Raw genomic sequence first — 45,907 nt, 5'->3', positions numbered from 1 at the left:
TGGATTGGCTGTTGCAGCAAGGAGTCGGAGCCATCGTAATGGAAGACCTCTCTTTCTCGCAGCAGTATGATACAAACAAACGCCAAAACCGGATGACGTGCCAATTCGCGTTTCGAAAGTTGTCAAACGCCATCTTGACAGGGGCGTTACGAAATGCGTTCACAATCAAAAAGGTGAATCCTGCGTACACATCTGTCATCGGCCGTTTGAAGTACAGCCGGAAGTATGGAATCTCGGTTCATGAAGCGGCTAGCTTTGTGATTGGAAGACGTGGACTCGGGTTTCGGGAAACATTGCCTAAGGATGTGCTGACTCTTCTCCGGACTTCGGTAAAACAGCACCTCATTTGTGCTCTCGCATCGATGGAAGAAAGCGAGAAAGCAAGTGAGTCTGGCAAAGCAAAGCGAAAGCGTTTGGGCATGTATCTGAAGAAAATCGAACAGTTTCAAACGGAACCGGAATGGTCGCTTTGGAACATCCTGAAGCAGACCGTTCGACTTCTACAAGGGCAATACGTGTTACAAACATTGTAAACCTTTTTTCTGGGCTGCTGATCGATGATAGAAGAAATGGCAGTTCGGAACCGCCAGACCTAACAGGTCGCCACAGACTGTCTTATGCAGCAGGCATATGACGAAGGCAATCCCTTCTCTGATGGAGTGACGTGAGAGTCGTCATGGAAGCGGAGGTTTCACCTGGTTTCTCTGCGATTTGGTATGGTTTGATACGATTTTATTAACCAGGTTCATTACAGGACAAAAGACTAAACTACAGGACTCGACGGCGGATTGGCAGCTCTGCTTACTCATTTCGGCGGAGAGATTTTACAAGAGGACAAGAGTATTCCAGAACAAGATATAAAGCCAACTCAAGAGACGTCTTTAGCGCAGCCAGTTGTTAATCAAAAAAGAATAAATCTTGAGAAAAAGCTAGAAAAGCAGGCGCCTGCTATATTAAACCTTTCTAAAAAGGCCAAAATTATGTAATGTTTATAACGGATGGTGCTACGTTTGATCAGGATGTTTCTAAACAACAAATACGAGACTCTTCTTAGGAACAAATTTTCTGGAGCTTTATGGAAATTGGGAAATTTAACAAAGATCTCAGCAAAAAACGTGGTTTTATGAACCGTCTTTCATCTGCGTTCACTTCAGATTTTAGTTTTTTAGAGGAACTCAACAACATGGGCGGACGTCTTCTTGACAATGCTAGTTTCTTTAGTGTGAAGGATCCTGCTTCTATTCGTGAAGATGAGCCATATGCATGAAGTTGTCATCCCTAATCGTTGCCTCTGAACCCACCGCAAAAACCACTCATCCAATCCAGTTCATCTTCCCATGGTACCATCGTCAATACATCAATAGTGTACATGTTAAATATAGATTAATAGTATGTAAGATTTAGCAAGCCGTTCACCTCAAAAGTATAGAGTGCGATCTTACCATATAAACGTTCTCACCCGCGTTTTGAACAAGAAGTTGTACATATTGCAGCGATGGCTGAAGCTATGGGAATTCCAAATATTCGTATTGAAAAAATGGAAGATATCAACCTAGAGGTGCTAAGTCTTTTAAATAACCTCGACGGTCCTGCTGTATTAGAAGTATCATTAGTGGACAACAACGTTCCGCCTATGGGAGACCGAGTTAAATTTCTTTCATCGTTTGGAAAATAAGAGAAAAAGAAAAACACCTGTCGTCCTTTTGGATAGCAGGTGTTTTTCTTTTTTAGCTTGATGGGGATGGGACGCCCCCCTTTTAAATACAAATTGTATAGGGTCCTTTGTTTTTTACCGATTATCACCAATATTATTTAACAGATCCTTAAATTTAAAAAATCAACATCATAAGACGTATTTTGATCAAACTCTTTTATAAATCAACGTACGATTTCAAAAAACAGAAAAATATATCATTTAGATCGCAGGGTGAAGGTCCTAATTCAATTAAATTTGATTTAAATAAAAAAACACCTAGATTCATTCGCTAAAATCTAGGTGTTTTTTGTCCAGAAGCTAAAACCTATCACTATCTTATGGGAATATGAATGTTCCTGGAATATTTTTTGATATTCCATTGGTTATATCTAGTATTTTAACGTTAGTGTAGGTAACATCTGTAAGAATCAATGTCTGTCCAGAGGGGCAAGTAAAGCTTCCGGGACCGGGTGGAAACAGCGTAAGAGTTTGACTGATAGTTCCATTTTTACCAGAAGAGAATGTTCCCATAGCACTTACTGGTCCAGATACAGTCTCTTTGTTCGCGGCTTTAGGGTGCTTACCACCATTGTTAAAGCACTGGAATGTAGCGGTAGCATCAGCACTAGCTACATAGGTTATACTCACATTATTACCTAATCCTGACTCTTTGAATGTTACGTTAAGGTTGGGAGTGTTACCATCAAAACTAGCACTTGCCTTGATAAAATGAGGTTCTGCCATTAATATCACCTCCTTTTTTATAATAAAATAGCAATGCTTATCCATTACTATTCTATTATAAAAATATACGGATTATCTTCTAATAGAAACGGCATATATCCTATTAACAAACATATTTTATATAAAATCGGCCTTAAGTATCTCTGAGACCTTTCTGTCATGCGAAGACAGTTCTTTATATTTTTATTCATCAATAATTATTGATATAATAAATTTGTTCATATGATTAAAGACTTTAACCCCTTATCAAATAAGAGCTGCGTTTAAATGATAACGTGACTATAAGAATAAGGTGGGGGATAGGTGCTCTACCGTAGGCTGAAGCCGGTTGTTTCTCAAATAGCGGCCGAAAGCTTGCCCATTTGTCAGAGCATTATTTATATAGAAGGAGGGCAAACGTATGTCCAAAGGAAATTCCGTGAATAAAAGCCCGAAACGACTTAGTGATATCCCGCTGTCGGTTCTGGATCTTGCCCCAATCGTGGTCGGCGGTACGTCCGCTGATTCTTTCCGAAACACTCTCGATCTTGCCCAGCATGCCGAGAAGTGGGGATTCAATCGTTACTGGCTGGCTGAACACCACAATATGGCCGGTATCGCCAGCTCAGCTACATCGGTAGTAATTGGTTATGTGGCAGCCGGTACTTCGAAAATCCGTGTCGGTTCCGGCGGTATCATGCTGCCCAATCATGCTCCCCTGGTGATTGCTGAACAGTTCGGTACGCTGGAGTCCCTGTATCCCGGCCGCATTGATCTCGGCCTGGGCCGCGCGCCGGGTACCGACCAGCTTACCGCCCGCGCCCTGCGCCGCGAACTCAGAAGTAACGGTGAGGATTTCCCTGAGCAATTAAGTGAACTGCGATCCTATCTGAACCCGTCGCCGAGCAGCATGCATGTGCGGGCGATTCCCGGCGAGGGGCTGAACATCCCAATCTGGCTGTTGGGTTCGAGCGGTTTTAGTGCGCAGCTGGCCGGCCAACTCGGTTTGCCATTCGCATTTGCCAGCCATTTCTCTCCAGACAATACGTTGCCGGCTCTGCAGCTGTATCGCAGCAGCTTCATCCCTTCAAAAGTGCTTGAGGAGCCGTACGCAATGGTTGGTGTCAATGTCATTGCAGCCGATACTGACGAAAAAGCCCGCTGGCTGGCGACCTCGATGCAGCAGCAATTCCTGAACCTAGTACGCGGTCGTCCCGGTCCGCTGAACCCGCCGGTGGAAAATATGGATGATCTTTGGAACGATTACGAAAAGTCTGCCATCGAACAAAAGCTGGGCTCCTCGATTATTGGCAGCCCCGAGATCGTTAAGGAGAAACTGCAGGCCTTTCTGGATGTCACCCAGGCTGACGAGATTATGGTCAATGCCCAGATTTTTGACCATGAGGCACGTCTGCGCTCCTACGAAATTCTGACCCAGATTGTAAAGGAAGAACAAGCAGCTTCTAATAATTAAGTCGAGAAGTACTATATCAAAACATTTTGATTGACTTTATAAACTGTATAAATTAAGATTACAGTACTCTTCTTAAGGAGGAAGTTGATTAAGTGAATAGTGAATTTACCATAGCCGTGCACAGCTTAGTCTTTTTAGCCTATTTACCTGATCATATGGCTAGCAGTGAGTTGATCGCAAAAAATGTTTCTACAAACCCGGCAAGAATTCGCAAGATTATGAGCCGCTTGCGTAAAAATGGATTTGTAAAGACAAAAGAGGGAAACGGCGGAGGTTACATCCTGAATTGTAATCCTCAAGAGACAACTTTAGCTCAGATTTATCGCACGGTCTCATGCGGCATTAAACCAAACTGGTGTACAGGAGATCCGGAAGAAGCTTGTCTGATTTCATCCAATACTCAGGCGGTTATGGATCAGATTTTCAATGAGGCGGAAGATTATCTTGAAACATATCTAGAGAAGATTACGATTTATTCTGTTTTAGAAAAAATTAAGCAGTGTCGATGATATTGATTTAATTTTTTCTTTTTATCCATACTGTAATATTTTTAATTACAGATGAAAAGGTTTTGTTCTTTCAAGGAAACATGCGAAGAGTTCCTTTTTGTAAATAAACTGTAACAATTTTTGTAACATTTTAAAGGATGGTGAATATTAATGGCAATGACCGATAAATATCGATTGGAAATAGGAGATTGGGTCAAGGGCAAGTCGAAGGATGGAGAATTGATCTACGGTTATATTCAAACTGTAGATTCTTTACAAGGGATAGTAAGAGTAAACGTTGTGGAATGTGATAATGAACAAATTATTGGAAAAACGATTGGGATGCCAAACAAACGGGTTGAAAAATTATCCATTTCGACGACAAGCACCAAAGAACAAATTGTTCATTTAATTGACCTGGCGTTATTAACGAGAGATGAGCAGTGGTTTATGGATTTATCCGCGAAATTAAACGCTGTAAGACAACGTTCCAAGAAGGAAGCAATAGGAAGTATAGTATATCCAACCGCCAGAAATAGAATAGAGAAATCCGATACAAGAGGATAATATCTGGGAAACATAATACCGATACAACCTAATACATGCTAGCGGATGAAGAAGTTAAACTTAAAGCAGCAGTTTTAAAAATTTTTATGAAAAAACGACATATATACAGTGAATAAAAAAACCGTCTTTTTATATAGGAGGAATAGACAATGGCAATTTTACATGTAACTGACCAAACTTTTACAGATGAAATCAAGGAAGGGCTAGTGTTCGTTGATTTTTGGGCACCTTGGTGCGGACCTTGTAAAATGATTGCACCGGTACTGGAAGAAATCGATACGGAAATGGGCGATACAGTAAAAATCATCAAGCTTGATGTAGATGAAAATCCGGAAACAACAAGAAAATTTGGCGTCATGAGCATTCCGACACTCATTCTTTTCAAAGACGGAGAAGTAGTGGATCAAGTGATTGGCTATCAGCCAAAAGAGGCATTGGCAGAACTTATTTCCAAGCATGCGTAAGAGGTATTGCTTATTAAGAATCACTGAAGCAGGTTCACAGAAATAACTTGCTTTTAGTAAGTTATTTCTTTCCTATTTTATATAATTAAGACATGAAAAAGAACGGAGGAACAGGGATATGTTAAAATCTAAATATACACCATTATTCGAGTCGCTTACTCTATCTAACGGGATTCAGTTAGAAAATCGCATTGTGATGGCGCCTATGACAAATTTCTCATCAAATCCGGACGGTACTGTCTCAGATGATGAAGTAAAATACTATGTACGCCGCTCAAAAGGGGTTGGCATGGTTATAACAGCATGTACATATGTAACAGCTAACGGTAAAGGGTTTCATGGTGAATTTGCAGGAGATAGCGATGACATGATTCCGAGTTTACGAAGATTAGCAGCAGCGATTAAAGCGCAAGGCGCAAAAGCTGTATTGCAAATCTTCCATGGCGGTCGCATGTGTCCGCCAGAGTTAGTACCTAATGGTGATATTGTCAGTGCGAGTGCTGTTCCGGCAGAGCGAGAAGGCGGGGCATCAGTTCCCCGAGCTTTAAGTGATGCTGAAATCGAATCGATTGTGCGCGGCTTTGGTGAAACTACGCGCCGGGCCATCGAAGCTGGATTTGATGGTGTGGAGCTTCATGGCGCAAATGGATATCTTATTCAACAATTCTTTTCACCTCATTCAAACCGTCGTGACGATCGATGGGGCGGCAGTTTAGAGAAACGCTTAACCTTTCCGTTGTCGGTTGTAGATGAAGTAAAGAAAGTGGTCGCTAAGCATGCTAAGGAACCGTTCCTTGTAGGTTATAGATTTTCGCCAGAGGAACCTGAAACACCTGGAATCACCATGGCAGACACATTAGTATTAGTGGATGCTTTGGCAGATAAAAAGCTAGATTATCTCCATGTTTCAGTGATGGATTTCTGGTCCAGCCCTAGGGGTGTAGAAGATACACGTTCACGTATCGAAATCATTCAGGAACGAGTGGGCGATCAAGTTCCTGTCATCGGAGTAGGTTCCATTTATACAGCGGATGACGCTTTGAAAGCTTTACAAAGCGGAATCCCATTGATTGCCTTAGGACGTGAACTTATTATCGATCCTGATTGGGTAGAGAAAGTGGAGCAAGGGAGAGAATCTGAAATCGAAACAAGGTTAAATAAAAACGATCAAGAGCGTCTTGTCATTCCAGATCCACTGTGGCAAGCAATCATAAATAGGCCCGGATGGTTTCCCGGTGTTGAATAACTTCTACTATACGCTGAACGAATATAAAAAATCTTTGCTTTAGAATTCAAACTGTCTAAAACATCTTAAATAGGCTGAGTTTAGGCAAAAAGAATGGTAGTATCCCTCTTATGCAGACACATGTATGAAAGATATGCAGTCCACATAAGAGGGATATTTTATACATAAAACAACGTATACATACGTGTATTCATGGCGGAATAGTTCCTTAACAGGCCTTGCCGTCCGGAAGGTTTGGAGGAACTGGTTGGGGCCAAATTGGTTCACTTGTTTTCAGATATGAAGGTAGAAGATAGTTTCTGTGTTTGTCTTTGATAAAAACATAACATGAGAGAAGGAATGATGATCATGAAACCGATAGAGGTGAAACGGGAAATCCTCCGTTTTGAGAATGGTCACACCGGGCATATAGAGGATAGTATTGTAACGGAATTTCCAGTTACGGTAAAAATTAATAGCCAGGAATTTGTTACAATGGTTTGTACACCGGAGTATATGGAAGATATGGTGATAGGTTTTTTAGCATCCGAAGGCATTATCCGGAAATACGAGGATATTGAAGAAATATGGATACAGGAAAAAGAAGGATTTGTCCATGTAAAAACGACAAAAATCAATCCTTATTATCGCGATTTTCAAAGTAAACGGTATATTACTTCATGCTGCGGGATGAGCAGACAGGGATTTGTCTTCGTAAACGATGCGTTGACTGCGAAGAAGATGGATGATATTCGCGTAAAAATCTCCATTGAAGATTGTTTTCGTTTAATGAATGACATGCAACAATCTGCGGCTGTTTTTTATCATACAGGCGGTGTCCATAATGCGGCCTTATGTGATGTCAACGGAATTGTTTTAAGCCGGATGGACATAGGAAGGCATAATGCTTTGGACAAAATTTACGGATATTGTTTGAGAAATGACATTCCCATCGGTGATAAAATTATCGTTTTTAGTGGTCGTATATCCTCCGAAATTTTATTGAAAGTTGCAAAAATCGGCTGCGAAGTGATATTGTCAAAGTCTGCTCCGACCGAGCTGGCATTGCAGCTGGCGGAGCAATTGGGAATCACCGCAATAGGATTTATCCGTAATCAATCGCTAAATGTGTATACTCATCCGAAACGGATTGTAAATATTTAAATAGAAAAAAATGAAGATTTCGCAACTGAAGAAGATAGTGTAAAAAATGGGGATACAGTTACGTTCATTCCTCCTGTGAGCGGAGGGAAATAACGGGTGATTTTTTTTATAATTGTGTACCTTTAATTCAAACAGGTAAGACGAAAGGAGAAAGAGTATGAAAAACTTATTTACCCCGTTTTCCTATAAAGGATTAGAATTGAAAAACAGAATTGTTATGCCTCCTATGTGCCAATATTCTGTAACAGCTAAAGATGGAAAACCAAATGATTGGCATCTTTTTCATTATACAAGCCGGGCTATTGGCGGAGCGGGATTCATAATTATGGAAATGACAGATATAGATCCAGACGGCAGAATTACAGACTTTGACCTTGGGATATGGTCTGATGAACACATACCGGCGTTTCAAAGAATTGTGGATTCCGTTCATTCCTATGGAGCTAAAATTGGAATTCAAATAGGACATGCAGGTAGGAAGGCAGAAGATGCAAATCCTCCTGTTGCACCGTCTGCTATCCGATTCAATGAAAAGTATCGTATACCGCGGGAGCTTACAACTGATGAGGTCAAACAGATGGTAGAAAAGTTTCAAAAAGGTGTTCGCCGGGCGGTTCAGGCTGGTGTTGACACTGTGGAAATTCACGGTGCGCATGGATATCTTATCCATCAATTTCACTCTCCTTTAACGAACCACCGAGAAGATGTATATGGACAGGATCTTTCTAGATTTGGTGTGGAAGTAATTCAGGCTGCTAAAGCAGAATTACCAGCCGGAATGCCTATGATTATGAGAATTTCTGCAGTAGAGTATGTGGATGACGGATATGGACTGGATTATATTACGCAAGTATGTAAGGAATATCAGAAAGCCGGGGTAGATATCTTCCATATTACTTCCGGCGGTGAGGGGCCGATTGGATCTGGGGGCAGACCTGGTATTCACCCAGGGTATCAAGTTCCGTTTGCGAGACACATCAAACAGGAACTCGCGTGCCCAGTAATCGCAGTAGGAAACTTGGATCATCCTCTTTTGGCAGAATCGGTACTTGGAAATAAGGATGCTGACCTTGTTGCTGTGGGACGGGGAATGCTTCGCGATCCGTATTGGGCATTGCATGCAGCAGAAACATTGAAGGTAAAGCCGGAAGTACCGAGCCAGTATTTACGTGCATTTTAAAAGTGTTTTACAACAAATAAGAGGCTGCTTTTTTTACGTTCATAGATCATTTAAAGAACATGTTCCTTATTGCCTTCTAGCAACTTCTGTGTGGTCATATAAGGGTAAAAGTTGACCGGATAACTCATGTTATGTAAACGAAAAGTCCCTTCAGAATTGAAGGGACTTTTTATAGGCGATACATGGACTGCCGATAACTCGTGTTATGCGGTTCTGGCACAAAAATTCCGATTAATCTCTAAGTCTTGGACATACTGATACTATCAATCTAAAAGGATGTGTATCCGTATGAAAAAGCCAACAGAATTCAAATGGAAACATTACGAACCCGAAATTATTTTACAGATTGTACAGGGCGGTGGTTATCCGGGAAAATTTTACGGAATGTATCGATTTGCTCTTTAGACATTTCAATTGGCTGCTCCAATACAATCCATTTAACCCCTTCTGAACATGGCGGAGTGGTTAAAGAACCATTATATCGAAATGATTGTTGATTTTTTGGCAGTATACTCATTAAGTCGATCGGCTCTTTTAATTTAACATCTTCTGTTGTTTCTTTTTTAGGCAGAGCTGCCCATGCCTTTTCTAATGAAAGATTTGACGCCCCCTCCTTGATCATTAAGCCCAAAACTGCTAATTGACCACTTGCATCTTTATGTACGAGGTGCAATTCCATATCAAAATTTTGACCATTAAATTGATGTTCGCTTGGTGTATGGAAGTGAAATTGTGCTAACTTATACTCTTTGCCGTCTACGACAATGGAGTTGTCTGTTGTTTTAGGATTCGCTTGAACTGTATGTCCATTGTTAACTAAAGAAAACTCAGTCGGTATGTAGTGAATTTCTAGTTTCTCAAGTTTTTCATCTGCTTTTGCTTGTGAAATCTCGATGTTAATAGGGGACTGTTCCTTCCCGTTCACACATGCAGAGTTTGCAGGATCTAAATCGCCCCAGTGTGCTGGTCCAGTGTCTCCTTCGTAAGACCAATGAGCTTTATGTGTCTCTGTTGATTTGTTCTCCTTCTGAACCTTTTCTTCCTTTGGTGCTACGGTTGCACTAGAAGAACAAGCAACTAATAATAGAGAAAGAGAAATTGATAAAACTGAATACGCTAATTTGTTCTTTGCCATTTTTGAACCCCTTTGTTTAGTTTTTGTATAATTGTGTTTATACTAACTATTTAAAGTTAATGGAATTTTCTCGGTTTTTCAACCCACATTTTGGGATTTTTATTTTTGTTCTTTATGCTCTTTATGTTTCTTGTATCCTAACTGAAAGCGCCGTTCGCAAAAGTACAGCTTTTCAAACGAACCTTCGATAATAATCTGCTATTCTAAATTTCGTTTAATATTATAAAATTTTATTATAGTAATTATATATGAATGAATTATAATTTCGACATGTCCATGTGCAGCGAAAAGGGTTTGACCGCTTCTACGCTTAGTCGGATGATCTCTCCCACCGAAAAGAAACGTTTTTTTGTCGATTTTTTTAGTTGTATTTATATAGTTGTAGAAAAGGCTTGAAAAATATTAGTTAAGCTAGTATATTAGCTATAATCATACTATTTGAAAATTAAATGTATTTTTTATATTGTTAAAAGCAAGTTAAGGTGCCAGAAGGCTTAAAAGGGAATCTGGTGAAAACCCAGAACTGTCCCCGCAACTGTAAGTGCGAACGAAATGAGCAAACCACTGTTTAAGAAGGCTTTTATGTACAAAAGTAATTTATACGGGAAGGGCTCAAGGTAGGAAGATGCACAAGTCAGGAGACCTGTCTTAACTTATGAAGTTTCGATTTCTTCGGGGATTGAGAAGGTGAAACGCAGGTAATAAAAGGTAGAGGGAATTCTTTGTCTTTTTCTGCTTCCGTTTCATCCGCTCAATTCCTGTTGAGCGGATTTTTTATTTTCATAACATATAGTGCAAAAGCTTTCGAGCAGTAGAAAATAGATGTCTTATAGATAGTAATGATTAGAGTACATAACATGTTGAAGAGAATATAATGCTGGTTATAAAAATTAAATATAGTTTGGGAAAGGTGCGCAATTGGATAGCAAGAAGATTGCGTTTAAAAGGGAAGAACGGTAAAAATCCGTCACGGTACCCGCCACTGTATTGGGGAGCTTCATTGCAAATGTCACTGAACGTATTTGGGAAGACGCAATGTAACGATGAACCTAAGTCAGGAGACCTGCCTTATCTTAGACACTTCAGTAAAACCTACGGGCCTATAGGTGGAAGTGCTGATTGAATACAAAACTTTATAGTTTTGTATTTACTCTGCACCCCTATTTAGTAGGGGTGCTTTTTTTGGGCATAAAAAGATAGGGAGAGTGTTATATGACTACTTGGAATTTAAAAGGTACGAAACATCACGTTTTAATTTGTAACGGCAGCAGCTGCATGCGAAAGGGAGGAGAGGAGGCAACACAGGCGATTCGCAATGAAATTGCTAATTTAGATTTAGACACAGTGATACATACGACGAGAACCCGCTGCAATGGAAGATGCAAGGATGCTCCTGTTGTTATTGTTTACCCGGAAGGAACTTGGTACAAGGAAGTAACACCGGAAGTAGGCAGCAAAATCGTACAGCAGCATTTAGCAGGCGGGCGTGCTTTAGAAGATTACGTCATTTATGAATATGATCAAGACGGCTTTATTGCGCCGGAAAAAACAGAATGTACAGTCGGTGTATCTAAACCGCTGAAAAGGAGTATTTAATTTGGAATTGATTACGTTTGTTTTGTTGGCGATTTTAATAGGAATGAGACATGGAATGGCTAGTGACCATGTGGCGGCAATTGCTGATATAGCAGGCAGTGAAGAACGAAAAAGAAATCCGGTTTCTTTTGGAGTTATGTACGCTTTTGAACTTAGAAGAAAACTTTATTTTGTACTAGGTTCGATAACCGGGATGTATAGTTTAGGATTAGATGTTTCAATGCAAGCTGAATTTGGGAAAGGTGGTGCGTGATATGAAAGGAAAGCTGCTTATTATTGGTTTTGGCCCGGGGAGCTTTGAACATATTACAGAGCGGGCACGAGAAGCTATCCAAGAAAGCGACATGATCATAGGGTATAAAACGTATGTCGAATTAATTGAAGGATTATTAACAGGGCAAGAGATTATTAGCACGGGTATGACGGAAGAAGTAAGCCGTGCACAAGAAGCAGTGAAGCAAGCGGAACGCGGCAAGAAGGTTGCGGTGATTTCCAGCGGTGATGCTGGTGTTTACGGTATGGCTGGTCTCGTTTATGAAGTATTGATTGAAAAGGGCTGGAGAAAAGAAACAGGGGTGGAAGTAGAAGTAATTCCGGGAATTTCCGCTATTAACTCCTGTGCTTCCTTATTAGGAGCTCCTGTTATGCATGATGCGTGTACGATTAGTTTAAGTGACCATTTAACGCCGTGGAGCTTAATCGAGAAGCGGATTGAAGCAGCTGCTCAGGCTGATTTTGTAATTGCGTTTTACAATCCGAAAAGCGGGAGAAGAACACGGCAAATTGCAGAAGCGCAAAGAATTCTATTACAATATCGTTCTCCTGACACGCCGGTAGGACTCGTAAAAAGTGCATACCGTGACCGCCAGAGCGTTGTGATGACGAACTTAAAAGAGATGCTCGAGCATGAAATCGGCATGCTGACGACGGTTGTGATCGGGAATTCCTCCACATTTTTCTACGATGATTTAATGATTACGCCGCGCGGATATCAACGGAAATATACGTTGAATCAAACTGAGCAACCGCTCAAGCCGCATCAGCGTTTGCGAAAAGAAGCTGAGCCATGGGCGCTTGAGCAGCTGGAAGAAGCAGTACCGGCAAAGAGTGAAGCGGCGGCTGCGGAAGCGAAAGCGAAAGCCTCCCGAATGGAAACGGCTGCCACAGCAACAAAGGCTTCATCAAGGGAAGTAGCGGAGCAAGCCTTGCAGGCGATTCTTGGTGAAAGTGTAGGAGTCTCTGAGAATTCCTTCATTCAGCAGCCGATGCAATCCATTTTTGAGCTTGCGGTAAGCCCCGGCGTTGCCAATAAAAAGTTCACGCCAAAGCAAATGATGACGCTTGCGGAGGTAGTGGGCGAAGACGGGAACATGGAATACACACGAGATCATCAGATCAAGCTGCAAGTTCCAACCGCAAATCCTGATGAAGTAATCGAAAAATTAAGAGCCGCGCAATTTTTGCTTTCTCCGATCGGGGACGTTTTAACGTTAAAAGCGTGCGATTTTTGCGATGGAGAGAAAAAGGATGCGATTCCTCATGCGGAAGAGCTGCAGGAGCGGCTTGGGGGAATTGAACTTCCAAAGGAATTGAAGATCGGCTTTAACGGCTGCGGCATGGCATGTTACGGTGCTGTGCAAGAAGATATCGGCATTGTGTACCGAAAAGGGGCGTTCGATTTATTTTTAGGGGCGAAAACAGTCGGCAGAAGTGCACATTCCGGTCAAATTGTCGCGGAAGGCATTGCGCCTGATCAAATTGTAAGCGTCGTTGAGGAGATCGTTCAAGAATATAAAGAGAAGGGCTATCCGAATGAACGCTTCTACAAATTCTTTAAGCGTGCAAAGCGCGTGCGAGGGTTTGAGTACCAGGACATCACGCCGAAACTAAAAATAGAGGAAGCTGCCTGCGGGGATTAAGCTTCATATAGTAGATTTGGAGAGTCTGAGCGGGTGCCCTTTCGTATATGAAAGCGGTCCGTAACTAAACATTGAGGGGGAAACAATTTGAAGGCAATTTTGTTTGTTGGGCATGGAAGCAGAGATCCTGAAGGAAATAGTCAAGTTCTTCAATTCATCGACAATATGAAAGATACATGGGACGAGTCATTACTCATAGAGACTTGCTTTTTAGAGTTTGAAAGACCAACAGTGAATCAAGGAATTGACGTATGTGTTGCGAAGGGAGCCGATGAAATTTTCGTCATTCCAATCATGCTTCTGCCAGCCGGCCATTCTAAAATTCATATTCCGGCAGCGATCGATGAGGCAAAGAAAAAATATCCGCATGTATCCATGACATATGGCAGACCGATCGGTGTTCATGAGGAAGCATTTGAAATCTTAAAAACGAGATTAGCAGAAACCGGGGAGGATTTGGACAACCCTGCTTCGGATACGGCTGTCCTGCTGTTGGGACGCGGCGGGAGTGACCCGGATGCAAACAGCGATTTGTATAAGATTGCGAGATTACTTTGGGAGAAAACGAAGTATAAGCTTGTAGAGCCTGCCTTTATGGGTGTGACAGATCCTCTTGTAGAGGAAGGAGTAGAGCGCTGCCTAAAGCTCGGAGCAAAAAAAGTCGTGATTTTGCCTTACTTTTTATTCACGGGCATTTTGATCAAACGTTTAGAGGAGATGATGGTGAAATTTGAACATCAATATCCTCATACAGAATTTAAGCTGGCAGGCTACTTTGGCTTCCATCCTAAATTACAAGTGATTTTGAAGGACCGTGCAGAAGAAGCGCTGCAAGATGAAGTGAAAATGAACTGTGATACGTGTGTGTATCGACTTGGCGCAATGGAGCATATTCATCATCACCACCATCACGACCATGATCATGGACATCATCACGATCATGACCATCACCACCACGATCATCACCACCACGATCATGACCATCACCATCATGACCATGATCACGAGCATCATCATAGTCATGAACATGCAGGACAGAAGGTAGGGGATTTGACATGATTCTAGCATTAGCCGGGACAAGCGATGCACGTGCACTGGCTCTAGAAATCAAGCAAGCTGGCTACAACATCCTTACAACGGTTGTTACCGAGAATGCGGCGAATGAAATGAAGCAGGCAGGGATTGATGTACAAGCAGGAAGGTTAACGGATGAGGAAATGGTGAGCTTGATTCAAGCAAGAGGAATCCAGGCTATTGTCGATGCGAGCCATCCGTTTGCAGAAGAAGCTTCCAAAAATGCGATCAGTGCCGCAAAGTTGGCAAACATTCCTTATATTCGTTACGAGCGCGAGTCGCAAACATTTCAATATGAGAAGATGACAGTCGTCGAAAGCTACGAGGAAGCGGCAGCAGCGGCAGCAACGAAAACAGGGGTTGTTATGCTGACGACAGGCAGTAAAACGCTGCAGGTTTTTACGGAGAAATTATTAGGGCTGCCCGACATACGGCTTATCGCACGTATGCTGCCGCGCGTTGACAATATGGAAAAGTGCGAGCTGCTAGGCTTTCCCCAAAAAAATATTGTCGCTATTCAAGGACCGTTTACAAGGGAATTTGATCAAGCTTTGTATAAGCAGTACGGCGTCACAGTGATGATTACAAAAGAAAGCGGGAAGGTCGGCTCTGTTGATGAAAAGGTTGAGGCGGCAAAAGACCTCGGGATTGAAATCATTATGATTGGCCGTCCGAAAATTGATTACGGAACTGTGTATTCTAATTTTTCCGATGTAATCCAAGCTTTACGTAAAGCAGTGCCAAGCCTATTAGATGAGTTGAAAAAAGAACATACATTTTAAATAAGGAGTGAGGTTCATGGATTTTCGTACTGAATTTAAACCGCTAACTGTTCAACCAGAGCAAATTGAAGGAATAAGCTTTGAAATGATTACTGAGGAAATTGGGGAGCATCCATTTACGGATGAGCAATACCCGATTGTACAGCGCGTGATTCACGCATCGGCTGATTTTGAATTAGGAAAAAGCATGCTATTCCATCCGGATGCGATCCAAGCCGGCATTCGCGCCATTCGCAGCGGAAAAAAGGTAGTGGCGGACGTACAGATGGTTCAGGTGGGAGCGAATAAATCGAGAATTGAAAAACATGGCGGCGAAATCAAAGTTTATATTTCTGATCCGGACGTGATGGTAGAAGCGAAACGCTTAAATACGACTCGAGCGATTATTTCGATGAGAAAAGCGATCAAAGAAGCGGACGGCGGCATTTTTGCGATCGGTAACGCGCCAACAGCATTGCTAGAACTTATCCGTCTTATTAAAGAAGGTGAAGCAAAACCAAGTCTTATCATCGGGTTGCCGGTCGGTTTCGTATCAGCGGCGGAATCCAAAGAGGAATTGGCGAAGCTTGATATCCCATTCATTACCAATGTCGGCAGGAAAGGCGGCAGTACAGTTACAGTTGCAGCGTTAAATGCAATTTCCATTCTTGCAGATCGGGTGTAAAACATGAAAGAAGTTCCAACAGAAAAGAAGCTGCGTGAAGGATATACAACGGGAGCTTGCGCGACGGCGGCGACAAAGGCGGCGCTGACCGCATTGATTACAGGCGAGGAACAAACAGAAGCGACGATTTACCTGCCGGTGAAGCGGTTTGCGACTTTTCATATGGAAAGCTGTGAGATTACGGACCAGACGGGAACGGCAAGTGTGATCAAAGACGCTGGAGACGACCCGGACGCGACGCACGGCGCATTGATTATCTCCGCTGTTTCCTGGTCCGACGAACACGGGATTATCCTGGACGGAGGAGTCGGCGTCGGCCGTGTGACTAAGGAAGGATTGCCGGTTCCTGTCGGGGAGGCGGCAATCAATCCGGTGCCCCGTAAAATGATACGTGAGACAGCCGCAGCGGTTTTACAGGAGCATGGGATCGAAAAAGGAATTAAAATTGTGATTTCCGTGCCGGCTGGCGAAGAGATGGCAAAAAAGACGTTAAATGCGCGATTGGGCATTCTTGGCGGTATTTCCATCTTAGGTACGCGCGGCATTGTCGTTCCCTTTTCAACAGCTGCTTATAAGGCCAGTATCGTACAGGCGATCAGCGTAGCGCGGGCAAGCCATTGCGAGCATGTTGTCATTACAACGGGCGGCCGCAGTGAAAAATACGCCATGAAGCAATACCCGGAATTGCCTGAGGAAGCGTTTGTTGAGATGGGGGATTTTGTCGGCTTTACCCTGAAGCAGTGCAAGCGCCAAGGTGTCAAGAAGGTTTCCATGGTGGGCATGATGGGGAAATTTTCAAAAGTTGCCCAAGGCGTGATGATGGTTCACTCCAAAAGCGCCCCGGTTGATTTTAATTTTTTGGCGAAAGCAGCTAGTGAAGCGGGCGCGCCTGCAGCGCTTGTGGAAGAAATCAAAAACGCCAATACCGCCTCGCAGGTCGGTGACATGATGACAGCGCACGGCTATCTGCAATTTTTTGAGCAGCTTTGTGCTTATTGCTGTTTCTCCGCTTTACAGGAAGTCGGCGGCGGCATAGAGGTTGACACCTCTTTATATACGATGAAGGGCGAATTGTTAGGAAAGGCGGTGCGAAATGATGACAGCTATTAAAATGATTGGAATCGGTGATGACGGCAAACAGAGCTTGCTTCCGATGTATGAAAAGTGGATTTATGAAAGCGAAATATTAATCGGAGGAAAGCGCCAGCTTGCCTTTTTTCCGGATTACAGAGGCGAACAAATCGCAATTGAAGGCGGACTCTCTTCACTCGTGGAACGGTTGCAGGCTGAGACAAAAAACGTCGTTATTTTAGCATCGGGAGATCCGTTGTTTTACGGCATCGGCAGCTATTTATCAAGCAAAATACATATTGAAATCTATCCGTATTTAAGCTCCATTCAGCTTGCGTTCGCCAAAATGGGGGAACGCTGGCAGGACGCTTATCTTACAAGCGTTCATGGCAGAAGCATGAAAGGACTGGCGCAGCGCATCGACGGGAAAGAGAAGGTCGCGCTGCTGACAGATATCGAAAATTCGCCGAATAAAATTGCTCAGTATTTGCTGTCATTCGGGATGACTGAATATCGGGCGTTCGTTGGGGAAAATTTGGGCGGTGAAAATGAAAGATGCCGCTGGTTTAACTTAGAAGATATGATCGATGCTGAATTCTCGGCGCTGAATGTCGTAATTCTGAAGAAAACAGCCGAAAATCCGTCATGGTCCATTGGGATTGATGATGAGGAATTCATTCAGCGCAAACCGGATAAAGGATTAATTACAAAAAAGGAAATTCGAACGTTAAGCATAAGTGCACTGCGTTTAAAGAAAGACAGCGTAGTATGGGATATCGGCACGTGTACAGGTTCTGTCGCGATTGAAGCAGCAAAGATTGCCCGTGAAGGTAAAGTGTTTGCGATTGAAAAGAATGAGGGAGACCTTGAAAACTGTAAACAAAATCTAGCAAAGTTCCGTGTTGATGCGACGGTAGTTCACGGAAAAGCACCGGAAGGATTAGATTCGTTCCCAGATCCGGATGCTGTGTTCATCGGAGGCACGGCAGGAGGAATGGGAGACATTTTAGATATTTGTTGCAGTCGCCTGAAAGATAAGGGACGAATTGTTTTAAATGCAGTAACAATTGAAAATCTAGCAGAGGCAATGGCGGCATTTAAAGAGCGAGGATTTAAAACGGAGATCACGCTTGCCCAAATTTCAAGAAGCAAGCCGATTTTGAATTTAACACGCTTTGACGCGTTAAATCCAATTTACATCATTGCTGCAGAGCGCCAGGAAGGAGAATAAGCATGCTTGGTACATTATACGGTTTAGGGGTTGGCCCCGGAGATCCGGAGCTGATAACAGTAAAGGCATTTCGAAAGTTAAAGGAGTCGCCGGTTATTGCTTATCCGAAGAAACAAAAAGGAAGTAAAAGCTATGCGCAAAGAATTATCGATGTATACTTCCAGCCGAATGAAAAGGAAATGCTCGGTCTCGTGTTTCCGATGACAAAAGACGCGGCAACATTGGAAAGAAGATGGAGCGAAACGGTTGAAAGCGTATGGGAGAAGCTGCAAGAAGGCAAGGATGTTGCGTTCGTGACGGAAGGAGATCCTCTTCTGTACAGTACGTTCATTCATATGATGCGCCTGATGCAGGAGCGTCATCCGGAAGTGCCGATTGAAGTTGTGCCCGGCATTTCATCTATGAACGGAGCTGCTGCAAGGCTTGGCATTCCTTTAGCGGATGGTGACGAGCATGTGGCGATTGTTCCGGCGCGCGATGACTATGAAACAATGAAACAGGTTATTGAAGATCATGATTGCGTTATTTTTATAAAGGTAGCAAAGGTTATCGATTTGATGCTTGAAGTGTTGCGCGAATTGGATTTGCTGCATAAGGCGTCAGTCGTAACGAAGGTTACCTCGGATGAGGAGATTATTTGGAAGGCCGACGAGCTTGAAGGAGCTGAGCTCGAATACTTAACATTAATGGTGGTGAGAAAATGAAGTTATATATAGTTGGAGCAGGCCCTGGAGACCCGGATTTGATTACAGTTAAAGGCTTAAAGCATCTTCAGGAAGCGGATGTTGTTCTTTATGCCGATTCCCTTGTGAATGAAGAATTAATCGCAAAAGCAAAGCCGACAGCGGAAGTGCTGAAAACGGCAGGCATGCATTTAGACGAGATGGTTGACACCATGGTTGACCGAATCAAGCAAGGGAAGAAGGTTGTTCGCGTTCATACGGGAGATCCTGCCGTGTACGGTGCGATCATGGAGCAAATGGTTCTTTTGAAAAAGGAAGGAATTGGAGTGGAGATTGTTCCTGGCGTTAGCTCTGTGTTTGCGGCAGCAGCGGCGGCAGAAGCGGAGCTGACGATTCCTGATTTAACACAAACGGTTATTTTAACGAGAGCCGAAGGAAGAACGCCGGTACCTGAATTTGAAAAGCTGCGTGATTTAGCGAAGCACCATTGTACAATTGCGCTCTTTCTAAGTGCGACGCTAACGAAAAAAGTTGTAAAGGAATTAATAGATGCGGGCTGGAGTCAAGAGACGCCTGTTGCAGTCGTCTATAAAGCATCATGGCCGGATCAAAAAATTGTGCGGACGACGCTTGAGAATTTGGATGAAGATATGCGCAAAAACGGCATCCGCAAGCAGGCGATGATTTTGGCGGGATGGGCGCTTGATGCGAATATCCATGATAAAAACTACCGCTCCAAGCTTTACGATAAAACATTTACCCACGGATTCCGCCGGGGGGTGGAGTCGTGATTATAGCATTACAAGAAGAGCAAAAGCCTGTTATTAAGCAGCAGGGTGATTATGCGGTCGTTGCAATCACAAAGCATGGCGTGGAAGTCGCCAGAAAGCTGGGGCGTTCTTTTCAAAATGCTGATGTGTACTATATGAGTAAATTTGAAAAGGGCGATGAAGAAGCGCAGGACATTCAAATGTTCACAGGAAGTGTCCGCTTGCTGTTGCCGTCTCTTTTCGAGTCATACAAAGGGCTTATTATTATTATTTCACTTGGTGCAGTTGTCCGTATGATTGCACCTCTTTTAAAAGATAAAAAAACAGATCCTGCCGTGGTCGTAATCGATGACAAAGCAGAGCATGTTATCAGCGTATTGTCAGGACATATCGGCGGGGCTAATGAGCTGACAAAAGAAGTAGCGGCGGCGTTGCACGCGCGTCCAATTATTACGACTGCTTCGGATGTTCAGCAAACCATTCCTGTTGATCTGTTCGGGAAACGGTTCGGCTGGGTATGGGAGTCAGCAGAAAAGCTGACTCCTGTTAGCGCTGCGGTTGTGAATGAAGAAAAAATCGCTGTCGTGCAAGAGTCCGGGGAGAAGGAATGGTGGCACTATGAGCGCCCGCTTCCGGAAAATATTAATGCGTATTCATCTGTTGCAGAAGCGCTCGTGCAGGAGCCTGCCGCTGCGCTTGTTGTGACGCACAGGAATTTAACAGAACAGGAAAATCAGATTTTACATAACGGCGTTTTATATCGTCCTAAAGTGATTGTGCTTGGAATGGGCTGTAATCGGGGCACATCCGCTGCGGAAATTGAAGCGGTTATTAACGAAACGCTAGCGGAATTAAACTTTTCACGCAAAAGTGTAAAAGCGCTTTGTACGATTGATTTAAAAAAGGATGAAGTCGGATTAATTGAGGTCGTGAATAAAAACGGCTGGGAGTTTGTCTACTATCCTCCGAGTGAATTGAACGCGGTGCAAATGGAGCAGCCTTCAGAGACCGTTTTTAAATATACAGGCGCGTATGGGGTAAGCGAACCGGCAGCGCTGTTATACAGCGGTGCGGAAAAATTGGCGCTCGTCAAGAAAAAATCAGGAAATGTCACGATTTCAGTAGCTGTGATACCGTATTGATTTGTTGATGAATATGGAAAGGGGGAGGGAAAAAGATGTCAAGTCGCAGACTTGTTATTGCAGGTACAGGAAGCGGTGTTGGAAAAACGACGCTGACAATCGGGCTTATGTCGGCTTTACGGAAAAAGGGCTACAATGTACAAGGATTTAAATGCGGACCGGATTATATCGATCCGACGTATCATACCGCTGTTACAGGCAGAATTTCAAGAAATGTAGACAGTTGGATGCTAAATCACGAAATGGTAAAAGAAATTGTAAATCGGGGCAGTGAAGGCGCAGATATTTCTATCATTGAAGGGGTTATGGGATTTTTTGACGGAAAAAATCCAACCAATAACGATGGTACGACAGCAGAGATAAGCATGATCACAAAAAGTCCTGTTGTTCTCGTTGTGAATTGTGCCAGTATGGCCCGCAGTGCCGCTGCAATCGTGAAAGGATTTCAAGCTTTTCTAGCGGAAACGAATATTGTCGGCGTGATTGCGAACCGCGTCGGCAGTGAAGGGCATTTTAAAATTGTGAAAACAGCGATTGAACAAGAGTGCGGGATTCCGGTTCTCGGTTATTTGAAAAGAGATAACCACATTGCAATCCCAGAACGGCACTTAGGCTTGATTCCATCTGTGGAACGAGGCGAACTCGATTCGTTTTTTGATCAGCTCGGCGATTTAGTGCTCGAAACGATCGATGTTGATAGATTGTATGAGTTAGCGCAAGCGCCAGCACTCGAAATAAAAGAGTCTCAATTTAAGAAAAGAGCAGCACAAACTGTCCGAATTGCTGTTGCGAGGGATGCTGCTTTTAATTTTTATTATCAAGAAAACCTTGAAATGCTAGAGGCGTACGGTGCAGAGCTAGTAGAATTTTCCCCTTTACGCGGAGAGGTGCTTCCGGACCATGTTGACGGCTTATATATCGGCGGCGGGTTTCCAGAGGAATTTGCGGAGGAGCTCGCACAACAAACCGAGGTGAAACGCTCGATTCAAACAGCGATTGAAAATGGTCTGCCGACATTGGCGGAATGCGGCGGCTTTATGTTTTTAACAGAAGCGATTGAAACGACACATGACAAGCAGTATGAAATGGTCGGTATCATCCCAGGGAAGGTTAAAATGCAAACGAAGCTGGCAGCGTTAGGGTATCGTGAAGTAACAGGAGAAGCAGGGAATTTCCTGTTGGACGGCAATGTAAAGGCAAAGGGACATGAGTTTCACTACTCCACTTTCCATCCCAAAACCGAAGTCCAGCATGCTTACCAAACAAAAGGGATGCGCGGCACGAAGCAAGAGGGATATATGAAAGGAAACTTGATTGCCGGTTATACCCATTTCCATTTTGGTTCATGTCCGGAAATGGTTGAAAACTGGATTAAGCAATGTAAGGAGATTAAAGCATATGGCTAAAGCTCTCCCTATTATGTTTCAAGGTACACATTCGGATGCAGGGAAAAGTGTAATCGTTACGGCTTTTTGCCGTATTTTTGCGCAAGACGGACATAAAATAGTTCCGTTTAAATCGCAAAATATGGCTTTGAATTCTTATATCACGATTGACGGGAAAGAAATAGGAAGAGCGCAAGGCGTGCAGGCGGAAGCAGCCGGTATTCAGGCTACGACGCAGATGAACCCGATTTTAATTAAACCGAATCGTGACAATGAATCGCAAATCGTTGTACATGGAAAGCCGTATAAAAATATGGAAGCCGGCGCATATAGACAGGAATTTTTTCAAACGGGCATACAGCTCATTGAAGAATCGCTAGCGTTTCTTTCCCATACATACGAACGAATTGTGATTGAAGGAGCCGGCAGTCCTGCAGAGGTTAATTTGAATGACCGCGAATTGGTGAATATGCGGGTCGCACGGATGGCAAATGCCCCGGTCGTTCTGATCGGGGATATTGAAAAAGGCGGGGTATTTGCGAGTTTAGTAGGTACCCTTCAGCTATTGGAGCCGGAGGACCGAGACCGGGTGATTGGAGTCATCATTAATAAATTCCGCGGCGATGTTCGCCTGTTAGAGCCGGGATTGACCTGGTTTGAAGAGTATACGGGAAAACCTGTGCTCGGTGTGATTCCATATATGCCGCATTTAAATATCGATGCTGAGGATTCGGTTATTTTAAATCAATTTACAGCCGCTCAAAATGCGGAAAAGGAACTGGATATCGCTGTGATTCAGTATCCGAAAATCTCCAACTTTACGGATGTTGATCCTTTTTTTGCAGAGCCTGATTGTCACGTACGTTTTATTACGAGGGCAGAACAATTACAGGAGCCGGATCTGGTCATTTTGCCGGGCAGCAAAAATACGATTGAAGATTTAATATTTTTAAAGGAAAGCGGACTTGCAAAAAGAATCCTGGAATTACACCGCAAGAAAAAATCAGTCATATTCGGAATTTGCGGCGGCTATCAAATGCTGGGAGAAAACATTCGCGATCCGTTTGCGATCGAGTCGCAACATGAAGCTATGGAAGGGCTTTGCCTGCTGCCGCTCCGTACGGCGATCACAAAAGAAAAAACGACAGTATTATCGGAGGGACGGCTTGCTTTTCATGGCAATGAATTTGGCGTGAATGGCTACGAGATTCATATGGGTGAATCGGAGCTTACGGGAGCGTGTGAAGCCCTTATTGAGACTGCAGACCGAACTGATGGCTGCAAAAGCGCAGATGAACAAGTAATAGGTACATATTTTCATGGCATTTTTCATAATGATGCTTTTCGTGAAATGCTGTTAAATCATATTCGCCAAACGAAAGGATTAGCTCCGATATATGATCGCGTTTCGTTCAATCAATTGCGTGAAGAAGCGTTTGACCGTCTAGCTGACCATGTAAGAGGGCACGTGAAGCTCGATTTTATTGAGCAAAAAATGGAGGAATTCCAAAAAAGGGGGATTACCCAATGAGTCGCACATTAACTGAGATTCAACCTTTAGATAAGGAAATGGGCCAAAAGGTGCAAGCGTATATTGACACGTTAACGAAGCCGCCGGGGAGTTTGGGAAGATTAGAGGAACTGGCGATTCAGCTTGCTGAAATGACTTCTGAAGCGTTTCCTGTTGTTACACCGCCGGGGGTTATCGTGTTTGCTGCCGATCACGGTGTTGTAAAAGAAGGCGTATCCGCGTTTCCGCAAGAAGTTACAGTGCAAATGGTAATGAACTTTTTACATGGCGGTGCGGCGATTAATGTGTTCAGCAAACAAATCGGTGCAGCTTTTGAAGTTGTCGATGTTGGGGTTGCTGCAGATATTCACGCTGATGGCGTTGTGAAGCAGAAGGTTCGATATGGGACGGCGAATTTTTGTGAACAAGATGCCATGACAAGAGAAGAGGCGGAAAAAGCGATAGCAGTTGGGTATGACCGGGCTGAGAAGATGATCGGGCAAGGAATCAAGTGCTTGATTCTTGGCGAAATGGGAATTGGCAATACGACAGCAAGCAGCGCGCTTTTAGCAGTTTTAAGCGGTCAAGATATCGATGCCTTGGTCGGGCGCGGAACAGGAATCGCTCCTGAAAAAATCGCGCATAAGCAAGAGGTTATTGCACGGGGAATAGAAGCGAGAAAGCCTGATCGAAATGATCCAATTGACGTATTGGCAAAGCTCGGCGGATTGGAAATTGCCGCGCTGACAGGTGCGATGTTAGCAGGAGCCGCGCATCGTATTCCAATTCTTGTTGATGGCTTTATTTGTACGGTCGCTGCCCTGCTTGCTAAGGAAATTTGCAGCACTGCCGGCGAGTATATGATTGTCGGACATCGTTCTGTTGAAATTGGGCATAGTATAGCAGTTCAGCTGTTAGGAAAGAAGCCGATCCTTGATTTAGACTTGCGTTTAGGAGAAGGAAGCGGCGCGGCTGTTGCGTTTCCGATTTTACAGTCAGCAACTTTAATGCTAAAGGAAATGGCGACGTTTACTTCAGCAGGCATTTCGAAAGAGTAAGTGTAAAGGAGATCAATTATGACAACAGGAAAAGTATATCTTGTCGGTGCAGGACCAGGAGACCCGAAGTTGATTACAGTTTACGGAATGGAGTGCATTCAAAAGGCTGACGTTATTTTATATGACCGCTTAGCTAACGAAGCGCTGCTGCAGTATGCCGAGGATGATGCGGAACTCATTTTTTGCGGAAAGCTTCCAGGTAAACATGAATTGATTCAAGAACAAATTCATGAGCTTTTAGTGGAAAAAGCATGCGAAGGAAAAACAGTCACTCGTTTAAAGGGAGGCGATCCTTGTGTGTTCGGCCGTGTCGGCGAAGAAGCAGAAGTGCTGGCGGAGCGCGGCATACGATATGAAATTGTGCCCGGGATTACATCGGGTATTGCGGCGCCTGCTTACGCGGGAATTCCGGTTACGCATCGCGACCATGCTTCTTCATTCGCCATCGTAACAGGTCATGGCCGCGCCGAAAAGGGAGAAGATTACTTAAATTGGTCAGCTCTGGCGCAAGGGATTGATACGATTGCGTTTTATATGGGTGTTGGCAATTTAAGTTACATATGCAAAAAGCTGATTGAGCATGGGAAGCGTTCTGATACACCTGTTGCTGTTATTCAATGGGGAACAACGGAAAAACAGCAGACAGTAACAGGGAATCTGGAAACGATTGAATATGTTGCTGCCAATGCGCAAATCACGCATCCTGCGATCGTTCTTGTGGGCGAAGTGGTCGGATTACGAGAAAAAATAAAGTGGTTTGAAGAATTGGAAGGAAAAAAAGAGAGTAACATCGGGGGGAACTAATATGTCGATCATAGCAGAATTAAAAAATCGAAGAGCGATTCGCGACTATGTGGCACGTGAGGTTGAAGATGAAAAGATTAAGACATTATTAGAAGCCGCTACATGGGCGCCGAACGATCGCATGAGAGAGCCGTGGGGCTTTTATGTTATAAAAGGCGAGGCAAAAAAACGCTACGAGGAACTTGCTACTGTATATTTACAGGAGCGTTTTCCAACAAAACCTCATCTAGTAGAGAGCTCCCTGAAGGTACTGAAAACCACACCTGTTCACATCGTTGTGACAGCTGACATGGTTCCGGGAGATGAAGAGGCGTCTCAGGATAATGAATACGCGGTATGCTGCGCGATTCACTCCATGTGGCTTGCCGCCAAAGAATTGGGCTTAGGCTTTGTTTGGCGGACAAGAGGCGTCGGTCTTGTTCATGACGAACGGATGCACCAGTTCATCGGTTCGCCTGAAAACAAAAAAATAATCGGAAATCTGTTTATCGGCTATCCAGATGACGAGGCGTTGAAAAAGATGAAGGCGCCGGCTCGAACATCCTTTGAAGAAAAAACAGTCTGGCTGTAAATGAGAGGTAAAGATATGGAAGCAGCAGAAAACAGACGAGGGCTTGTGCTCTTGTATACGGGTGATGGAAAAGGAAAAACAACCGCTGCGCTAGGACTTGCGCTGCGGGCAGTCGGGCGTGGAAAGCGCGTATTGATCATTCAATTCATTAAATCTCCGCAGCGAACATATGGCGAAAAGATAATGTTTGATAAGTTAGGAATTGAAATGTATCAAACAGGAGTTGGCTTTACTTGGACGAAGACACCAGAGGAGCATCGCGAGGCGCTGCAAACAGCGTGGGCATTTGCAAAAGAAAAGGTTTCCTCTGGTCAGTATGATGTTGTTATTTTAGATGAACTCAACAATGCTCTTGCAATCGAAAAATTCCCGATTGATGATGTTCTTCCCCTGCAAGAGGTAATTCATTTGATTAAAAATCGTCCACAGGGCATGCACCTTGTGATTACGGGGCGGTCGGCAAAGGAAGAGATTAAAGCTTGCGCTGATTTAGTTACGGAAATGAAGGCAGTGAAGCACTATTATAATGAAGGAATTCCGGCTGTGAAAGGAATTGAATTTTAATGGCATGGATTGAAAAATATGGACATGGCGGAGATTTACTAACAGCTAAGCAGCTGTTTGGAAGCAAGGAGAAGCCGCTGTTGGATTTCAGTGCCAACATTAATCCGCTCGGTCCGCCAACGGGTATGATGAAGATACTAAAGGATCAGCTTGAAACGATCGTTCATTATCCCGATCCTGCACAGCGCTTGTTAAAACAGCGGCTGGCTGAGAAGCTTGCTGTTACTGCCGAACACATTTTAATTGGAAATGGGGCAGCAGAGTGCATGGCCCTTGTCATTTTAGGATTGCAGCCAGAAACAGTCGGTGTTGTGTATCCATGTTTTTCGGAATACGAGCAGCTTGCCGTATCATTCGGAGCGAAAATCAAATCGTGCTACGGAAAGCTTGCCAATGATTTTAAACCGGATATTTCAGATTTGTTCCAGTTGCTTACAGAAACAGACCTCGTGTTTATTGGTCACCCGAACAACCCAACAGGAGTGCTGTATTCAAGGGAAGAGCTAGTTCAAATAGCGAAACAGGCCGAAAAAACCAATACATATCTCGTTATTGATGAAGCTTTTATTGACTTTCTTCCATATGAGAAACAAATTACCCTGCTTCCAGACTTGGAAACATTTAAACATGTCATTTTCATTCGTTCGATGACGAAGTTTTACGCTATACCAGGTCTGCGTCTTGGATATGCGGTATCACATCCAGCTCTCATTTCAAAGATACAAGGTAAACAAGTGACATGGAGTGTAAATCAGCTTGCGCTCGTTGCCGGCGAAGCTTGTCTTGAAGAACAGGAGTATGAAGAACGAACGATTGCTCTTATTCAGGAGCAGCGAAGCTATGTGAAGTGTTCCATAGAAGAGAATTTAGGCTGGTTTGTCTTCCCGGGACAAGCCAATTTTCTCTTAGTTCGGCTCCCAGAAGAGATAACAGCCGCCGATTTGCAATGGAAAATGGGACAAAAGGGGATTTTAATCCGCTCCTGCTCGATGTATCCGGGATTAACATTACACGACTTTCGCATTGCGGTCCGAACAAAGCAAGAAAACGATCATCTCATCGAAGCTTTTAAAGAAGTGGTTGAAGAGGGGAAGAAACAATGATATGAACCTATATCACTGGCGGTAATGAAAAATATATAAGTCCAATTTAAAATTCGACATAAGAAACGAGCATGATGGTGTATATTTCTGGATGAAAAAACCCTATTTTTTGCGGGAGGGGCTAGAGCATCCGCATGTATATATGAGTGAATGATAAATTCGACATGTCCATGTGCGATGTGCAAAGAAAAGGGGGTATGGCATGCTTCTTCTCTCTGGTTTACCTTTGCATGAACCACTACAAAGGTTTGACCGCTTCTGCACGTCGCTGGATGATCTCTCCCCACTATAAAAAGACGTTTTTTTATTCACTTGTATATAGGTAATGCGATAGGTTGTCTATGATGCAATTTGTGAAGCAGTAAGGAATCAGGAGGGCTGACTAGATGCTGTCTCATTCAATTTATATTTTCACAGCTTACATAATCGATCGGATTGTTGGCGATCCTCGTGCGCTCCCTCATCCGGTAGTGTTGATGGGGAAATGTATTAGTCTATTAGAAAAGGTCATTCGAAAATTTGTAGTGAAGGAAAAAGCATTAAAGCTTGCCGGTCTCCTATTTCCCATCCTCATTGCCGGCGGGACATATGGTATTGTTGCATTGTTGCTTTACACAATAAGTTTAGTCAATCATTGGCTCGCGGTCATTGCAGAAATTTGGCTTATTTCAACAACCGTTGCAACGAAAGGCCTTGGAGATGCAGGCATGGAAGTGTATCGGCATTTAAAAAACAATGATTTATCCAAAGCGAGACAAAGTCTAGGGATGATTGTCGGAAGAGATACAGAGGAACTTGATGAGGGGGAAATTTCACGCGGAGCAGTTGAGACCGTGGCGGAAAATATTGTGGATGCAATCATTTCTCCCTTTTGTTATGCGCTTATAGGAGGCGCGCCTCTTGCTATGGCGTATCGGGCCGTCAATACGTTAGATTCAATGATTGGGTATAAAAATGAGAAGTATCAGAACTTAGGGTGGGCCTCAGCTCGGTTTGATGACCTTTTGAATTATGTACCCGCTCGTTTGACAGCTCTTTTTATGCTGCTTGCTTGTTGGGTTAAGAGACTAGATGTACGAAATGCATGGGCAATGATAAAGCGTGATGCAAAGCGTCATCCAAGTCCAAACAGCGGAATTCCAGAGGCGGCAACCGCAGGTGCACTTGCCATTCAACTCGGGGGCACAAATTTTTATAACGGAGTTGCTTCGCATCGGGCCAAGATGGGGGAGCCGAACCGCCTAATTGAATCAGATGATATTATACGAACAATCGAGGTTATGAGAACCACATCGATGATTTGCGTTCTTCTGTTTTTTACCATTTCTTTATTGGTTGCATACTATATTTCTTAAATATCATGAGCAGAACAGGAGCTTTAACAATGAAAGTAGGCAAGGGGAGCTGTAATGGCACATTTGGAGAGCTTGTACAAGGCGTTCTGGGCGAACGTCCTTTTTTAATAACGCTGCCAATACCAACATTAAGAAGTGAGGCTATCTTTATACCTAATATAACAGATTCTGAGATTACTGGTTCGCACTCAAACACGAAAGCGATAGAAGCTTGTAAAAAGCTGCTTCAATGGTTTGATATGAAGGGCGGAGGACGTCTGCAAATTCATTCAAATATTCCAGCCGGCAAGGGAATGGCGAGCAGTTCGGCGGATATTGTGGCTGCAATCAAAGCGGCTGCTCATAGTTACTCCCTGCCTCTGACAGAAGACATTATCTCCGCTATTGCGAGTGAAATCGAACCTACAGATGGAGTAATGTATGATGATGTTGTTGCGTATGATTACATACATGGCCAACTTATTGAAAGCCTGGGCCCCTTGCCTCCCTTCGTGTTAATTGGAATAGATGCAGGCGGAATTGTAGATACGATTCAATTCAATCAATTATCGAAACCGTATGACTGGCGGGATCGACATAAGTTTTTAGAGGCGTATGAGCTGGCAAAGATAGGAATAAGGAATAAGAATTTGTCTTCCATTTGTAAGGCAGCTACGATCAGCGCTCATATTAACCAAAAAATATTGCCAAAACCTTATTTTAGTGAATTTGAAAGATTATCTAATATATACCAGGGAGGGCTTGTCATAGCCCATAGCGGAACTGTTATAGGGATTTTATTAGATGCGAACGACCCAAGCATTAGTGAAGTCTTTTCACAGATTTCAAGGCAAATATCACTTATTATAAAAAACTCTAGGATAAAACCGTTTTCCTATTTTGGCGGAGATGTAAATTGTAAGGAATATCAGTTTCGATAAGCTATATACAAGTGAATAAAAAAAACCGTCTTTTTATAGTGGGGAGAGATCATCCGGCGAGGTGCAGAAGCGGTCAAACCTTTGTAGTGGTTCATGCAATGGTAAACCAGAAGCATACAATACTCCCTTTTGGCTGCACATCGCACATGGAAATGTCGAAATTATAGTTCACTCATATATAGGTAAAGTGTTAATCTTAATGAGGCAATCATACAGGGTGCCTTTGCAGTTGATAAATTTCTATATAGGCGATAAAAGGAAGGATTGTACAGCTTCTAGAATAGATAATCGTATCGGATGAAACCGATTGGCAATTACCGTATGCTTTATTCATTTCTATAACCGTTCAATCAATTCTTAATATTCTTGCCTAATAGACAAGGTTTAATGAAGAGCCGGAGAGGTGGGTATAAAATGTTTAGTAATGAAGAAAAAGAAGCGATTTACAATGTGATTTATAGAAGGAGAGATGTTCGCAGTTTTCTTCCTGCTCCCATTCCTCTTGATGCAATCCAGCGAATTCTGCAAGCGGCCCATCATGCGCCATCAGTAGGGTTTATGCAGCCATGGAATTTTATTTTAGTAAGTTCATCTGAAAAGAAAGAAAAACTAGCATGGGCTGCGGAAAAAGAAAGAAAAGCATTAGCTATTCACTACCAGGAAGAACGGGCAGCGCATTTTTTAAGTCTAAAAGTGGAAGGAATTAAACAAGCGCCGCTGACCATTTGTGTAACATGTGACCCGACGCGTGGAGGATCTCACGTATTGGGAAGAAATTCGATTCCAGAAACAGATATTCTTTCCACAGCGTGCGCTATCCAAAATATGTGGTTAGCTGCATGTGCGGAAGGGCTGGCAATGGGCTGGGTAAGTTTTTATAAGAAAAATGATGTAAGAGATATATTACAAATCCCGCCTCATATTGATCCTGTGGCCTTACTTTCTATCGGATATACAGATGACTATCCATCAGCCCCCATTTTAGAACAAGTCAATTGGGAAAAACGGAGATCTCTTCAAAACTTAATTTTTCATGATATATGGGGACAGCAATAATAATGATCTATATGGAAGCAACTCGAATTTTTCGGGTTGCTTTTTATATAAGTCTAATTTAAAAATTCGACATAAGAAACAAGGATCGGGCGGTTTTTACCCGGTTTTTCTCACGCCATAACCCGTTATCCTTTGTATAAGGCAAGTGTATTCAATTTCACTTGCTGTAACACGGTTTCATAGGCCATTTTCTTTAATTCTCCAATCTTCTCAGTAACATCTTGTAAGAAAAGGGGAGAGGTTAATTTATTTTGAAACGGCCCGGAAAATGGCCAAGGTCCATCTGTTTCGATTAATAATTGATTGAGCGGGAGCTGATGAACCAATTCCTGGTCTCGGCTTCGGTAGCATACCTCAGGGGTCACGGAAATGTAATACCCGCTTTTAACGATTTGCGCGATGACAGAAGGAGCTGCTTTTAACCAATGAAAATGTGCTTTTTTAATCTGATGTTTAACTAATATATCATAGGCAATTGGAGCGTGAGAATGAACGGCATGAAGAACGAGTGGCAAAGCTTCCGCCTTAGAGATAGACACCATATTATCAAGAAAATCTATATAGCTCTCTAACGAAGCATTCTCATATTTTTGCAATGAGTAATAAGGCAATCCGACCTCACCGATGGCTGAAACCAAATGACGTTCATTGTGTAAAAGACGTTCCCACTCGGCCACGTCTTGAGCTGGGGGCAAGGGCTGTTCAGGATGAAATCCAATCGCAGCAAAAATAAAATCCGGATATTTTTGTTTTAAGGAAAGAGTTTCATAGCTGGATTGTAAATCAGTTGAAACAGCTACAACACCTGTTATGCCTGCGTTTTTCCAGCGTTCAATCTGCTGATCTATCTCTTTATACTGATTCAGATGAATATGGGCATCAAACATATAAAATCTCCTATACATAGGTTTTGTTCAAAATATTTTTATAAACGTTAACTTTTCAATCATCTGCAACAGAACATCAGGATTGAGTTTGATTAGTGTTTCCGGCGTCCTGTAGAGGTCCCGTTTACTATAAGGGGACATGTTGAAGCTTCCCCATAATGTGTATATAGTAAGCTATATTTTGGATCAGGTGTAATAGCCTTACATACATAGACAGTATAAAGTTTTTTTGGAAAACTTATAAAACAGTTAAAGCCATCATTTTATTATAACTTGCTTTTCACTAAACTGAAAAGTTTGCGAAGGGTTACTATACCGTTTCATTGAAACAACCCCCTACATAAAAATGTATGCCAGATAAACTCACAAACGAGCAGGATTAACATATTTTTTGTGTAATAATTAATTTGATTACACTAAATACTCATCAAAGAAAGACATACCTATTCAAACTCTAAACATTTGAAAAGGAGTGTTGAAAATGCAACGACAAAAGTTATTGATTAATGGGGAAAGGCTAAAGAATGAACTTGAACGATTTGCAAACTACGGCCGTACGGAAAATAATGGAGTAACGAGGCTATCGTTATCAGAAGAGGATCGTTTAGTTAGAGATTACTTTTGTTCTTGTTGTGAAGAATTAGGTATGTCTATCAAAGTTGATGATATGGGTTGTATATATGCTACTCTTGAAGGTGTCGAAGATAAACCTCCTATACTCATTGGTTCCCATTTAGATACGGTAAAAAAAGGCGGCCGGTTCGATGGGGTACTAGGGGTAGTGGCTGGTTTAGAAATCGTCAGAACGCTGGTAGAGAATCATATTCAACCAAACATTCCAATCACGATTGTGAATTTTACAAACGAAGAGGGCGCCAGGTTCGAACCGTCCATGATGGCATCTGGGGTCCTTTCAGGGAAATTTGAAAAGTCTGTGATGCTGAAAAAAACAGATTCAGATGGTATCGTATTTGAGGAAGCTTTACATGCCAGCGGATACGCAGGTGAAAGAGAAAATCGCTTGAAAGATGCAGCAGCCTACTTGGAATTGCATATTGAACAAGGTCCGATTCTTGATAAGGAATCTCTTTCTATCGGTATCGTTGAATGTGTAGTCGGGATGGTATGTTACGAGATAGAAATAACAGGAGATTCCAATCATGCAGGGACAACTCCTATGGATATGAGAAGGGATGCCCTCTTTGCAGCGAATAACTTAATTACTGAAGCTCGCAAAAGACTAGGTGCGATTGATAGTGAATTAGTGTATACAATCGGAAGGGTAAACGTTTTTCCGAATATACATACAGTTATTCCTAATAAAGTTGTTTTTTCACTGGAAGCAAGGCATAAGAATCAAGAGATTATCAGCTTGGTTGAGAACATCATACGTGAACTTCCGCAGTCATCATTGACAGAGGGCTGTGCGGTAAAAGCCACAAAACTATGGGATCGGGATACAGTTTGGTTTGAAAAAGAAATTTGTAATCTACTAGAACAATCCGCAGAGTTATTTGGGTATTCGCATAAAAGAATGGTTAGCGGCGCAGGACATGATGCCCAATTCGTAGCTGGCTTTATACCATCTGCCATGCTTTTTGTTCCAAGCATAAACGGAAAAAGTCATTGCGAAGAAGAGCTTACCGCTTGGGAAGATTGTGAAAAAGGAGTAAACGTACTATTAGAAACTGTTCTGACGATGTTATCTAAATAAGAATGTAAGTCTAAATTTTTAAAATGATAGGTAAAATAAAAAGTTGCTCCTTCTGCTGCTGGTGTCTATATAAATGCAATTAAAAAAATCGACATAAAAACTTTTCTTTTAGGGGGGGGAGATAGCATCCGGCTAAGCATAGAGGCGGTCAAACCCTTTTCGTGGCCCACGCAGGGGTAAGCCATAGAGAGGGAGCGAGCGCAGTTTCCCTTTTGTTCTACGTGGCAAAAGATAGATATGTCGGAATAACAATGTGGATTTATATAAGAGTAAGAGGTGTTACTATAAAAGATGTTCATTAAGTAGCAGGAGCAGATTAAAAAACAATGAAGTATTCATTATGGAAAAAGAAAGGTCTAAGAGAAGACCTTTCTTTTTTAGTTAACCAGCCCGAGTGATTTTAATCCGTTATAGATACCTGAATGAGTTACTTCTGTTGTTTTATGTTTAGCATAAGCAAAAAGATCAGGATGCCCGTTTCCCATCGCAAAGCCTTCACCTACAGCCTTGAGCATTTCTTTATCATTCATGCCATCGCCAAAGGCAATAGAGTCTTCTTTCGGAATGCCGAGAAGCTCTAATATTATTCTAACGGCAAGTCCTTTGTTGACATTGTCTCTTATGACATCATAACTATGACGTAATCCTTCTAAATTCACTTGTGCTAAATGAATTTTATCGTCCCTTTCATAAAGCGCGGGTTCGTTCTCACTTAAGTTAATAAGGGTCATACCCAAAATATCATGAATGACATCCGGAGTGAACAATTCATTTTTTTGTAAATGGAATCTCTTTATAAACTGTTTCATCATTGGAGCATCTAAAGAGGTGAGGATATTCTTTGCATTTGTATACATGATTATTTCATGACCATGTTTTTTAGCAATATTTAAAAAGTGCTCTACAGTCTCGGCGTTCATCGGCTCTTTAAATACATCCGTCCCTTTATGTATGGCGTAAGCACCGTTATAACCGATGAAAGAGTGGATGTTCAGCTCTTCTCCGATATGCGATATTTCATGCAGCGGTCTACCAGTCGCGAGAAAAACTTCCACACCTTTCTGCTGAACTTGAGCAATAGCTCTTTTAGTGGAATCCTCGATCGTATCATCAGGCCTTAAAATCGTTCCATCAATGTCTAAAAATAAAATTTTGTAGTCAGTCATTATATTTTTCCATACTCCTTTAATTTTGTAGCATTAAGGTGATTAGCTATTGTGGGTTGTATAAGGGAATTTTATCATAAAAAACAGTTTGGGAAAAAACGGAAGATTTCTATTTTTGGTCGGGCGGGGAGTGAAAATGAATTAGGGATAAGAGCATGTATTGTGAGTATTTAGTTTGTTGTTATAAACTTTCTTCATTCTTTTTCTTTGCTGTTAATTGATGTTACAATTTTAATAATGACTTAAAGAGAGGAGCAACCCCTATGAAAAAAACAGTAAAAGTCGTAGGAGCCGTATCATTCAATGAACAAGGCGATATCCTATGCGCATTGCGTTCAACTGAAATGTCCCATCCGAATTTATGGGAATTTCCAGGTGGAAAGACCGAAGAGGGTGAAAAGCCTGAAGAGGCGCTCGTGCGCGAAATTAAAGAAGAGCTTGATTGCACTGTGGAAGTGTACGAGCTCATTGAAGACACGACTTATGAATACGAGAAGGTAATTGTAAATCTACTCACCTATAAAACAAAAATCACAAAAGGAACGCCGGAGGCAAAGGAGCACGCGGAATTAAAATGGGTGCCCCTTCAAGAATTGCGTTCTTTAGAATGGGCACCCGCAGATATTCCGACAGTAGAGGCACTGTTATCGGATAAGGCCAATATATAGGTTCTCCGGCACAAGATGGTGCAATCACCATTTGATATTCATCGGTTTGTCGCCATGATTTGATACATAGTTAATTACTCCGAGATATGTGGACAGCGGCGGTGTTATGTGCTGCTAATTCCTCTGTGCGATTTATCGTCACTCCTCAACCCGCCTCAACATACTCCTTCGCTCCTGCTTGTTCTCTACTCTCTGTAACCACAAAAAATAAACCGAAACAACCGCAATTCCCAACAAAATAAAAGGCGAAGAAAACAGTAAAATACAAAGAAAACAAACCGAAAGCACCGCAGCCCCCGCTTTCAAAAACGGCGAAGCAAACAAGCGCATACATGCCAATACACCAAGCAGAGCATTACATAGAAAGAAGGCGTTGGCAATGGCAACGAGCTGTTGAATGCTTACGATATTTATATAGTAGAGCGCGAATATGCCGGAATGAATGCTAAACATAAGTAAGAGCGCTCGGGATGGAACATTGTTTCTATTTTTAAAAGAAAGCCATTTCGGCAGTACGCTGCTTTTTGCTTGATCATAAATAAGCCTTGTGACAGCGCCGATGACAAGCAAGACGGTGCTGATGCATAGAGCAATTGTAATGGTCGAGATCAATGGAGTTGCCCAGCTTCCGAACAAACTCTCCAACAAGGACGCCAAGGATTGGTCTTTCATCCCGGCTTTGCCCGCTGTCCATTGGAACGCGAGCGCGACGGCCAAACTGACTCCGGCGATGATGGTAAAACTTAAGGCGATAGCCTTCGGAATGGTGCGTTCCGGGGATTTTACCTCCAATGAGTAGCTGCCGATGATTTCCCAGCCAATCAATGCCCAAAACAACAGAAGCAAACTGTGGCCGAAGTCGTATACAGTGATCGGTTCTGTCAGGCTGATGTTGCCATCCGCTGTAAACAGGGTGTGCAAGCTGCCAACGAGCAAGGTTACGACGATGAAGCTTGACATAACGAATGCAAATTTCCCTACCGCCGTGATATTGCGTGTCAATATGATGTACACGATGCACAGCAAGCCGAACGTAAGCCATTTCTCCTGCACGAATGTTTGGGAGGTCAGAAGCTGCATATAATGACCGGCTGTTCCGACAACCGCGACGGGACCGAAGCAGACGGCCAGCACGAAAAAGATGGCCGACAGGTTTTTGATGTGTGTTCCGAATGCCCGCTCCACGGCAAGCGGAACGCCCGAGTCGCCTGGAATCATGATGCTCAGTTTGCCGAACAGGTAAGCAAACAGCATGCTCAAGCCCAGCATGAGCATCCAAGCGAAGATGGCGTAGTTTCCGGCCGTTTCGTATACGGCCGGGGGCAGGATAATGATGCCAGATCCCAAGATAGGACCGATCATCAAGCCGCTCAGCAGGATGAATCCGATTTTTCCATTTTGCATAGTATCACCTCGAAAGTTCTTGAAAAGAATTGTAATCTCATATACTTTGATTATATGTAGCATTTTTCCATCGGTAAAATGAATAATTGTGATAGGAATCATCGGGAAAAGCGATAGAAGGGGAATCAATAATGGAAATACGGCATTTGATTACGTTAAAGGCGATTGTGGACATGGGAGGATTTACGCGCGCGGCAACGCATTTAGGATATGCACAGTCGACGGTTACGGCTCATATTCAGGCGCTCGAGCAGGAGCTGGGTGCGCCTTTGTTCGATCGAATCGGAAAGAAGGTACAGCTTACTGAGGTGGGTGCAAGCTTTTTGACGCATGCTTCGGAAATGATACAGCTTTATACGAAAGCGAAGGATGTTTTCCATATGGAGAAACAGGAGACGGGCATGCTGCGCATCGGGGCGCCGGAGTCCCTTACGATTTACCGCCTGCCGTTCATCATCCAGGCGTATCGCAAGCGCTACCCGAAGGTGAATATTATCATGAAGTCGGGGTCTTGCTGGGACTTGAAGCAGGAGCTGCGCAGAGGGGAATTGGATGTAGGCTTCTTTATACAGGCGCCTTTTGCGGATCATGAGCTGCATACGGAAGCGCTCGTGGAAGAGCCATTGGTTGTCATCCTGCCGCCAGATGTTGATCATACAAGGACTCTTGCATCGTTTGCGCTACAGGAGAATGAAAATATTTTGTTTACGGAACAGGGCAGCTATCGGGATTACTTCGAGGCGTTTTTAAGAAGCCGCGGCATCGCAACAGAGACAGGAATGGAGTTTTGGAGCATTGAGGCCATCAAGCAATGTGTCACGTGCGGTCTCGGTATTTCCATGCTGCCTCTTGTGACAGTGCAAAATGATATCGCTCAAAATAAGCTGCGATCCATCCCTTGGGATTCCGGCTTGGGCAGCGTTTCAACCATTATGTCTTGGCATAAGGATAAGTGGCTGTCTCATGCGGCGAGGGAGTTTATGAATACAGTGAGGGAGCATGCTTCCGGCTAGCATGTTATATGAAAGAGGGGGGAAAATATGGATTTAATGCGAGTATTACGAAACAAAAATGTTGTCGTGACTGAGCTTGTCAACAAAGCGGAAGATTTGCGAAAACAGTGGGAAAGCAAGTTTGCCGGCGGTATTAGTTCGGCTGAAAAGAATGCCATATTTTTTGAAGATTTTTTGTGGCATGTATTCAGTTATGAAAAGCTGCCGTGTCTGACAAATGAAGAAGCGATGAGCGCTTTCAATAGCCAAAGTAAGAAGATCTGCTATGTATTCTATCAGCATAGCAAGCGGGTCTTTATGCTGAGTGCTACAGAAAGTTTGAAAGCTGAAGACTTTGACGATGAAGATGATGTATATGTTGTCGACCAGGATTTTGAATGGACGTATGTTCATACGCATGAAGAGTATTGCGGGCCGTATTTTTATAGTTTGAAGGCAAGGTAATGTTGGATTCGCATAGAGTTCGGAAAGGGGAAGCGAGAATATGAGCGAAGAAATGATCTGCGCCGGAACGTGCCCGATTTGCGGAAAAAGCAACAGCTGTTATAACCTTGCCGGTCAAAAGGATGAGCCTTGCTGGTGCGGCAGTGAGGTTTTCCCGAAAGAGATTTTTGAGATTGTTCCGTACGAGCAACTAGGAAAGTCATGCATATGCAAGGAGTGTCTTAAGGAATTTAAATTGAAGAAGCAGTTGCCAATCTAGTAAGCCTTTATATATGAAAGAGGAAGTAGATACATTTTACAGATTATGAAAAATATATACAAGTGAATAAAAAAACATCTTTTTATAGTGAGGAGAGATCATCCGGCGACGTGCAGAAGCGGTCAACCCTTTGGTCCATGCAAGGGTAAACCAGAGAGAAGAAGCATGCAATACTCCCTTTTGGTTGCACATCGCATATGGACATGTCGCATTTATCATTCACTCATATATAGAAAATGCCCTTTGAGAGAGCCCCCTATAAAACTCTTGATCTCTCAAGGGTTTTATAGGGGGCTCGAACGAGTGTCCTCTTTCATAATAAGGAACTGATTCAATCTTCAAGAACCTATAGGCCAAATCTAAAAGTATTAAAAAGATAAGAGCCAATTAAAAAACGAACCAATATTATTTACTATACGATCCCAAAGAGAAGATGAATTGTTAGTTTGTCTTTCGTTCTGCACCGCTGCAGTTACAGGCGCGTCAGCATTGGCTGGTGTGCTTACTGTATTGTTTGATGATGTACTTTCTGTCGCTTTTGTTGTTGCTTCGCTTGTATTCTCTTGTTTTATGTCTTTCTCGAAAACTAATACATATGTTTTTCGCTCTTCGCCTTTCGTCACGACAACAGAAATAATCGTTTTCGGTTTAGTATCTTCTAACTGTACCGTGGTGTCACTGCTGCCGTTGATGGAAATGGCTGCCCCGCTATCACTTGGACTTGCATTGATTGTAATGGTTTTTACGTCACTGGATTCGGAAATATGGTAAGTAAACTCGTTGGATGAAAACGTTTTGTTCCATGTCCCTTGTGATACCGTCAGAGCGGATAGGGTAGCGGCACTGTTCATCTCTGTTTTTGGCAAGGATTTCGTATTCTTTTGCATCGCTTGCTGTATTGGTTTTTTCGTATTCTTTTGCATCGTTTGCTGTATTGGTTTTTTCGTGTTACTTGTAGCAGCTTTCCCTTTAGCTCTCTCTTGGGTTGGGATAGCAGGCGTTGCAGAAGGCGCTTTTGTCGGGAGAGAAACATGTTCTTTTGCCTCCCTCGTTACATGAAGGGTGTATGTTTTTGTCTCTCCATTTTCTGCGGTAACTGCTATGGTAATTTCGGATGCTCCAACCGGAAGTTGGACTGAAATACCTGTATCTTTAAACAAGGAATCATTCACTTTGATACTGGAAGTTTTATCCATATCTTGGGGTGTAACCGTAATAGCATCAACCTCATTGGCTACTTGCACATCGTAAGCGGTGACGGCCGAATCAAATTTTGGTGATAACTCTCCTTTGGATATCTTTATATCTTGAAGAAAGTTATTATTGCTTTGCTTTCTGGTGACCGTAAGCGTATATGTGCTGGGCGGGTTTGTCCCATCATTAACCGTGATGAGAAATGTATTGTCACCGGCCTGGAGGGAATACACCGCAGATGTTCCACTTGTTACAGGTTTACCATTGACGGTAATAACAGAATTCGTATTATCGCTTGCTGCGAGCAAAGTTATTTTCTGTACATCGTTTTCAACTGCAGCGGTATACTTAGTCACATCAGCTGAAAAAGCTTGATCGAGCTGCACGCCGTCTATTTCCAGGCGAGACAATGAATTGGAAGGAGTGTTTGGTTTCTCTTGTACTGTAGATGTATGTTCTTGTCCATCAACCGCGGCATATGCAGTTGGTATGTACGTAAACGAACCCATGCATAATATAGAGACAAGAACCGCATTCACTCCTTTACTGATTGGCACTTTTGTACGCATCCGTATTCCCCCTAAATCTTCTATTGCGTTTATCTTCATAAATGGAATTTTCATTCACCATAACACTTGATTCTTAACTTTTTCTTAATTTTTTAAAGTTCAAGATATATAGTTGGACCCTGGGTGAATTTCCTTTACATTCTCATCGCGTTTCTTTGCGATAAACTCGTCAATAAGAAAGCGGGCTAACATAAAAAATCACCCTGGCCAATAGCGGCATGTGTCTTTCTTGTCAGCATAAAGAAACCTTTGTTGAGTAGATATCTATTACTCAACAAAGGTTTGATATGTTGAAGGGGATAACATAAGGGGGCTTGTCGGGGCATTACATAGAAAAAGCGATGGAAAACAGGTAAAATTAATACTGGTGATAAAAAACTAAATTTATCGAGAAAGGTGTTGGAAATGGAACAGTTTAAAGCATCCTCCCTTCTAGATGTTATTAGTGAATTATTCTCAGACGAAACATCCATTGCCGTATCGGATACAGATACATATACTTATTATCGACCAAGTAAACGGATCAATCTAAAAATTAAGCCAGGAGACCGGGTAAAGGAAGGAACGATTACGCATAAAGCGTTAGCCAATAAACAAAAGGTTTCTGAATTTATCCATCGTGATGTGTTCGGGACTCCCTATTACGGTATGGCTGTTCCTCTTCTCGACGAAGGAAAACTCGAGGGATGTGTTACTGCGATTTTTCCTGCTCTGACGAGTGGGAAATCAGTAGTCACCGTGAAAATCAATGATGGGTGGATTCCCCTCCCTTTTTCAAAAGTGATGTATTTAGAAGCAAGTGATCGAAAGACCCACGTGTTTGCCGAAGAATATTCTGGTACCCATAAGTATACGTTAAACGAATTTGATTTTCTTTTACCAAAGGATTACTTTGTGCGATGTCATCGCTCCTATATCGTCAATGTCAATCACATTCAGGAGATTTATCCGGATACGCATTCGACGTTTTTGTTAGTGATGAAAAATCAAGCCAAGATTCCTGTCAGTCAATCTTACGCCAGTTATTTCAGAAAACTACTTGGATTTTGAAGATTCATTCTGCTTTAGGATAAAATAATCTGTTTCATCCCAATTTTTTTTCATTTCATTCCAAAATTCATTCCTTATGAAATTTGTCATGTAAAATAATAAAAAAAGATATAAGTAAGGAGTGGTTGGAATGGAAAGCGTTTACAAACGTATTCAAGATCAGCGTTTACAGGAGCGTGTGGTTTCTGCAGAAGAAGCTGCATCCTGGATTCAAGATGGCATGACACTAGGATTAAGCGGTTTTACTCGAGCAGGAGATGTAAAAGCAGTTCCCTTTGCGTTAGCAAAGCGTGCGGAACAAGAACCGCTTAAAGTCAATGTGTATACCGGGGCATCCCTAGGATCGGACGTTGACAAATTATTTGCTGAGGTCGGCATGATCAATAAGCGTCTGCCTTTCCAAGCGGATCCTACCATGCGAAAAAAGATTAACCAAGGGGAATTGTATTTCATCGATCAACATCTGTCTCATACGTCAGAATGGATACGTGCAAATGTATTAGATCCAATTGATTTCGCTATTTTGGAAGCGGTTTCTATTACAGAAGACGGCATGATCATCCCGACTACATCTATAGGAAATTCGATGGCATTCGCTCAGCACGCAAAGTCGATTATTGTTGAAATTAATTTGGCCCAACCTGAATTGTTAGAAGGAATTCATGATTTGTATGAGCCGGGCAGCCAAGGAGAACGTTCTCCGATTCCATTAACCAAACCAGATGATCGAATTGGCTCTATGGGAATACCGGTCGACATAGAGAAAATTAAAGGCATTGTCTTTACGAACCAGCTTGATTCCCCATCAACCATCGTCGCACCAGACGAAGAAACCGTGACTATGGCCCAACATTTAATTGCATTTCTGCGGCAGGAAATTGAAGCTGGGCGATTAACCAATCGTCTTGCCCCTTTGCAATCAGGGATTGGTTCAGTAGCTAACGCAGTCTTTCATGGTCTTCTAGATTCTGAGTTCACAGATTTAGAGGTGTATTCAGAAGTGCTGCAAGATGCGGTCTTCGATTTATTGGATGCAGGAAAAGTCCGTTTTGCATCTTGCTGTTCGATTACCTTGTCGTCCTCGAAGATGGAACAAGTATTCTCAAATTTTGAGCAATATCGTGACAGGCTAATCTTGAGGCCGCAAGAGATTTCTAATCATCCTGAAGTGATTCGCCGAATGGGACTGATTTCAATTAATACGGCCTTAGAATTAGATATCTATGGAAATGTGAACTCAACCCATATAATGGGGACACAGATGATGAATGGAATTGGCGGTTCTGGTGATTTTGCACGAAATGCCCGTCTTGGCATTTTTGTCACGAAATCGATTGCAAAAGACGGAAAAATATCAAGCATTGTTCCTTTTGTCTCACATGTGGATCATACGGAACATGATGTGGATGTCATTGTTACCGAACAAGGGTATGCTGACTTGCGCGGATTGGCTCCGAGAGAGCGCGCCGAACTCATTATCGAACGCTGCGCTCACCCGATGTACCGTGAGCAATTAACGGAGTATTATCAAGAAGCCCTCAAAAAAGGCGGACAAACCCCGCATGTCTTAGAAAAAGCCCATTCTTGGCATGTTAATTATGCAAAGAATGGAACCATGTTACAAAAAGTTGTACAACATATGTAATAAAAATAGAGACTACGTTCCTATAGAGATAAGATAGAATGATGATTTATGTAACCTATTGTCAATAGCAGGAGAGCCTAGCAATAAATTGCCAGGCTCTCAATTATGATCCAATTCTACTGCTGCTTTCGAAAAACGGATGCCTGATGGCGCTCTGTAGAAGTTACGTAGTTATTACTACCGGCCAAAGTTACTCTATGACCCTATTTTTCTTGGGTTCAAGCCGTTCTTTTACACTTAGCAGTCTAGGTTTGGAATTCACAAGACCGATGCTGATGAGAATTAATATAAGCCCTGCTAAAAGATAGATAGTAAATGGCTCATTAAAAAAGAGGATACCGGTTACTAATGCAATGAAGGGAATAAAAAATGTATAGGACGCCACTTTGCTTGCCTCTCCTGAACCAACAAGTTTAAAGAAAACCAACCAACCCGCCGCAATTACAAAGATAGATATAAACAGTAAATCTGTGATATATCGTACGTCCCAAACAATGCTGGACCAACTCTCAAATTCCGACCCTACACCAATCATGAAAAGTCCGCCGATGATAAGCTGAAGCGTAGTCAACCAGATTGAATCTACAACGTTGCCAGCTTTCTTCACAAACACAGTTCCAATAGCCCAACTAAACGCACAGCCCAAGGCGAGCAAAATTCCTGTGATTGAGATATGACCAGATAACCCTTTGACACTTACGGTCGCGACCCCCGCAAATCCAAGAATCAAACCAAGGACCTTTAATCCAAACATGGATTCTCCGAGCCACAGCCAAGAAAAAATTCCAAGCAGCACCGGCTGAAGGAAAACGATGACGGAAAACAGTCCGGCAGGCAGATAACCTAATCCGATAGTCTGAAGACCGTAAAACAAAATGATATTAAACAAAGCAGAAATAAGATATATATACCATGTTTCCTTGAAACGTATCTGTTTATATCTTGGTATTGCAATGATTAGCAATAGAATCCCGCCTATTAATGTTCTCATTCCTGCGAACAGCACTGGCGGCGCGTAAGAGAGGGCGAATTTGGACAAAGGCCAATTGACTCCCCACACTAATACAAGAAACACGATGAGAAAAGCTGTTCGCGTTCGAGAAAGTTCTTCCATGTTGTATCACTCCTTGTTATATCTTGCTTTATCATGGTAAGATATCTCGTGAAATAAATAAAATGAATGTTTTTTATAAGGAGCATAAGTATTTAGTTATGACTATTACACAGCTTCAGGTATTCGTAAAAACTGTCGAAATGGGAAGCTTTACAAAAGCTGGACAAGCGCTCAATATGACACAACCAGCTGTTAGCCACGCAATATCTAGTATTGAAGCAGAGCTAGGCGTCACACTGATTATTCGTGATCGCCGCAAAGGCTTAATTCTTACCGATGTAGGGAAACGGATTATTGTTCATATTCGGGAGATTTTGAAGGGGATAGAAAAGATTGAACAAGAGGTAGCTGTCGAAAAAGGTCTTGAATTAGGAACGATTCGCATTGGAAGTTTCCCGAGTGCCTCTGCTCATTTCTTGCCAAAAATCATTAGCACCTTCCAACGAAAATACCCTAAATTAGAACTTGTCCTATATGAAGGAACTCTTGAGGAAGTAAATGAATGGTTATTGTCTCGTGTTATAGATATTGGAATTGTTATCCTTCCAAATAAAGAAATGGAAATTATTCCGCTGGCTAAAGACAGAATGGTCGTGGTACTGCGAGATGACCACCCGCTGCATAATAAATCTTCAGTTAGTATAAAGGATTTGGAAAACGAGCCATTGATTATCTTTAAAGGAGGGTATGAATCTCCGATTATTGATATGTTTCATCATGCTAAAGCAAAGCTTCGAATTGAGTTCGCAGTTTCTAACATAAGCACGTCATTAAACATGATACAAGAAGGATTAGGTCTGACAATCTTATCCAAGCTGTCATTATCAAGCCTGCCGCCTAATGTGCAAGTCCGGGACTTGGAGCCGCCGGTTTGGAGAGAAATCGGCCTAGCTGTTCCTTCATTAAAGGAATCTTCGCTTGCTGTACAATTATTTATCCAAATGGTACAAGAATTATTCTATTTATAGAGATAGCGATCTATTCCTTATTTGCGTTATCGGAAGTTTTTTATATATAAATGATTTATAATTTCGACGTTTTCATTTGCTATTTCGAACAAAACGGCATTGGCACTTACTTCCTCTCTCTGGTTTATCCTTGCATGGACCAAGAGTTTGACCGCTTCTGCACGTCGCCGGATGCTCTCGCCCCACTATAAAAAGACGATTTTTTTATTCAGTTTTATATAATTTGTAGCTCTTGTATAAAATTTTGCATACAACTTGTTTATATCCGCCTAATTTTTAGGCAGATAAGCTCTCTTATTTTTTTTAAGCATAGCATGTAGAAGGCTATGAAGTATTTATAAAAAGTAGGTGAGAAAACATGATATTAGATTCTCAACGTATTATAGGCTTTCCTGGAATGGGTATGGGTCCAGGAATGGGTATGGGTCCAGGAATGGG

The 45,907-nt window shown here is 42.6% G+C and carries 48 protein-coding genes and 2 riboswitches; of the genes, 41 read left to right on the top strand and 7 right to left on the bottom strand.

Annotated elements, in window-relative coordinates; all coding sequences use genetic code 11:
• From H540_RS0127635 to H540_RS0127620, 4 genes are all read left to right on the top strand, one after another.
• Positions 1 to 533, top strand: a 533-nt coding sequence (locus H540_RS0127635; protein WP_028403327.1) for an IS200/IS605 family accessory protein TnpB-related protein, incomplete at its 5' end; no start/stop codon positions are given.
• A gap of 255 nt (positions 534 to 788) precedes the next feature.
• Complete coding sequence (locus H540_RS0127630; RefSeq protein WP_028403326.1) at positions 789 to 986, top strand: hypothetical protein; 198 nt, start codon at positions 789 to 791, stop codon at positions 984 to 986.
• Between the two features lie 74 nt (positions 987 to 1,060).
• Entirely contained in the window at positions 1,061 to 1,267 is a 207-nt protein-coding gene (locus H540_RS0127625; RefSeq protein WP_425388193.1) for a VWA domain-containing protein, read from the top strand.
• A 240-nt stretch (positions 1,268 to 1,507) separates the two neighbouring features.
• The gene (locus tag H540_RS0127620; RefSeq protein ID WP_155891166.1) at positions 1,508 to 1,675 is read left to right on the top strand and encodes a hypothetical protein; all 168 of its coding nucleotides are present in this window, start codon (positions 1,508 to 1,510) and stop codon (positions 1,673 to 1,675) included.
• 357 nt (positions 1,676 to 2,032) lie between these two features.
• On the opposite strand, the gene H540_RS0127615 is transcribed toward H540_RS0127620, so the two are convergent.
• The gene (locus H540_RS0127615; RefSeq protein WP_034672101.1) at positions 2,033 to 2,440 is read right to left on the bottom strand and encodes a hypothetical protein; all 408 of its coding nucleotides are present in this window, start codon (positions 2,438 to 2,440) and stop codon (positions 2,033 to 2,035) included.
• A gap of 400 nt (positions 2,441 to 2,840) precedes the next feature.
• Between H540_RS0127615 and H540_RS0127610 the strand changes: the two genes are divergently transcribed.
• From H540_RS0127610 to H540_RS0127580, 8 genes are all read left to right on the top strand, one after another.
• Positions 2,841 to 3,893, top strand: coding sequence for an LLM class flavin-dependent oxidoreductase (locus H540_RS0127610; RefSeq protein WP_028403322.1), 1,053 nt, complete (start codon positions 2,841 to 2,843; stop codon positions 3,891 to 3,893).
• A 92-nt stretch (positions 3,894 to 3,985) separates the two neighbouring features.
• Positions 3,986 to 4,402, top strand: a complete 417-nt coding sequence (locus H540_RS0127605) for an RrF2 family transcriptional regulator (protein WP_028403321.1) — start codon at positions 3,986 to 3,988, stop codon at positions 4,400 to 4,402.
• A gap of 150 nt (positions 4,403 to 4,552) precedes the next feature.
• Positions 4,553 to 4,948, top strand: coding sequence for an IDEAL domain-containing protein (locus H540_RS0127600; protein ID WP_034672097.1), 396 nt, complete (start codon positions 4,553 to 4,555; stop codon positions 4,946 to 4,948).
• Positions 4,949 to 5,097: 149 nt separating this feature from the next.
• Positions 5,098 to 5,412: a thioredoxin gene (trxA, locus tag H540_RS0127595; protein ID WP_028403319.1), complete on the top strand. Its 315-nt coding sequence runs from the start codon at positions 5,098 to 5,100 to the stop codon at positions 5,410 to 5,412.
• Positions 5,413 to 5,530: 118 nt separating this feature from the next.
• Positions 5,531 to 6,658, top strand: a complete 1,128-nt coding sequence (locus H540_RS0127590; RefSeq protein WP_028403318.1) for an NADH-dependent flavin oxidoreductase — start codon at positions 5,531 to 5,533, stop codon at positions 6,656 to 6,658.
• A 348-nt stretch (positions 6,659 to 7,006) separates the two neighbouring features.
• Positions 7,007 to 7,801, top strand: a complete 795-nt coding sequence (gene fdhD, locus H540_RS0127585; RefSeq protein WP_028403317.1) for a formate dehydrogenase accessory sulfurtransferase FdhD — start codon at positions 7,007 to 7,009, stop codon at positions 7,799 to 7,801.
• Entirely contained in the window at positions 7,802 to 7,894 is a 93-nt protein-coding gene (locus H540_RS32775) for a MoaD/ThiS family protein (RefSeq protein ID WP_081415308.1), read from the top strand. It begins immediately after the preceding gene.
• Positions 7,895 to 7,958: 64 nt separating this feature from the next.
• Complete coding sequence (locus H540_RS0127580) at positions 7,959 to 8,981, top strand: NADH:flavin oxidoreductase/NADH oxidase (protein ID WP_028403316.1); 1,023 nt, start codon at positions 7,959 to 7,961, stop codon at positions 8,979 to 8,981.
• Between the two features lie 334 nt (positions 8,982 to 9,315).
• On the opposite strand, the gene H540_RS0127575 is transcribed toward H540_RS0127580, so the two are convergent.
• Positions 9,316 to 10,116, bottom strand: coding sequence for a carbonic anhydrase (locus tag H540_RS0127575; protein WP_028403315.1), 801 nt, complete (start codon positions 10,114 to 10,116; stop codon positions 9,316 to 9,318).
• Between the two features lie 463 nt (positions 10,117 to 10,579).
• Positions 10,580 to 10,781, top strand: a riboswitch (cobalamin riboswitch).
• A gap of 226 nt (positions 10,782 to 11,007) precedes the next feature.
• A riboswitch (cobalamin riboswitch) is annotated at positions 11,008 to 11,201 on the top strand.
• A gap of 127 nt (positions 11,202 to 11,328) precedes the next feature.
• On the opposite strand from H540_RS0127575, the gene H540_RS0127565 reads away from it, so the two are divergent.
• From H540_RS0127565 to bluB, 21 genes are all read left to right on the top strand, one after another.
• A complete protein-coding gene (locus tag H540_RS0127565; RefSeq protein ID WP_028403313.1) occupies positions 11,329 to 11,712 on the top strand; it encodes a (2Fe-2S) ferredoxin domain-containing protein in 384 nt (127 codons plus the stop codon).
• Position 11,713: 1 nt separating this feature from the next.
• The gene (locus H540_RS0127560) at positions 11,714 to 11,965 is read left to right on the top strand and encodes a hypothetical protein (RefSeq protein ID WP_028403312.1); all 252 of its coding nucleotides are present in this window, start codon (positions 11,714 to 11,716) and stop codon (positions 11,963 to 11,965) included.
• A gap of 1 nt (position 11,966) precedes the next feature.
• Positions 11,967 to 13,631 carry a precorrin-3B C(17)-methyltransferase gene (gene cobJ, locus H540_RS0127555; protein ID WP_028403311.1) on the top strand — a complete coding sequence of 555 codons (1,665 nt, stop codon included), beginning with the start codon at positions 11,967 to 11,969 and terminating at the stop codon, positions 13,629 to 13,631.
• Between the two features lie 87 nt (positions 13,632 to 13,718).
• A complete protein-coding gene (locus H540_RS0127550; protein ID WP_028403310.1) occupies positions 13,719 to 14,690 on the top strand; it encodes a sirohydrochlorin chelatase in 972 nt (323 codons plus the stop codon).
• The gene (cobK, locus tag H540_RS0127545) at positions 14,687 to 15,487 is read left to right on the top strand and encodes a precorrin-6A reductase (RefSeq protein WP_028403309.1); all 801 of its coding nucleotides are present in this window, start codon (positions 14,687 to 14,689) and stop codon (positions 15,485 to 15,487) included. The genes H540_RS0127550 and cobK overlap by 4 nt, the downstream gene beginning before the upstream one ends.
• Positions 15,488 to 15,503: 16 nt before the next feature.
• Positions 15,504 to 16,151, top strand: a complete 648-nt coding sequence (locus tag H540_RS0127540) for a precorrin-8X methylmutase (RefSeq protein ID WP_028403308.1) — start codon at positions 15,504 to 15,506, stop codon at positions 16,149 to 16,151.
• Between the two features lie 3 nt (positions 16,152 to 16,154).
• Positions 16,155 to 17,261: a cobalt-precorrin-5B (C(1))-methyltransferase gene (locus tag H540_RS0127535; protein WP_028403307.1), complete on the top strand. Its 1,107-nt coding sequence runs from the start codon at positions 16,155 to 16,157 to the stop codon at positions 17,259 to 17,261.
• Positions 17,248 to 18,453 carry a bifunctional cobalt-precorrin-7 (C(5))-methyltransferase/cobalt-precorrin-6B (C(15))-methyltransferase gene (locus H540_RS0127530; RefSeq protein WP_028403306.1) on the top strand — a complete coding sequence of 402 codons (1,206 nt, stop codon included), beginning with the start codon at positions 17,248 to 17,250 and terminating at the stop codon, positions 18,451 to 18,453. The genes H540_RS0127535 and H540_RS0127530 overlap by 14 nt, the downstream gene beginning before the upstream one ends.
• A 2-nt stretch (positions 18,454 to 18,455) precedes the next feature.
• Positions 18,456 to 19,157: a precorrin-2 C(20)-methyltransferase gene (cobI, locus tag H540_RS0127525; protein ID WP_028403305.1), complete on the top strand. Its 702-nt coding sequence runs from the start codon at positions 18,456 to 18,458 to the stop codon at positions 19,155 to 19,157.
• The gene (gene cobM / locus H540_RS0127520) at positions 19,154 to 19,927 is read left to right on the top strand and encodes a precorrin-4 C(11)-methyltransferase (RefSeq protein WP_028403304.1); all 774 of its coding nucleotides are present in this window, start codon (positions 19,154 to 19,156) and stop codon (positions 19,925 to 19,927) included. Before cobI ends, cobM begins: the two co-directional genes overlap by 4 nt.
• Positions 19,927 to 21,048, top strand: a complete 1,122-nt coding sequence (locus H540_RS0127515; protein ID WP_028403303.1) for a cobalt-precorrin 5A hydrolase — start codon at positions 19,927 to 19,929, stop codon at positions 21,046 to 21,048. The genes cobM and H540_RS0127515 overlap by 1 nt, the downstream gene beginning before the upstream one ends.
• Positions 21,049 to 21,083: 35 nt before the next feature.
• Entirely contained in the window at positions 21,084 to 22,454 is a 1,371-nt protein-coding gene (locus tag H540_RS0127510; RefSeq protein ID WP_028403302.1) for a cobyrinic acid a,c-diamide synthase CobB, read from the top strand.
• The gene (locus tag H540_RS0127505) at positions 22,447 to 23,964 is read left to right on the top strand and encodes a cobyric acid synthase (protein ID WP_028403301.1); all 1,518 of its coding nucleotides are present in this window, start codon (positions 22,447 to 22,449) and stop codon (positions 23,962 to 23,964) included. Before H540_RS0127510 ends, H540_RS0127505 begins: the two co-directional genes overlap by 8 nt.
• On the top strand, positions 23,961 to 25,001 hold the full coding sequence (gene cobT / locus H540_RS0127500; protein WP_034672092.1) for a nicotinate-nucleotide--dimethylbenzimidazole phosphoribosyltransferase: 1,041 nt from the start codon (positions 23,961 to 23,963) through the stop codon (positions 24,999 to 25,001). The genes H540_RS0127505 and cobT overlap by 4 nt, the downstream gene beginning before the upstream one ends.
• 18 nt (positions 25,002 to 25,019) lie before the next feature.
• Positions 25,020 to 25,805 (top strand): uroporphyrinogen-III C-methyltransferase, encoded by a 786-nt coding sequence (cobA, locus tag H540_RS0127495; protein ID WP_028403299.1) that lies wholly within the window; start codon positions 25,020 to 25,022, stop codon positions 25,803 to 25,805.
• 1 nt (position 25,806) lies between these two features.
• Positions 25,807 to 26,376, top strand: a complete 570-nt coding sequence (locus H540_RS0127490; protein WP_028403298.1) for a nitroreductase family protein — start codon at positions 25,807 to 25,809, stop codon at positions 26,374 to 26,376.
• Between the two features lie 15 nt (positions 26,377 to 26,391).
• Positions 26,392 to 26,940, top strand: coding sequence for a cob(I)yrinic acid a,c-diamide adenosyltransferase (gene cobO / locus H540_RS0127485; RefSeq protein ID WP_028403297.1), 549 nt, complete (start codon positions 26,392 to 26,394; stop codon positions 26,938 to 26,940).
• On the top strand, positions 26,940 to 28,043 hold the full coding sequence (cobD, locus tag H540_RS0127480; RefSeq protein WP_028403296.1) for a threonine-phosphate decarboxylase CobD: 1,104 nt from the start codon (positions 26,940 to 26,942) through the stop codon (positions 28,041 to 28,043). Before cobO ends, cobD begins: the two co-directional genes overlap by 1 nt.
• 386 nt (positions 28,044 to 28,429) lie before the next feature.
• Entirely contained in the window at positions 28,430 to 29,398 is a 969-nt protein-coding gene (cbiB, locus tag H540_RS0127475; protein ID WP_034672089.1) for an adenosylcobinamide-phosphate synthase CbiB, read from the top strand.
• Between the two features lie 29 nt (positions 29,399 to 29,427).
• Complete coding sequence (locus H540_RS31100; RefSeq protein WP_051317321.1) at positions 29,428 to 30,318, top strand: GHMP family kinase ATP-binding protein; 891 nt, start codon at positions 29,428 to 29,430, stop codon at positions 30,316 to 30,318.
• A 414-nt stretch (positions 30,319 to 30,732) separates the two neighbouring features.
• Positions 30,733 to 31,374 carry a 5,6-dimethylbenzimidazole synthase gene (gene bluB / locus H540_RS0127465; protein WP_028403294.1) on the top strand — a complete coding sequence of 214 codons (642 nt, stop codon included), beginning with the start codon at positions 30,733 to 30,735 and terminating at the stop codon, positions 31,372 to 31,374.
• 125 nt (positions 31,375 to 31,499) lie between these two features.
• Here bluB and H540_RS31095 read toward each other — a convergent pair whose 3' ends face one another.
• Positions 31,500 to 32,261, bottom strand: coding sequence for a TatD family hydrolase (locus tag H540_RS31095; protein ID WP_034672086.1), 762 nt, complete (start codon positions 32,259 to 32,261; stop codon positions 31,500 to 31,502).
• A gap of 481 nt (positions 32,262 to 32,742) precedes the next feature.
• Here H540_RS31095 and H540_RS0127455 point away from each other — a divergent pair, with 481 nt between their 5' ends.
• Positions 32,743 to 33,975 carry a Zn-dependent hydrolase gene (locus tag H540_RS0127455; protein ID WP_028403293.1) on the top strand — a complete coding sequence of 411 codons (1,233 nt, stop codon included), beginning with the start codon at positions 32,743 to 32,745 and terminating at the stop codon, positions 33,973 to 33,975.
• Positions 33,976 to 34,352: 377 nt separating this feature from the next.
• On the opposite strand, the gene H540_RS0127450 is transcribed toward H540_RS0127455, so the two are convergent.
• Positions 34,353 to 35,141, bottom strand: coding sequence for a Cof-type HAD-IIB family hydrolase (locus H540_RS0127450; RefSeq protein WP_028403292.1), 789 nt, complete (start codon positions 35,139 to 35,141; stop codon positions 34,353 to 34,355).
• A gap of 263 nt (positions 35,142 to 35,404) precedes the next feature.
• Between H540_RS0127450 and H540_RS0127445 the strand changes: the two genes are divergently transcribed.
• Complete coding sequence (locus H540_RS0127445) at positions 35,405 to 35,809, top strand: (deoxy)nucleoside triphosphate pyrophosphohydrolase (protein WP_028403291.1); 405 nt, start codon at positions 35,405 to 35,407, stop codon at positions 35,807 to 35,809.
• A gap of 138 nt (positions 35,810 to 35,947) precedes the next feature.
• Here the strand turns inward: H540_RS0127445 and H540_RS0127440 are convergent, their stop codons facing one another.
• Positions 35,948 to 37,276 (bottom strand): APC family permease, encoded by a 1,329-nt coding sequence (locus H540_RS0127440; RefSeq protein WP_162144564.1) that lies wholly within the window; start codon positions 37,274 to 37,276, stop codon positions 35,948 to 35,950.
• Between the two features lie 68 nt (positions 37,277 to 37,344).
• On the opposite strand from H540_RS0127440, the gene H540_RS0127435 reads away from it, so the two are divergent.
• From H540_RS0127435 to H540_RS0127425, 3 genes are read left to right on the top strand one after another with little or no spacing between them, the layout of a single operon-like run.
• Entirely contained in the window at positions 37,345 to 38,226 is an 882-nt protein-coding gene (locus H540_RS0127435) for a LysR family transcriptional regulator (RefSeq protein WP_028403289.1), read from the top strand.
• Positions 38,227 to 38,253: 27 nt separating this feature from the next.
• The gene (locus H540_RS0127430) at positions 38,254 to 38,670 is read left to right on the top strand and encodes a DUF4275 family protein (RefSeq protein ID WP_028403288.1); all 417 of its coding nucleotides are present in this window, start codon (positions 38,254 to 38,256) and stop codon (positions 38,668 to 38,670) included.
• Between the two features lie 40 nt (positions 38,671 to 38,710).
• The gene (locus H540_RS0127425) at positions 38,711 to 38,929 is read left to right on the top strand and encodes a cysteine-rich CWC family protein (RefSeq protein WP_245592379.1); all 219 of its coding nucleotides are present in this window, start codon (positions 38,711 to 38,713) and stop codon (positions 38,927 to 38,929) included.
• 368 nt (positions 38,930 to 39,297) lie between these two features.
• On the opposite strand, the gene H540_RS0127420 is transcribed toward H540_RS0127425, so the two are convergent.
• Positions 39,298 to 40,692 carry a cadherin-like beta sandwich domain-containing protein gene (locus H540_RS0127420; RefSeq protein WP_028403286.1) on the bottom strand — a complete coding sequence of 465 codons (1,395 nt, stop codon included), beginning with the start codon at positions 40,690 to 40,692 and terminating at the stop codon, positions 39,298 to 39,300.
• Positions 40,693 to 41,097: 405 nt separating this feature from the next.
• On the opposite strand from H540_RS0127420, the gene H540_RS0127410 reads away from it, so the two are divergent.
• Positions 41,098 to 41,742: a LytTR family DNA-binding domain-containing protein gene (locus tag H540_RS0127410; RefSeq protein ID WP_028403285.1), complete on the top strand. Its 645-nt coding sequence runs from the start codon at positions 41,098 to 41,100 to the stop codon at positions 41,740 to 41,742.
• A gap of 130 nt (positions 41,743 to 41,872) precedes the next feature.
• Positions 41,873 to 43,387 (top strand): succinyl-CoA:acetate CoA-transferase ScpC, encoded by a 1,515-nt coding sequence (scpC, locus tag H540_RS0127405; protein ID WP_028403284.1) that lies wholly within the window; start codon positions 41,873 to 41,875, stop codon positions 43,385 to 43,387.
• Positions 43,388 to 43,577: 190 nt separating this feature from the next.
• Here scpC and H540_RS0127400 read toward each other — a convergent pair whose 3' ends face one another.
• Complete coding sequence (locus H540_RS0127400) at positions 43,578 to 44,501, bottom strand: DMT family transporter (RefSeq protein WP_028403283.1); 924 nt, start codon at positions 44,499 to 44,501, stop codon at positions 43,578 to 43,580.
• Between the two features lie 98 nt (positions 44,502 to 44,599).
• Between H540_RS0127400 and H540_RS0127395 the strand changes: the two genes are divergently transcribed.
• Positions 44,600 to 45,469, top strand: coding sequence for a LysR family transcriptional regulator (locus H540_RS0127395; protein WP_028403282.1), 870 nt, complete (start codon positions 44,600 to 44,602; stop codon positions 45,467 to 45,469).
• Positions 45,470 to 45,907: the final 438 nt, after the last annotated feature.

This window comes from Ectobacillus panaciterrae DSM 19096 (assembly GCF_000430785.1).
GTDB classification, from domain to species: domain Bacteria; phylum Bacillota; class Bacilli; order Bacillales; family Bacillaceae_G; genus Ectobacillus; species Ectobacillus panaciterrae.
This window is presented reverse-complemented; position numbering and strand designations above follow the sequence as displayed.

Bases quoted from the DNA above. Each gene is read 5' to 3' on its own strand.
- cobI (WP_028403305.1), top strand. From the start codon at position 18,456: ATGCTTGGTACATTATACGGTTTAGGGGTTGGCCCCGGAGATCCGGAG.
- cobK (WP_028403309.1), top strand. From the start codon at position 14,687: ATGATTCTAGCATTAGCCGGGACAAGCGATGCACGTGCACTGGCTCTA.
- cobT (WP_034672092.1), top strand. From the start codon at position 23,961: ATGAGTCGCACATTAACTGAGATTCAACCTTTAGATAAGGAAATGGGC.
- H540_RS0127410 (WP_028403285.1), top strand. From the start codon at position 41,098: ATGGAACAGTTTAAAGCATCCTCCCTTCTAGATGTTATTAGTGAATTA.
- cbiB (WP_034672089.1), top strand. From the start codon at position 28,430: ATGCTGTCTCATTCAATTTATATTTTCACAGCTTACATAATCGATCGG.
- H540_RS0127580 (WP_028403316.1), top strand. From the start codon at position 7,959: ATGAAAAACTTATTTACCCCGTTTTCCTATAAAGGATTAGAATTGAAA.
- H540_RS0127430 (WP_028403288.1), top strand. From the start codon at position 38,254: ATGGATTTAATGCGAGTATTACGAAACAAAAATGTTGTCGTGACTGAG.
- cobJ (WP_028403311.1), top strand. From the start codon at position 11,967: ATGAAAGGAAAGCTGCTTATTATTGGTTTTGGCCCGGGGAGCTTTGAA.
- H540_RS0127575 (WP_028403315.1), bottom strand. From the start codon at position 10,116: ATGGCAAAGAACAAATTAGCGTATTCAGTTTTATCAATTTCTCTTTCT.
- H540_RS0127540 (WP_028403308.1), top strand. From the start codon at position 15,504: ATGGATTTTCGTACTGAATTTAAACCGCTAACTGTTCAACCAGAGCAA.
- trxA (WP_028403319.1), top strand. From the start codon at position 5,098: ATGGCAATTTTACATGTAACTGACCAAACTTTTACAGATGAAATCAAG.
- H540_RS0127445 (WP_028403291.1), top strand. From the start codon at position 35,405: ATGAAAAAAACAGTAAAAGTCGTAGGAGCCGTATCATTCAATGAACAA.
- H540_RS31095 (WP_034672086.1), bottom strand. From the start codon at position 32,261: ATGTTTGATGCCCATATTCATCTGAATCAGTATAAAGAGATAGATCAG.
- H540_RS0127600 (WP_034672097.1), top strand. From the start codon at position 4,553: ATGGCAATGACCGATAAATATCGATTGGAAATAGGAGATTGGGTCAAG.
- H540_RS0127435 (WP_028403289.1), top strand. From the start codon at position 37,345: ATGGAAATACGGCATTTGATTACGTTAAAGGCGATTGTGGACATGGGA.
- H540_RS0127610 (WP_028403322.1), top strand. From the start codon at position 2,841: ATGTCCAAAGGAAATTCCGTGAATAAAAGCCCGAAACGACTTAGTGAT.
- cobA (WP_028403299.1), top strand. From the start codon at position 25,020: ATGACAACAGGAAAAGTATATCTTGTCGGTGCAGGACCAGGAGACCCG.
- H540_RS0127530 (WP_028403306.1), top strand. From the start codon at position 17,248: ATGACAGCTATTAAAATGATTGGAATCGGTGATGACGGCAAACAGAGC.
- H540_RS0127395 (WP_028403282.1), top strand. From the start codon at position 44,600: ATGACTATTACACAGCTTCAGGTATTCGTAAAAACTGTCGAAATGGGA.
- H540_RS0127505 (WP_028403301.1), top strand. From the start codon at position 22,447: ATGGCTAAAGCTCTCCCTATTATGTTTCAAGGTACACATTCGGATGCA.
- cobD (WP_028403296.1), top strand. From the start codon at position 26,940: ATGGCATGGATTGAAAAATATGGACATGGCGGAGATTTACTAACAGCT.
- H540_RS0127450 (WP_028403292.1), bottom strand. From the start codon at position 35,141: ATGACTGACTACAAAATTTTATTTTTAGACATTGATGGAACGATTTTA.
- fdhD (WP_028403317.1), top strand. From the start codon at position 7,007: ATGAAACCGATAGAGGTGAAACGGGAAATCCTCCGTTTTGAGAATGGT.
- H540_RS0127490 (WP_028403298.1), top strand. From the start codon at position 25,807: ATGTCGATCATAGCAGAATTAAAAAATCGAAGAGCGATTCGCGACTAT.
- bluB (WP_028403294.1), top strand. From the start codon at position 30,733: ATGTTTAGTAATGAAGAAAAAGAAGCGATTTACAATGTGATTTATAGA.
- H540_RS0127620 (WP_155891166.1), top strand. From the start codon at position 1,508: ATGGGAATTCCAAATATTCGTATTGAAAAAATGGAAGATATCAACCTA.
- H540_RS0127535 (WP_028403307.1), top strand. From the start codon at position 16,155: ATGAAAGAAGTTCCAACAGAAAAGAAGCTGCGTGAAGGATATACAACG.
- H540_RS0127510 (WP_028403302.1), top strand. From the start codon at position 21,084: ATGTCAAGTCGCAGACTTGTTATTGCAGGTACAGGAAGCGGTGTTGGA.
- H540_RS0127565 (WP_028403313.1), top strand. From the start codon at position 11,329: ATGACTACTTGGAATTTAAAAGGTACGAAACATCACGTTTTAATTTGT.
- H540_RS0127590 (WP_028403318.1), top strand. From the start codon at position 5,531: ATGTTAAAATCTAAATATACACCATTATTCGAGTCGCTTACTCTATCT.
- H540_RS31100 (WP_051317321.1), top strand. From the start codon at position 29,428: ATGAAAGTAGGCAAGGGGAGCTGTAATGGCACATTTGGAGAGCTTGTA.
- H540_RS0127455 (WP_028403293.1), top strand. From the start codon at position 32,743: ATGCAACGACAAAAGTTATTGATTAATGGGGAAAGGCTAAAGAATGAA.
- H540_RS0127425 (WP_245592379.1), top strand. From the start codon at position 38,711: ATGAGCGAAGAAATGATCTGCGCCGGAACGTGCCCGATTTGCGGAAAA.
- H540_RS0127400 (WP_028403283.1), bottom strand. From the start codon at position 44,501: ATGGAAGAACTTTCTCGAACGCGAACAGCTTTTCTCATCGTGTTTCTT.
- H540_RS0127615 (WP_034672101.1), bottom strand. From the start codon at position 2,440: ATGGCAGAACCTCATTTTATCAAGGCAAGTGCTAGTTTTGATGGTAAC.
- H540_RS0127440 (WP_162144564.1), bottom strand. From the start codon at position 37,276: ATGCTACATATAATCAAAGTATATGAGATTACAATTCTTTTCAAGAAC.
- cobM (WP_028403304.1), top strand. From the start codon at position 19,154: ATGAAGTTATATATAGTTGGAGCAGGCCCTGGAGACCCGGATTTGATT.
- scpC (WP_028403284.1), top strand. From the start codon at position 41,873: ATGGAAAGCGTTTACAAACGTATTCAAGATCAGCGTTTACAGGAGCGT.
- cobO (WP_028403297.1), top strand. From the start codon at position 26,392: ATGGAAGCAGCAGAAAACAGACGAGGGCTTGTGCTCTTGTATACGGGT.
- H540_RS0127420 (WP_028403286.1), bottom strand. From the start codon at position 40,692: ATGCGTACAAAAGTGCCAATCAGTAAAGGAGTGAATGCGGTTCTTGTC.